Consider the following 56,991-nt stretch of genomic DNA (forward strand, 5'->3'; position numbering starts at 1 on the left):
CAACGCCGAGCAGCGCGCAGCGTTGCTGGCGTTTTTGAATTCCCTTTAATACGTTTTCCTTCAGCGGGAGCCCGACATGTTCCGTCCCAAATTGTTGTTCACCAGCCTTGCCGCCCTCGCCCTGGGCGCCTGTTCGCCCCAGGATCCGCAAGCGGTCACATCGGCGGCCATCGCCAAGCAAGTCATCCTGCCGACCTACAGCCGCTGGGTTGAAGCCGACCGTCAATTGGCGGTCAGCGCCCTGGCGTTCTGCCAAGGCAAAGAAAACCTGGACACCGCCCGCGCCGACTTCCTGCACGCGCAGAAGGCCTGGGCTGAGTTGCAACCGCTGCTGATCGGACCGTTGGCCGAAGGCAACCGTTCGTGGCAGGTGCAGTTCTGGCCGGACAAGAAAAACCTCGTGGGCCGTCAGGTCGAGCAACTGGTGACCGCGCAACCGCAGATCGATGCCGCCGCCCTGGCCAAGTCCAGCGTCGTGGTGCAAGGTCTCTCGGCGTATGAATACATCCTGTTCGATAGCAAGATCGACATGGCTGACAGTGCCCAGAAAGCCAAATACTGCCCGCTGCTGACCGCCATTGGCGAACGTCAGAAGCAACTGGCCGAAGAGATCCTGTCGCGCTGGAACACCAACGACGGCATGCTCGCGCAGATGAGCAAATTCCCGAACCAGCGCTACGCCGATTCCCACGAAGCGATCGCTGATCTGCTGCGCGTGCAAGTGACGGCGCTGGATACCCTGAAGAAAAAACTCGGCACGCCGATGGGCCGTCAGAGCAAAGGCACGCCACAGCCGTTCCAGGCCGATGCCTGGCGCAGCCAATCGTCGCTGAAAAGCCTGGAAGCGAGCTTGAGCGCGGCGCAAACCGTCTGGGTCGGTGTCGACAACAAAGGCCTGCGCGGTCTATTGCCGAGCGAGCAGAAACCCTTGGCCGACAAGATCGACGCGGCCTACGCAGCGTCTCTGAAACTGCTCGCCAGCAACCAGCGCTCGCTGACCGACATGCTCACTGACGATGCCGGGCGCCAGCAGCTCAACGCGATCTACGACAGCCTCAACGTTGTCCATCGCCTGCACGAAGGCGAACTGGCCAAGGCGCTGGGCATCCAACTGGGCTTCAACGCCAACGACGGTGACTGATGAGGGCAAGTGCCATGCTGCGACGCCAGGCTCTGACGTTAGGGAGTTTGCTGCTGGGTGCGGTGACACTGGGCGGCTGGACGCTGTTCAAGCAAAAGGACAAAAGCCCGCTCCTGCTCTCGGCGCGGGACGATGGTGACGGCAAGCATTACGCCGTCGGTTATCGGCTGGATGGCACCCGGGTGTTTGCCACTCAGGTCGGCCAGCGTTGCCACGACATCATCAACCATCCGACCCTCCCGATAGCGCTGTTCGTCGCTCGGCGTCCGGGTACCGAGAGTTACCTGATCGACCTGCGCGACGGCACGTTGCTGCAAATCGTGGTCTCGCAGCCGAACCGGCACTTCTACGGTCACGCAGTGATTCACCAGAGCGGCGACTGGTTGTACGCCACCGAGAACGACACCTCCGATCCGGGCCGTGGCCTGCTCGGTGTGTATAAGTTCGAAGGTGAGCGACTGGTGCATAGCGGCGAGCTTTCCACCCACGGTGTCGGCCCGCATCAGGTGTCGTGGATGCCCGATGGCGAGACGCTGATTGTGGCCAACGGCGGCATTCGCACCGAGGCCGAAAGCCGGGTCGAGATGAACCTCAACGCGATGGAACCGAGCCTGGTGTTGATGCAGCGCGATGGCACGTTGTTGAGCAAGGAAACACTGGCCCAGCAGATGAACAGCGTGCGGCATTTGGGCGTCGCCAGCGATGGCACCATCGTCGCCGGTCAGCAGTTCATGGGCGCTGCTCATGAATCATCGGAGCTGCTGGCGATCAAGCGTCCAGGCCAACCGTTCGTGGCGTTCCCGGTGCCCGAGCATCAATTGCAGGCCATGGGGCATTACACCGCCAGCGTCGCCGTACACAGCGAACTGCGTCTGGTCGCCCTGACCGCGCCGCGGGGCAACCGCTTTTTTATCTGGGACCTGGACAGCGGTGAAGTACGCCTGGATGCGCCACTTCCCGACTGCGCCGGCGTCGGGGCCGTGGCCGATGGTTTTGTCGTGACCTCCGGTCAAGGACGATGCCGGTACTACGATTGCCGCCAGACAACACTTGTCGCAAAACCTCTGGAGTTGCCTGCCGGGCTCTGGGACAACCATCTTCATCTCATCTGAGGCCACCTCCCCAGTGGTGGGTTTACCTTGTGGCGAGGGAGCTTGCTCCCGCTGGGCTGCGCAGCGGCCCTAAAAAACGGGACTGCTACGCAGTCCAGCGGGAGCAAGCTCCCTCGCCACAGCTTTTGTGTTCGCCGCACTGCATTCTCGTCTGTAAAAAGTGCCAGTTGGAATCCCCCTCACACTCGGAGTAATGTTCCCGCCTGTCTCACCTGATTTTTCTCCAAGGAACTGGAAATATGCTGCGTCGCCGCATGCTGATCATGTTGGGTGTTGTTCTGCTAATCGTGCTGGTCCTGGCCGGTTACAAAGCCTTCTCCATCCACACGATGATGCAGGGCTTCTCCGCGCCGAAACCGCCGATTAGTGTTGCCGTAGCCACCGCCACCGAACGTCCGTGGCAAAGCCGTTTGCCAACGGTCGGCACCCTCACGGCGCTGCAAGGGGTCGACCTGAGTCTGGAGATCGCCGGCACCGTCAAGGAAGTGCAGTTCGAGTCCGGGCAGAAGGTCAAGGCCGGTCAGCCAATCCTGCAACTCGACACCGCCGTTGAAACCGCCCTGCTGGCAACCGCTCAAGCCGACCTGGGACTGGCGCAACTGGATTACGGTCGCGGCAGCCAATTGGTGGGCAGCCAGGCTATTTCCAAAGGCGAGTTCGACCGACTCTCGGCGGTGTTGCAAAAGAGCCGGGCCACGGTCAATCAGCTCAAGGCGGCACTAGAGAGAAAACGCATCCTCGCCCCGTTCAGCGGGACCATCGGTATTCGCAAGGTAGATGTCGGCGACTACGTGGCCAGCGGCACGATGATCGCCACCCTGCAAGACCTCAGCAGCCTCTACGTCGACTTCTTTGTGCCCGAACAATCGGTGCCGAAAATCGCCCTCGGCCAACCGGTACAGATCACGGTCCCGGCCTACCCGACAGAGAATTTCCCCGGCACCATCAGTGCGATCAACCCGAAGGTCGAGAGCAGCACCCGCAATGTGCTGGTGCGCGCAACCCTGGCCAACCCCGATGGCAAACTACTGCCAGGGATGTTCGCCAGCCTGCAGGTGATGTTGCCCGATCCGCAGCCACGCATCGTCGTGCCGGAAAGCGCGATCACCTACACCCTTTATGGCAACTCGCTGTACGTCGTCGCGCAGAAAAAGGCCGAAGACGGCAGCCTCGAAAAAGACGACAAGGGCCAGCCGATCCTGATCGCCGAGCGGCGCTTCATCGAAACCGGTGAGCGCCGCGACGGAATGGTCATGATCACCAAAGGCGTGCAGAACGGCGAAAAAGTGGTCACGGGGGGCCAGATCAAACTGGACCACGGCGCGCACATTGCCATCAGCGACGACAAGACCCTAGCCGAGAAGAGCAGTCAGCCGCGCGCTGATTGATCAAGGAATCCCCATGGCTTTTACCGATCCGTTCATCCGTCGCCCGGTGCTCGCCACCGTGGTCAGCCTGTTGATTGTGCTGCTGGGCTTCCAGGCCTGGAGCAAGTTGCCACTGCGCCAATACCCGCAAATGGAAAACGCCCTGATCACGGTAACCACCGCTTACCCCGGGGCCAACGCCGAAACCATCCAGGGTTACATCACCCAACCGATGCAGCAGAGCCTGGCCAGCGCCGAAGGCATCGACTACATGACGTCGGTCAGTCGCCAGAACTTCTCGGTGATCTCGATCTACGCGCGCATCGGTTCCAATAGCGACCGCTTGTTCACCGAGCTGCTGGCCAAGGCCAACGAGGTGAAGAACCAGCTGCCCCAGGACGCCGAAGACCCGGTACTGAGCAAGGAAGCCGCCGACGCCTCGGCGCTGATGTACATCAGTTTCTTCAGCAAGGAGCTGAGCAATCCGCAGATTACCGACTACCTGTCACGGGTCATCCAGCCGAAACTGGCGACCCTGCCGGGCATGGCCGAAGCCGAGATTCTCGGCAACCAGGTGTTTGCCATGCGCCTGTGGCTGGACCCGGTCAAACTCGCCGGTTTCGGCCTGAGCGCCAGCGACGTGACCAACGCCGTGCGCCAGTACAACTTCCTCTCCGCCGCCGGCGAAGTGAAAGGCGAATATGTCGTCACGAGCATCAACGCCAACACCGAACTCAAATCCGCCGAAGCCTTTGGCGCGATCCCGCTCAAGGTCGAGGGCGACAGTCGCGTACTGCTGCGGGACGTGGCGCGAGTCGAGATGGGCGCGGAAAACTACAACTCCGTCAGTTCCTTCGGCGGCACCCCCTCGGTGTACATCGGCATCAAGGCCACCCCAGGCGCCAACCCGCTGGACGTCATCAGGGAAGTGCGCAAGATCATGCCGGAGCTGGAAGCTCAGTTGCCGCCGAACCTGAAAGGTGAAATCGCCTACGACGCCACGCTGTTCATCCAGGCCTCCATCGACGAAGTGGTGAAAACCCTGTTCGAAGCGGTGCTGATCGTGATCGTGGTGGTGTTCCTGTTCCTCGGCGCCCTGCGCTCGGTGGTGATCCCGGTGGTCACCATTCCGCTGTCGATGATCGGCGTAATGTTCTTCATGCAGATGATGGGCTACTCGATCAACCTGCTGACCTTGCTGGCGATGGTATTGGCCATCGGGTTGGTGGTGGACGATGCCATCGTGGTGGTGGAAAACATCCATCGGCATATTGAAGAAGGCAAGACACCGCTGGATGCCGCGCTTGAAGGCGCTGCGGAAATCGCCATGCCGGTGGTGTCGATGACCATCACGCTGGCGGCGGTCTATGCGCCGATCGGCTTCCTGACCGGCCTGACGGGGGCGCTATTCAAGGAGTTCGCCCTGACCCTGGCCGGGGCGGTGGTGATTTCCGGCGTCGTAGCCCTGACGCTGTCGCCAATGATGTGTGCCCTGCTGCTGCGCCACGATGAAAACCCTACCGGCCTGGCCCATCGCCTGGACGTGATCTTCGAAGGCCTCAAGCGTCGCTACCAGAGTGTGCTTCACGGCACCCTCAACACCCGGCCGGTGGTGCTGGTGTTCGCGGTGATCGTGCTCTGCCTGATTCCGGTGCTGCTCAAATTCACCCAGTCGGAACTGGCGCCGGACGAGGACCAGGGCGTCATCTTCATGATGGCCAATGCCCCGCAACCGGCCAACCTCGATTATCTGAACACCTACACCGACGAGTTCCTCGCGATTTTCAAGGAGTTCCCCGAGTACTACTCCTCGTTCCAGATCAACGGCTTCAATGGCGTGCAATCGGGGATCGGCGGCTTCCTGCTCAAACCCTGGAACGAACGCGACCGGACCCAGATGCAGATTCTGCCCGAGGTCCAGGGCAAACTGGCAAGCATTCCGGGCTTGCAGATCTTCGGCTTCAACCTGCCTTCCCTGCCGGGCACGGGTGAAGGCTTGCCGTTTCAATTCGTGATCAACTCGGCCAACAGCTATGAGTCATTGTTGGAAGTGATGGACCGGGTGAAAAAAAGAGCAATGGAATCCGGAAAATTTGCCTTCGTCGACGTCGACCTGGCCTTCGACAAACCCGAAGTCGTGGTGGATATCGATCGCGCCAAGGCTGCACAGATGGGTGTATCGATGCAGGACCTGGGCGGCACCCTCGCGACGTTGCTGGGTGAAGCGGAGATCAACCGTTTCACCATTGAAGGTCGCAGCTACAAAGTCATTGCACAGGTGGAACGGCCCTTCCGGGATAACCCCGACTGGCTGAACCGTTATTACGTCAAGAACACCAAGGGCGAATTGCTGCCCCTGTCGACCCTGATCACCGTGACCGACCGGGCGCGACCGCGCCAGTTGAATCAGTTCCAGCAACTCAATTCGGCGATTCTTTCCGGGGTCCCGCTGGTCAGCATGGGTGAAGCCATCGACACCGTGCGCCAGATCGCCCGGGAAGAAGCGCCGGCGGGTTATGCCGTCGACTATGCAGGTGCATCACGGCAATACGTTCAGGAAGGCAGCGCGCTGTGGGTCACTTTTGCCCTGGCGCTGGCGATCATCTTCCTGGTGCTGGCGGCCCAGTTCGAAAGCTTCCGCGATCCACTGGTGATTCTGGTGACCGTGCCGCTGTCGATCTGTGGCGCGTTGATCCCGTTGTTCCTCGGCTGGTCGAGCATGAACATCTATACCCAAGTGGGATTGGTGACGTTGATCGGGCTGATCAGCAAGCACGGGATTCTGATCGTTCAGTTCGCCAACCAGTTACGCAAGGAGAAGGGCCTGTCGCCTCGCGAAGCGGTGGAGGAAGCGGCGGCCATTCGCCTGCGTCCGGTATTGATGACCACGGCGGCAATGGTGTTCGGCATGGTGCCATTGATCATCGCCACGGGTGCGGGTGCCGTCAGTCGGTTCGACATCGGCACGGTGATCGCGACGGGGATGTCGATCGGAACGCTGTTCACCTTGTTCGTGTTGCCGTGCATCTACACATTGCTGGCCAAGCCTGATAAGCCCTGAAGAACATATCCCTGTGGGAGCGAGCCTGCTCGCGATAGCGATGGCACAGCCAGCATTGAGGTGACTGACACACCGCTATCGTGAGCAGGCTCGCTCCCACAATGGATCGCGCAAGACTTGAGCCATCGGACACAAAAAAGGCCTCGCATCTGCGAGGCCTTTTATTTGGGCTTCAATCTGTTCAACTCTGTGGCCTCAGTCCCTGAGAAAGTCCGAACATGAACAGTAATAAATCATGATCGGGTTGAGTGGCCACGGGTGCTTTGGCAACCCGTGGCAACGGACAATGCGCGTCACCATGCACGGAGCTGAGGACTTGAGTGCGGGGCTGCTCCCAGGCCGCCACCGCCAATGAAGCAACTGCCAAGGCTCCGGCTAAAAACAAACCTCGTGCAATTTCGAGTTTCATTGTTATAAGCCTTTGATAGCGCTGCCAAACGCCGTTTGATAAAAATAGACGAGTTTTTTCCACTCTGTATCACGGAACGACGAGTGGCGAGGCAAGTCGGTTTTTTTTACCCATTCATCGCTCAGGCTCCAGAAGGAATCGAAATAATCCTGGGGAGCGATTTCCGTTTCTGTTGCACCTTGCACTGCCATCCCGTTACCTCTTCTTGCGTAATACGTAGACACGCCACATGGCAAAAAACGGTAAAAAATCCAGTTGCTTCTGGATACGGAAACCCGCCTGCTCAAATTCCTTTTCAACCGTGGCAGCCGGTAACACAAATCGATTCTGGTAACCTTCCTGCCCACGCCTTTTCTCGGCGCGCTTGCGTTTCCAGGCCTTGAAATTGCCGTCCACCCACAACGAAACAATCACGCTGTCGCGGGTGACACGCTCGAATTCACGCAGGATGGCCAGTCGATGCTCGGCTTCACCGATGTGATGGAGCAAACGCATGCAGAAAATGCTGTCGACGGCGTTATCGGGCAAGGCAATATCGAATGCAGAAGCGTGCAAGGGTTGTACCCGTTTTACAACGTCGGCGGGTTGCGCTTGCATGGCAGTTTTCAACATCGACTGGGAGTTGTCGGCGCCGATGATGACACGGTTGTGTTTTTCCGCCAGCAGCGGCCAGAAACGCCCCACGCCGCAGGGCAAATCGAGGACCAGCCCAGGCTCACCGGCCAGCGTCAGCGCTTTTCGCGCCAGTTGCTCGCCACGCCAATGGGACAGGTGGCGGCCGAGACCTTCCTGATGCTTGCGCAGAGATTTCCGGGCGTGTTGATCGTCTTGATCGTCGTATTTCTCGGAAAAATCGAGCTTGATCGGGCCAGCCATCGCTGCAATCTCCTGAACATCTGATGACCACTACATTAGGTAGCGCAGTGTCAGCGTCAGGTCGTGCCGTTGTGAAAAATTTGTCATGTAACCCCGGAATTATTTCAGGGTTTTACAGGGCCGAATTCAGGATCAAAAGATCGCAGCCTTCGGCAGCGCCCACAAGTACGTAGGAGCTGCCGAAGGCTGCGATCTTTACGTTTTTTGGTTCGGTCAGATCAGTTCCGGGACGAACTCAACTCCACCTGAAAACGGCAGCCGTTGGGTTCCATGTTCGTCAGGCTGACGCTCCAGCCCTGGTTCTCGCAGATCCGCTGCACCAGCGACAGCCCCAGCCCCAGCCCTTCGCCGCGTTTTTCGTTGCCACGCACGAAAGGCTCGAACATCGCCTCGCGTTTTTCCTCGGGAATGCCCACACCACTGTCCTCGACCACAAACCCCGTATCCGTCAGGGCCAAACGGATAAACCCGCGCTCGGTGTAATGCAATGCATTACGCAACAGGTTGCCCATCACCGCATGCAGAAGGGTCGCGTTATAGCGGGTGTCCGGCGGATTGCCCGGCTCGAAGTCAAGCGTCAGGCCTTTGGCTTCGATCGGCTCGCGCCATTGGTTGAGCAGCCCGTCAGATACCTGGCTCAGGGTCTGCTGGGGCGCCATGCTGGCGTCTTCATGTTGAGCACGCGCCAGCATAAGGAAGGTTTGCACCAGCTCGCGCATCTCGGCACACGCACGGGCAATTCGCTCGACCTGGGCACGACCGCGCTGATCGATACCAGGGTTTTCCAGCAACAGCTCACAGGAACTGGCCAGCACCATCAACGGCGTGCGCAGCTCATGGCTGACGTCACTGGTGAACAATCGCTCACGGGTCAACGCCTGACGCAAGCGCCCGAGGGTGGCGTCGAACGCCACGGCCAGTTCGCCCACTTCATCGGCGGCATAATCCGGTGCCAGTGGCGGTGCCAGGCCCAATAACTGATCCCGATGACGCACCTGACGGGCCAGACGCACCACCGGCGCCATCACCTTGCGCGCCAGCACCCAGCCGAGAAATACCGCCAGTGCCAGACTCAGCACGAAGCCCACCAGCACCACGGCAAACAGCACCCGCTCACGCTCTTCGAAATCGCTCTGGTCCTGCAACAGCACGTAACGCCGACCGTCAACGATTTCGACCATCGCGTGATACGACAGCTGCTCGCGAAAGACTTCATGAAAGCCCGAGTCCAGGTGCCGCAAATCCTTGGGCAAGTCAAAGTCGCCCGGCCCGCCGCTGAAATAGAACAATTGATCCGGCTCGGGGCGGTGGCTCCAGTCCGAGACACTGTCCATCAACAACAGACGTTGCAAATCGCCGCCCAGGCCGGCCGAGATCAGTTTCTCTTCCACCAGATGCACGGTCGCTATAATGCCGATGGCGAAGGCCCCCGCCACTAGTGCGCTCATCAACGCAAAGGCGATGATGATCCGTTGAGCAAGGCTCTGCTTAAACTCCATCACGGCCCTCGGCCAAGCGATAACCGACACCATGCACCGTATGCAGCAAGGGTTTGGCAAATGGTTTGTCGATCACTTGGCGCAGTTGATGGACGTGGCTGCGCAGGCTGTCGCTGTCCGGGCAGTCATCACCCCACAGGGCCTCTTCGAGCACCTCACGACGTAACACATGGGGGCTTTTCTGCATCAACACGGCCAGCAACTTCAGGCCCACAGGGTTGAGTTTCAGCAGACGGCCTTCGCGCGTCACTTCCAGCGTATCGAGGTCGTAGCTCAGATCACCCACTTGCAAGGATCGGCGACCGCCCCCTTGGGTTCGGCGCATGACCGCTTCGATACGCGCTGCCAGTTCGGACAGGGCAAAGGGCTTGATCAGGTAGTCATCGGCACCAGACTTGAAGCCTTGCAAACGGTCGTCCAGTTGATCGCGGGCGGTGAGCATGATCACTGGTGTGTCGCGGCGGGCGTCTTCGCGCAGGCGTTTGCACAGGGTATAGCCATCGATGCCAGGCAGCATGATATCGAGCACGATCAAGTCATAATGCTCGGTGGCCGCCAGGTGCAGACCTGACAAACCGTCCTGTGCGCAATCCACGGTGTAACCCTTGAGCCCTAGATAATCAGCCAGATTCGCCAGGATATCGCGGTTGTCTTCAACCAATAGAATTCGCATCGGCACCTCCTCCGTATACAGTAACGGCTGTCTTGGCGCGCAGCTTAAGGCCAAGTGTGACTCAGGGCTAGGGTGGCGGGTCGTAGAATCGATTCGCTCAACCAAATTATCGGGATAACAAGTTTTTCACTATCGATTCACAACCTGACTACAGTGGTCGGGCGAGACTCTCGCGCTATAGAGAAGGAATGTAGACACAATGGACTTTTTCAAGACTGCGCCAATGCGCATTCTCCTGCTTGTGACCGGCGCCTGGCTGGCCATTTTCTTGCTGACCCGAACGATTCTGCTGATTACCCATCTGGACGAGGCCGGTAGCGGATTTTTGTCAATATTCGGCGTCGGCCTGCTTTATGACCTGGGCTTCATTGCCTATGCGGCACTGCCGATGGGCCTCTACTTGCTGCTCTGCCCGCCGGCCTTGTGGCGTCGCCGTGGCCACCGCTGGGTCCTTCAGGGGATGCTGACCGTCAGCCTGTTCGCCATGCTGTTCACTGCCGTGGCCGAATGGCTGTTTTGGGATGAATTCGGTGTGCGCTTTAACTTCATCGCCGTCGATTACCTCGTGTACTCCGACGAAGTACTGAACAACCTGCTTGAGTCCTACCCGATCGGCACACTGCTGAGCATCCTCGCAGTGCTGGCCATCGCCCTGAGTTTTGCGTTGCGCAAACCTTTCAATGCCGCGCTGGACGCTCCATTGCCACCACTGCGCGGGCGCCTGCTGAATGCACTGGGCCTGTTGATCGTCGCGGGGCTGAGCCTGCAACTGCTCAGTCAGGATTCACCGCGCGCCCAAGGCGGTAACGCCTATCAGAACGAACTGGCGAGCAATGGGCCGTATCAGTTCTTCGCTGCATTCCGTAACAATGAACTGGATTACCCACAGTTCTACAGCAGCCTGCCGACCTCCGTCGTCGCGCAACAGATTCGCGCTGAACTGACCGAGCCCAACGCCCGCTTTATCGGCGAAGATCCGCAGGATATTCGCCGGATAATCGACAATCCCGGCACCGAGCGAAAACCCAACATCGTGCTGGTGACTATCGAAAGCTTCAGCGCCAAGTACATGGGCAGCAACGGCAACGACCGCAACCTGACACCCAACCTCGATGCCTTGCGCAAGCAGAGCCTGTACTTCAATAATTTCTACGCCACCGGCACCCGCACCGATCGCGGCCTGGAGGCCATTACCCTGGCCATCCCGCCAACGCCCGGCCGTTCGATCGTCAAGCGTGTGGGTCGCGAAAGCGGTTTCGCCAGCCTCGGCCAGCAACTCAGCGCCGTGGGTTACGACAGCGTGTTCGTGTATGGCGGGCGCGGTTACTTCGACAACATGAACGCGTTTTTCAGTGGCAACGGTTACCGTGTAGTGGACCAGAGCAGCGTCGATGAATCGGAGATTCACTTCAAGAATGCCTGGGGCATGGCCGACGAAGACCTTTACAACCAGACCCTGAAACTGGCCGACGCCGACTACGCCAGGCAACAGCCGTTTCTGCTGCAACTGATGACCACCTCCAACCATCGTCCTTATACCTATCCGGACAACCGGATCGATATCAAATCCGGCAGCGGTCGCGACGGCGCGGTGAAGTACACCGACTATGCCATTGGTCAGTTCCTCGATCAGGCGCGCAAGAAGCCGTGGTTCGACGATACAATCTTCGTCTTCGTCGCCGACCACACGGCTGGTAGCGCCGGCAAGGAAGACTTGCCGATCAGCAACTACCAGATTCCATTGTTCATCTATGCGCCGAAATTCATCGACGCTCGGGAAACAGCGCAACTGGCCAGCCAGATCGACTTGGCGCCGACCTTGCTGGGGCTGCTGAACCTGGACTATCAATCGACCTTCTTCGGCCGCAATTTGCTGCAGGACAATCCACTGCCGCCACGCGTGGTCGTTGGCAATTACCAGCATCTGGGCTTGTTCGACGGCAAGGATTTGGCGATCCTGAGCCCACGTCAGGGCCTGCGTCGCCACGATGATGCGCTGATCGAGAGCCGCGAATCGATGGCCGATGCCAGTGATCCACTGATCACCCGCGCCATCACGTATTACCAAAGCGCCAGTTATGGCTTCAAGCAACAGCTGCTTGGCTGGAGGGGGCCCAAGGAGGGCACCGACCAAGTCAGCGAACGTTAACCGAATGGCCCCGGGCTGATGCCCCGGGGCTTTTTCCTTTCTTCAGGCCCCACCATGTCATCAACCGCTATCCGTCCCGTCTCCCGCCCACTTAACGTCTGGCTGTGCCTGGGCGTGCCCGCCATTGCGGCAATCACTCTGCTGCTGCTTGAGCTGACGTCCCTGGACATGGACCTTGCCAAGCTGTTCTATGACCCGGTCGCCGGGGCATTCATCGGGCGGCACAGTTACTTCCTGGAAGACATCCTGCATGACCGGGCCAAGCAAGTGGTCATCGCCTTTTCGGTGTTCTCCATCCTGGGCCTCATCGCTTCTTTTTTCATGGACAGGCTCAAACCGTTCAAACGGGAACTGGCTTGCCTGGTGGTTTCCCTGGCGCTGGCGACATCCTTTGTCACTCCGGTCAAAGCGGTGACGGCGGTGCAATGCCCCTGGAGCCTGGAGCAATTCGGCGGGCACGAAACCTACAGCGAACTGCTCAGCCCTCGCCCGCACACCGACAAGCCGGGCCGCTGCTGGCCGGGTGGTCATGCGGCGACTGGCTTCACATTGTTTGCACTGTTCTTCGTGTTGCGCGACCGTCGTCCGCGCCTGGCGCGCAAGGCGTTTATCTTCGCTTTCACGTTGGGCTCGGTGTTTTCCATCAGCCGGATGATGCAGGGCGCGCACTTCTTTTCGCACAATGTATGGACGGCGATTTTCTGCTGGCTGATTTGTCTGGGGGCGTATTACTTCATCCTCTATCGACCGGCGTCCAGGGCAGATCGCGTGACCGAGGCTGAGCCGGTCAGCGCCTGAACAAAGATCTAATGTGGGAGCGAGCCTGCTCGCGATGGCGGACTGACATTCAACAACGGCGTTGACTGTAATGGCCTCATCGCGAGCAGGCTCGCTCCCACAATGGATCCAGGTAACTTCAATTACAGGCAATAAAAAACCCCGCCTGCTTAGCGCAGGCGGGGTTTTTATGTACGGGGTGAGGCTGGCTTACATCATGCCGCCCATGCCGCCCATACCGCCCATGTCTGGCATGCCGCCGCCAGCTGGACCGTCTTCCTTGATCTCGGCGATCATGGCTTCGGTGGTGATCATCAGGCTGGCAATCGACGAAGCCGCTTGCAGAGCCGAACGAGTCACTTTGGCCGGGTCCAGGATACCCATTTCGATCATGTCGCCGTATTCGCCGGTAGCAGCGTTGTAACCGTAGTTACCCGAACCCTGCTTGACCTTGTCGACAACTACGCTTGGCTCGTCGCCGGAGTTGGCAACGATCTGACGCAGTGGCGCTTCAACAGCGCGACGCAGCAACTGGATGCCAACGTTCTGGTCATCGTTGTCGCCTTTCAGCTCGGAGATAGCCTGCAGAGCGCGAACCAGTGCCACGCCGCCGCCAGGTACCACGCCTTCTTCAACGGCTGCACGGGTAGCGTGCAGGGCGTCTTCAACGCGGGCTTTCTTCTCTTTCATTTCAACTTCGGAACCCGCGCCAACCTTGATCACTGCAACGCCGCCGGACAGTTTGGCCAGACGCTCTTGCAGTTTTTCACGGTCGTAGTCGGACGAAGTATCAGCCACTTGCTGACGGATCTGCAGAACGCGAGCCTGGATGTCAGCCTCAACGCCGGCACCGTCGATCACGGTGGTGTTTTCTTTGGACAGGATCACGCGCTTGGCATTACCCAGGTGTTCCAGGGTAGTGCTTTCCAGGCTCAGACCGATCTCTTCGGAGATAACGGTACCGCCAGTCAGAACAGCGATGTCCTGCAGCATGGCCTTGCGACGGTCGCCGAAGCCTGGAGCCTTGACGGCTGCGACTTTAACGATGCCACGCATGTTGTTCACAACCAGAGTCGCCAGGGCTTCGCCTTCAACGTCTTCGGCCACGATCAGCAGTGGACGGCCGGCTTTGGCAACGGCTTCCAGTACTGGCAGCATTTCGCGGATGTTCGAGATCTTTTTGTCGACCAGCAGGATCAGCGGACCGTCCAGCTCGGCAGTCATGGTCTCTGGCTTGTTGACGAAGTACGGGGACAGGTAGCCACGGTCGAACTGCATGCCTTCAACAACCGACAGTTCGTTTTCCAGGCCCGAGCCTTCTTCAACGGTGATCACGCCTTCTTTACCGACTTTTTCCATGGCTTCGGCAATGATGTCGCCGATGGAGCTGTCGGAGTTGGCCGAGATGGTGCCGACCTGAGCGATGGCCTTGGTGTCAGCGCAAGGCTTGGACAGGGCTTTCAGCTCTTTGACGATCGCGATGGTCGCTTTGTCGATACCGCGCTTCAGGTCCATCGGGTTCATGCCGGCAGCGACGGCTTTCAGGCCTTCGTTGACGATCGATTGAGCCAGAACGGTAGCGGTGGTGGTGCCGTCGCCTGCGTCATCGTTGGCACGGGAGGCAACGTCTTTGACCAGCTGCGCGCCCATGTTTTCGAAGCGATCTTTCAGCTCGATTTCTTTGGCAACGGAAACGCCGTCCTTGGTGATGGTCGGAGCGCCGAAGCTCTTCTCGATGATCACGTTACGGCCTTTAGGGCCCAGGGTCGCTTTTACTGCGTCAGCCAGGACGTTGACACCGGCGAGCATTTTCTTGCGGGCGGAATCGCCGAATTTAACTTCTTTAGCAGCCATGATCGATATTCCTTAAATACTTTGTAGTAGCGGGAAAATGAGCGGGGAATCAGCCTTCGATTACTGCGAGGATTTCGCTCTCGCCAATGACCAGCAGGTCTTCGCCGTCAACTTTCACAGTGTTGCTGCCGGAGTAAGGGCCGAACACAACCTTGTCACCCACTTTCACGGCCAGCGCACGCACGTCACCGTTGTCCAGTGCTTTGCCTGGGCCTACGGCGAGGACTTCACCCTGGTTTGGCTTCTCAGCAGCCGAACCTGGCAGGACGATACCGCCAGCGGTTTTCTTTTCTTCTTCGCTGCGACGGACGACGACGCGGTCATGCAGAGGACGAAGCTTCATTGTCGATCTCTCCTAATTGTGGTTTTCATCGGCCGGTGTAATCCCGGCGGGTTTAACAAATCCGGCGACGCCGGGTGCGGTTCGTCAAGCGAACCGCGGAAGTCTGTCTGGCGCAATTGCCAGAAACCTTGCGGTGACCGTTACATAAGGGCGCACAAGCTTATTTCAAGGGCGGGGAGCGAAAAATTTTTATCTCAATGCCCTGAAAACGAACACGGCACCCGAAGGTGCCGTGTCGATGGAAGTGTTACTTGGAATCGCGGTGTTCGAACTCGCCTTCGATCACATTGGGCTCACGGCCCAATGGTTGCTGTGGAGCAGGACCGCCCCGTGGCTGAAGGTCATCGGCGAACGCACGCTGACGTATCGCTTGTTCCTCGGCGCGCAGACGCATTTTGTTGGCCAGCAGTCGACGAGAGATCGGCAACAACATGATCAGACCCAGCACGTCGGTGACGAAGCCCGGCAAGATCAACAGACCGCCAGCCAGGGCCAGCATCAGGCCTTCGAGCATGGTCTGAGCCGGCAGCTCGCCACGATTCAGGCTTTCACGGGCGCGCAGTGCAGTTGCCAGACCGGCGATACGCAGCACGAACACGCCGAGCATCGAGCCGAGAATGATCAGCAGCAGGGCCGGGAAAAACCCGATCGCCCCGCTAACCTTGACGAATACGAACAGCTCCAACACCGGGAACAGTACAAAGAGCAATAAAAAAGGGCGCATCAAATGGTTCCTCAACGCAAGAATGCCTTGCCAGTCTTCCCTAGATGACGTCGCCGTTTCGTGAATTCAAGCGTCGGCCACTTCATTTTTCGGCCAATGCTCGGCGTGAGCCAGGAAAACCAAGGCTTCCCGGACTTGTGTCGGCGTATTACAGGGCGTTTGAAACGGCAACCAGTAGAGCCCCTGACCGATGCGCAAGTGCATGCCTTCGGTGTCGATGCCGGCCAATTGCGCCGGCGTGGTTTTCGGCAGCCCCGCCAGCTCGACGTAGTGCGCAATGGCTTTGGCGTGATCGGCATTCATGTGCTCGACCATGCTCACTTCGGCCTTGCCGGCGAACGGGTTGGCGAGGGTCAACTGATCGATCCAGTGGATCGCGCCGAAGCCGCCGATGTAGCGGTGACGTACTTCGTTGAGCACCCAGAAATCGAAATCATGGGCCTTGTGATAGTTCTGCGAATCCGGGAAATAGCGGTAGTAACGCTCGGCTGCCGCTTCGATGGCAGCGGGCTCTTGAAGCTTTTCTGCCTCGGCGAGGTAAGTCAGGCGACCAACGGCTTGTACGTCTTCGGCTTCACGCTCACCCACCAGCAGCGAACATTTCGGATCTTTCTGCAGGTTGTGGGTGTGCTGAGCGATGCGGCTGATAAGGATCAGCGGCCGGCCCTGCTCGTCCAGGCAGTAGGGAACCACGGAGCCAAACGGGAAACCGGGCATCGCTTTGGAGTGCGTCGAGAGCACTCCACGGTATTCCTTGAGAAGCAATTCTCGGGCATGCTTAGCCACTACAACGCTCAATTTATGACTCCTTATATAGAATCCGTCAACAAAACGGACAGGCGCCTGGGCAAAGTTCCAGCACGCCATAGGGGCAGTTCTCATGTGCAGCCAAGCCATATCAGGCTCAGATCGAGAGGCCCTCTAGGAAGGAAAACCACTCCGATCTGCTATGGGGCTATGCGAATGCAACTCACTGACAAAGTAATCATTATCACCGGCGGTTGCCAGGGTTTAGGTCGTTCCATGGCCGAGTATCTCGCCGGCAAAGGCGCGAAGCTGGCGCTGGTGGACCTGAATCAGGAAAAACTCGACGCCGCCGTCGCCGCTTGCAAAGCCAAGGGTGTCGAGGCCCGTGCCTACCTGTGCAACGTCGCCGATGAAGAGCAAGTGACCCACATGGCCGCCCAGGTGGCTGACGATTTCGGTGCGATCCATGGCCTGATCAACAACGCCGGCATTCTGCGCGACGGCCTGCTATTGAAGGTCAAGGACGGCGAAATGACCAAGATGAGCCTGGCCCAATGGCAGGCAGTCATCGACGTCAACCTGACCGGTGTGTTCCTGTGCACCCGTGAAGTCGCGGCAAAAATGGTCGAGCTGAACAACAGCGGCGCGATCATCAATATCTCGTCGATTTCGCGCGCTGGCAACGTTGGCCAGACCAACTACTCCGCTGCCAAGGCCGGTGTCGCTGCGGCGACCGTGACCTGGGCCAAGGAACTGGCACGTTACGGCATTCGCGTGGCGAGCATTGCGCCGGGCTTCATCGAAACCGAGATGACCCTGAGCATGAAGCCGGAAGCGCTGGAGAAAATGACCTCCGCGATTCCGCTCAAGCGCATGGGTAAACCTGAAGAGATCGCCCAGTCGGCGGCCTACATTTTCGAGAACGACTACTACACCGGTCGGATTCTGGAATTGGATGGCGGGTTGCGGATTTAAAGCAAGATCAAAAGATCGCAGCCTCGCTTCGCTCGACAGCTCCTACATGGATAGGCTTACACCTGTAGGAGCTGTCGAGCGAAGCGAGGCTGCGATCTTTTCAGCAAATCAATCGTCGCTGACGGTGATGTTCGGCATCGCCGGCGTTGCCGCTTCCTGCAACACAATCCGCGCGCCGACATGGCGGGCCAGTTCCTGGTAAACCATCGCAATCTGACTGTCCGGCTCGGCGATCACGGTTGGCTTGCCGCCATCGGCTTGTTCGCGGATCAGCATCGACAGTGGCAACGAAGCCAACAGCTCGACACCGTACTGGTTGGCCAGCTTCACACCGCCGCCCTCACCGAACAGATGCTCGGCATGCCCGCAGTTGGAGCAGATATGCACGGCCATGTTTTCCACCACGCCCAGCACCGGGATGTTGACCTTGCGGAACATCTCCACGCCCTTGCGCGCGTCCAGCAATGCCAGATCCTGTGGGGTGGTCACGATTACCGCACCGGCCACCGGGACTTTCTGCGCCAGGGTGAGCTGGATGTCGCCGGTGCCTGGCGGCATGTCGATAACCAGGTAATCCAGGTCACCCCAGGCCGTTTGCGTGACCAGTTGCAACAGGGCGCCGGACACCATCGGTCCGCGCCAGACCATCGGCGTGTTGTCGTCGGTCAGGAAGGCCATGGACATCACTTCGACGCCATGGGATTCGATCGGGATGAACCACTTCTGATCCTTGACCTTTGGTCGGGTGCCTTCAGGGATGCCGAACATGATGCCCTGGCTCGGGCCGTAGATGTCCGCGTCGAGAATCCCGACCTTGGCGCCTTCACGGGCCAGCGCCAACGCGAGGTTGGCAGCAGTGGTGGACTTGCCCACACCACCCTTGCCGGACGCCACGGCCACAACGTTCTTGACGTTGGCCAGCCCCGGAATCTGCGCCTGGGCCTTGTGCGCGGCGATCACGCTGATGATCTCGACGCGCGCGGTGACGACGCCGTCCAGGCCTTCGATGGCCAGTTGCAGCAACTGCGCCCAGCCGCTCTTGAACAGACCGGCGGCATAACCCAGCTCCAGCTGAACGCTGACGCGATCACCCTGGATGTCGATGCTGCGCACGCACCCGGCGCTGACCGGGTCCTGGTTCAGATAAGGGTCGGTGTATTGGCGAAGGACGGCTTCCACCGCTGCGCGATTGACGGCGCTCATGGGCAACTCCGATAGCAAGACTGGAAAATCAGGCGGGTATCCTAACCGTTCTACATCATAGACGGCATGCCCCACGATGATTTGTGGCAAACACATCCCTGTGGCGAGGGAGCTTGCTCCCGCTCGACTGCGCAGCAGTCGTAATCACGTTGACGCGATCCTTCTGCCGGAACCGGGTTGCTGGGGTTGGGGCGGCTTCGCCACCCAGCGGGAGCAAGCTCCCTCGCCACAAAAGCCCTCCCGCACACCGCAAACTCATCCCCACTCTTTTCAAAGGCGATGCATCCGGAAACAGGCCCGAAGGGTGAAAAATATGCGCCAGCGCTTTATAGTGGCCGACCTCCGTTTCATCAAGTAGCCGAGCCCCATGTCCGAGCCACGCAAGATCCTCGTCACCAGCGCCCTGCCCTATGCCAATGGTTCGATCCACCTCGGCCATATGCTGGAATACATCCAGACCGATATGTGGGTGCGCTTCCAGAAGCATCGCGGTAATCAATGCATTTATGTCTGCGCCGACGACGCCCACGGTTCGGCCATCATGCTGCGCGCGGAAAAGGAAGGCATCACCCCGGAACAACTGATCGCCAATGTCCAGGCTGAACACAGCGCCGACTTTGCCGAGTTCCTGGTGGACTTCGACAACTTCCACTCCACTCACGCTGAAGAAAACCGTGAGCTGTCGAGCCAGATCTATCTGAAGCTGCGCGACGCCGGGCACATCGCCACGCGCTCGATCACTCAGTACTTCGACCCGGAAAAGAAAATGTTCCTGGCCGACCGCTTCATCAAGGGCACCTGCCCGAAATGCGGCACCGAAGACCAGTACGGCGACAACTGCGAGAAATGCGGTGCGACCTACGCGCCGACCGACCTCAAAGATCCGAAGTCGGCAATCTCCGGCGCCACGCCGGTGCTCAAGGATTCCCAGCACTTCTTCTTCAAGCTGCCGGATTTCCAGGAAATGCTGCAAGCCTGGACCCGCAGCGGCACCCTGCAAGAAGCCGTGGCCAACAAGATCGCCGAATGGCTGGATGCCGGCCTGCAACAGTGGGACATTTCCCGCGATGCGCCGTACTTCGGCTTCGAAATTCCCGACGAGCCGGGCAAGTATTTCTACGTGTGGCTGGACGCGCCGATTGGCTACATGGCCAGCTTCAAGAACCTCTGCGCCCGTCGTCCGGACCTGGACTTCGACGCGTTCTGGGCCAAGGATTCCACCGCCGAGCTGTACCATTTCATCGGCAAGGATATCGTTAACTTCCACGCCCTGTTCTGGCCCGCCATGCTTGAAGGCGCCGGTTTCCGCAAACCGACCGGCATCAACGTACACGGCTACCTGACCGTCAACGGCCAGAAGATGTCCAAGTCCCGCGGCACGTTCGTCAAGGCGCGGACTTACCTGGATCACCTGTCGCCGGAATACCTGCGTTACTACTACGCCGCCAAGCTGAGTCGTGGCGTCGACGACCTGGACCTGAACCTCGAAGACTTCGTGCAGAAGGTCAACTCCGACCTGGTCGGCAAAGTCGTCAACATCGCCAGCCGTTGCGCCGGATTCATCCATAAAGGCAACGCCGGTGTACTGGTGGCCGGCAACGCCGCGCCGGAACTGACCGATGCCTTCCTGGCCGCAGCGCCAAGCATTGCCGAAGCCTATGAAGCTCGCGACTTTGCCCGTGCCATGCGCGAAATCATGGGCCTGGCCGACCGCGCCAACGCCTGGATCGCCGACAAGGCACCGTGGTCGCTGAACAAACAGGAAGGCAAGCAAGATGAAGTCCAGGCCATTTGCGCCTTGGGCATCAACCTGTTCCGCCAACTGGTGATCTTCCTCAAACCGGTGCTGCCGCTGCTGGCCGCCGATGCCGAGGCTTTCCTGAACGTCGCACCGTTGACCTGGAACGACCACGCCACCTTGCTCAGCAACCATCAGCTGAACGAATTCAAACCGTTGATGACCCGTATCGACCCGGTAAAAGTGCAAGCCATGACCGACGCCTCGAAAGAAGACCTGACCGCCAGCGCAACCGACACCGGCCAAGCGGCACCCGCCGGCAACGGTGAACTGGCCAAGGATCCGCTGTCGCCAGAGATCGAGTTCGACACCTTTGCCGCTGTAGACTTGCGCGTGGCGCTGATTCTCAAGGCCGAAGCCGTGGAAGGTGCCGACAAGCTGCTGCGCCTGACCCTGGACATCGGTGATGAGCAGCGCAACGTGTTCTCCGGGATCAAGAGCGCTTACCCGGACCCGTCCAAGCTCAATGGTCGCCTGACCATGATGATCGCCAACCTCAAGCCCCGCAAAATGAAATTCGGGATCTCCGAAGGCATGGTGATGGCAGCCGGCCCTGGCGGTGAAGAAATCTACCTGCTGAGCCCCGACAGCGGCGCCAAGCCGGGTCAGCGCATCAAGTAAAGCCCTGCGGTAAACCGATCCCACAGTCGTGCCCGGCGCGACTGTGGGATTTTCATGTCTGGCCCACCCTCCTTCCTTGCCGGATAATGCCTAATCTCTTTTTAGAGAGTCCTTGAGAAAGCCCCTGTCCTTGCCGGCACGATCATGACCGAACTGCTTCTTACGCTTATCAGCGCTGCCCTGATCAACAACCTCGTGTTGCACTGGCCGCTGGGCGTCGATTCGGTGCTGGGCAGCGAGCGGCCACAGGTCCACGCACTGGGCATCGCGACAACGTGCCTGATGCTGATTGTCGGCATACTCGGCTATGCGTTCTATCACTGGCTACTGGTGCCGCTGGGGCTGACGTCGCTGCGTCTGTTCGTGTTCCTGCCGTTGAGCGTTCTGCTGATCGGCCCGCTGCTTAAGCTGCTTTCACGGTTATTGGCGAAACTTTCATTCGATGGCCTCTGGCCCCTGCTGCTTGGGAATGCCGGCGTGCTTGGGCTGACATTGCTCAACGCTCAAGACGACAAGGGAATTTTCCACGCCATAGCCCTGAGCCTTGGCGCCGGGCTGGGTTTCTGGCTGGTGCTGAGTCTGTTCAGCGACTTGCGCCAGCGCACACTCGATAACGATATCCCCCTGCCCTTTCGTGGCCTGCCGATCGAGTTGATTGGTGCCGGATTGATCGCGGTGGTTTTTCTCGGATTCAGCGGGCTGATCAAAACATGAGTCTGATTCAACGCATCGACGCCCTCTTGCCGCAGACCCAATGCGGCAAGTGTGGCCACCCCGGATGCAAACCCTACGCCGAAGGCATCGCCAGCGGCGAGCCGATCAACAAGTGCCCACCGGGCGGCAGCGAAACCATCGCGGCCCTGGCCGACCTGCTGAAAGTGCCGGTGCTGGAACTGGACGTCAGTCGCGGTTCGGCGCCAGCGCAGATCGCTTACATTCGCGAAGCTGAATGCATCGGCTGCACCAAGTGCATTCAGGCCTGCCCGGTCGACGCCATTGTCGGCGCGGCAAAATTCATGCACACGGTCATCGTCGACGAATGTACCGGTTGCGACCTCTGCGTGGCGCCCTGCCCGGTGGATTGCATCGAGATGCATCCGTTACCGCTGGCCACGGTGCTGCCGATTGTCGGCGGGCTGGCGTTCAGCCTGGAGGAACAACAGGCCCGGACCGCCAAGCGCAATCACGCGCGACGCCGTTTCGAACAGCGCAATGCCCGGTTGCATCGCGAAGAGGAACAGAAACTCGCCGAACGCCAGGCCCGCGCCCAGCGCGCCGTGCAGCACAGCGAAGTGACGCTCGACCCGGTTCAGGCCGCACTCGAGCGCGTCCGCGCACAGAAAGCGGACAATGCCGATGCGGCACTGAAAAAGGCCAAGGTCGATCTGGCGATGAGTCGGGCGCAGCTGAACAAATCGCTCAAGGCCTTCGGGCATCCGCCAACCTTCGAACAGCAGTCGCAACTGATCGTGCTGCAACAGCAGTTCGAAGCCGCCGAACAGGCGCTGGCGCAACTGGAGAGCAGCGCACCGCCGGTCTCTGCGCCACCTGCCCCGGCAAAAGATGCCGAGCTGAAACGGGCGAAGATCCAGTTGGCCATGCGCCGTGCCGAACTCAAGAAAGCTCAAACAAGCGAGGCGCCGGCCGAACAGATCGAAGCGTTGCAACATGCGCTCAGCGAAGCCGAGCGTCAGGTGGATGCCTATGTCACCCCTTGAATCGGTGGACGATCGCCTTCAGCAGGCCATGAAGCTGGTATTGCTGGCCACCGTGCCGGGGATGCTGATGTTGTTCTGGCTGTACGGCTGGGGGGTGTTGATCAACCTGATTCTGGCGGCTGCCACCGCGCTGGCCGTTGAGGCGGCGGTGTTGCAGCTGCGCAAGCAACCGCTAAAACCGACGCTGAGCGATGGCAGTGCGCTGGTCAGTGCGACGCTGTTGGCGCTGGCCTTGCCGCCTTATTGCCCGTGGTGGCTGACAGCCAGTGCGGCGGCGTTCGGACTGTTTTTCGGCAAGCACTTGTATGGCGGTGTCGGCAAGAATCCGTTCAATCCGGCGATGCTCGGTTTCGCGCTGGTCCTGGTGATGTTTCCCCAGCAAATGACCCATTGGCCGGCGTCCCATGGCATGGATTTGTTCGGTGGGTTGCAACAGGTGTTCGGCTTCAGCTTCGGTCAGACACCCGATGCGTGGGCCCAGGCCACGGCGCTGGACAGTCTGCGAATCAACAAAAGCCTGACCATGGAAGAACTGTTCGCCGGCAATCCGGCATTCGGCCGTTTTGGTGGCCGGGGCGTGGAATGGGTCAACCTGGCGTTTCTGGCCGGCGGTGCGTTTCTGCTACAGCGGCGGGTATTCAGCTGGCATGCACCGGTCGGCATGCTCGCCAGCCTGTTCATCATCAGCCTGTTGTGTTGGAACGGTACGGGCTCCGATTCTCATGGCTCGCCACTGTTTCATCTGCTCACCGGCGCGAGCATGCTCGGTGCCTTCTTCATCGTGACGGAACCGATATCCGGCGCAAAAAACCCCACTGCCCGATTACTGTTCGGCGCAGGCGCGGGGTTACTGACTTACCTGATTCGGACGTGGGGCGGGTATCCGGACGGCGTGGCCTTTGCGGTTTTGCTAATGAACCTCTGTGTACCGGCGCTGGAACGTTTTGCCGCGTCCAGACAGGAGCAGGTTGCCCCATGAACCGAGCGACGAGCGTTGTGAGCCTGGTAGTGCTGGCAAGCCTGGGGATGGGCGCGACTTACCTCGTGCAGCATACCAGCGCCGCGCGCATCGCCGCCGAGCAACGCCTGATCGACAGCCGTCAGTTATTGGATCTGCTACCGTCCGACAGCTACGACAATCAGCCACTGGAACATCCCCTCAGCCTCGAAAGCACTCGTCTGGCCAACAGCACACTGTTGGGGGGCTACCTGGCCTCCAAGGCCGGCCAACCGAGCGCTGTGTTGCTGCGCAGCCAGACACTGGGCTACGCCGGCGCCATCGACTTGCTGATCGCTATCGACCCCCAAGGCAAGTTATTGGGGGTCAAAACCCTCAAACAATCGGAAACTCCAGGGCTGGGCGGCAAGCTCGCCGACTGGCCCAATGCCTGGCTTCAGGTGTTTACCGGCAAGTCGCTAACCGACCCCGATGACAATGGCTGGGCCTTGAAAAAGGACCAAGGGCAATTCGATCAGATCGCGGGCGCGACCATCACCTCAAGAGCGGTGATCAATGCCACCCATGACGCGCTGCGCTACTTCGATGAACACCGGCAACCGCTGATCGGGAGCAGCGCTCATGAATAAGTCATCGACCCTGCAGAACTCCCTGATGCTGACGCCGTTGATCGGCGTTACGGATTCATTGGTAACGGCCCTGGGCCTGTGGCTGATGCTTGCTCTGGTACTCAGTGCTTACGGTGCGAGCATGGGCGTCTTGCGCTCGCGACTGATTCCGGCAACACATTTGCCGGCATGCCTGCTGCTGGCTGCCACGCTGACCAGTTGCGCAGAACTTGCCACGCAAGCCTGGTCGCTCCAATGGCACCAGCATCTGGGTTTCTACGCAGGATTGATCGCCCTGCAATGCGTCGTGCTGGAACACAACGGTTTTTTCCAGAGCCCACGGTGTGATCGACTGCGTCTGTGTGGCCTGTTCGGCGCCTTGATGGTGGGCCTGGGCCTGCTGCGCGAGTTCATCGGCAACGGGACACTCGCTAGCCATCTGTCCTGGATGACCGGCGCCACGCAACCGGACTGGCAAGGCTGGACGCTGATCGCCGACGGTGGCCTGCATCTGGCCACGCTGGCCCCTGGCGGGTTTATTCTGCTGGGACTGTTGATCGCCGCACATCAAGCCTGGACTCGCCGCCCGGCGGCCCCACATTGACCGTCTTCGAGGAAACGCATCGCCCATGAATGCCGCAAAACGTCTTGAAATTTTCCGCAGGTTTCACGAAGACAATCCTGAACCGAAGACCGAACTGGCCTACGCCTCACCGTTCGAATTGCTGATCGCCGTGATTCTCTCGGCGCAGTCGACCGATGTCGGCGTGAACAAGGCCACCGCCAAACTGTTCCCGGTGGCCAACACGCCAGCGGCGATCCATGCCTTGGGCGTCGAAGGGCTGTCGGAGTACATCAAGACCATCGGCCTGTTCAACAGCAAAGCGAAAAACGTGATCGAAACCTGTCGCTTGCTGGTGGAGCGCCATGGCGGTGAAGTGCCGCAGACCCGCGAGGCACTGGAGGCATTGCCCGGCGTCGGTCGCAAGACCGCCAACGTGGTGCTCAATACCGCCTTTCGTCAGCTGACCATGGCCGTGGACACTCACATTTTCCGGGTCAGTAACCGTACCGGCATTGCTCCAGGCAAGAACGTGGTTGAGGTGGAGCAAAAACTGATGAAATTCGTGCCGAAGGAATATCTGCTCGACGCTCATCACTGGCTGATTCTCCACGGGCGCTACGTTTGCCTGGCCCGCAAGCCGCGTTGTGGCAGTTGCCGGATAGAGGATTTGTGCGAATACAAGCAAAAGACCTCGGACGATTGAGGCGCTATTAGTTTTTTTGATTGATCGATTGAAAAAATCTTTTTTACCCGCCGGGAAATTGTCGATATAAGGAGCGCCAAAGGGCAGCCTTAGCCTGGAGTTAACCTTATGAGCACTGGCAAAGAGCAATTGGACGTAGAAGACGACTTCACCCCCGTTGAAGCCGATGACGCAGAGCCGGTAGTGGAAGTGGCGAAGACCAACCTGAGCAAACGCCGCACCATCGACAATCTGCTGGAGGAGCGCCGACTGCAGAAGCAATTGGCCGATTACGATTTTGACCTGTGACACTTAAAAGCCTCCCGAAACGGAGGCTTTTTACTAAGCGCCGACCCCTGATAAACGCCCGTTCATCGCGCCTCGTCAAACGCTGGCAGCGTCATACCAGACCATTGCGTTGGGCCAGTTCGATCAGGTCGACCAGTGAGCGAGCATTGAGCTTTAATAAAAGTCGAGTCTTGTAAGTACTAACGGTTTTATTGCTGAGGAACATTCCATCGGCGATCTCCTTGTTTGTCTTTCCTCGGGCCAACTGTTGCAGGACCATCATTTCCCGCCCGGACAAACGATCCACCATATCAGCTTCACTGGCGTTCCCAAGACTGGAACGCACGGTATGCAGAGCCTGATTAGGAAAGTAGCTGTAGCCTGACAGTACAGCTTTTATTGCACTGAGCAACTCTGTGAGATCCTGTTGTTTGCAGACATATCCGGCGGCACCCGATTGCATGCAACGCATGGAAAAGTGCCCTGGCGCCTGAGAGGTCAATATCAGTACTTTTAGAGGCATCGCTGTTGATGTCAGGCGCGCGATGACTTCCAACCCATCCAGTTTCGGTATTCCAATATCCAGTATGACAATATCCGGCATTAGATCACGGGAAAGTTGTAATGCGTCCACGCCATTATCTGTTTCTGCAATGACTTCGTAGCCATGACGTTCCATTAGCATACGCACCGCAAGACGAATGACGGGGTGATCATCCACGATCAGCACTTTATTCATGGGCAAGTCCAATTTTAGCTGTTCGAATTTTTAGAGCCCGCACCATAGCCTAGTCGTTTCACCCATGGCATGCCGTCACCCCCGGCCACTCGCAGCGAGAGACATAGCCTACAAACAACGCGGATTTTTCCTACAAAAAATCATTGCCATACGAAGAGCCAGAGACTTTACTGGCCCAATGTTGCTCAGCGCTTCGACATTTTTTTGTATCGCCTTACAACAAAAAAAACACAAGAACAGGGTTTGACGCCGATAATCCAACACACATCGACTATTGAGCTACCCTCAAAAGTAACGGGCATTTACCAATACTCTCCGCGACCTGACTCAAACAATCAGAAAAAGCTCACATACCGTAACACTTCACCAACAATACACACCCTACAAATCTCCCTCACAACAACACAGCTACTATAACAACCTCCATTATTGGAGCAAAAAAAAAGAGTTCACCATAACAGCATGAAAACCTAATATATTAGTTATACAACCCCGTAAATAAATCGAGAAAACACATACTTCATGAGCAGAAAATATGATAAAACTCAGAAAAAAAATCACCAACCCGATGACAATCATCGCAATCTTTGCAGCATTATCTGAAACTTCGGCCGCTGTATCTCTCCCCTTTCTTGATAACGAGGAGAGAGCGCTCTATGTCTGGTTTCTGATTAGCTTCCCCTTTTATTTACTTTTTCTTTTCTTCGCCACACTCAACTTCAACTATCGGTCGCTTTACGCGCCCTCCGATTTCGAGAAGGAAGAACATTTCATAAAAGTCATGGACAACGCTGATCACTCGGAAAATAACCCATCCAGGGTAACGCACGAAAGCTCGGCGCCACACCATGTGCGCCTGCCTGTTCCCCTAAAGGATCTGCACATCGTTGATGCACGGTGGATACACAAAAAAATGGCGTTCAGCGCCCTGGTGGAGAGTATTCAGCATCCTCCGGATAATCCTGCACAAGTGATTGTATTTCTCACGTGTACCGACTCGGATAAATTACTGAAGGACAATACACTCAAACATTGGAAACAAATAAAGAAACAGAACAGTTCAACATTCTGTATTTCCTACAACTTGAGTTCACAGGGCGTGAGGGTTGTGGGCTAGGTATTGAATGGCCGCACATCAGAAGACAGCCCTTGAAGCCAGATCAAGGACAGGAAGCAGAAGGAACGGTTAGCAGAAACAAGAAGAAAGCGAATACGCAATATGCAGCAGCCCCCCTTTCAGATGTGTGGCCTTGTCATCAACAAGGCCACACATCCATTACCGCTTCAAAAGTCTCAGAAAAGCTTGCGACCTTTGTTCGCCGCGATACGCATGCGCAGGGCGTTGAGCTTGATGAAGCCTGCCGCGTCGGCCTGGTTGTAGGCGCCGCCATCTTCCTCGAAGGTCGCGATGTTGGCGTCGAACAACGACTCATCGGACTTGCGGCCAGTGACGATTACGTTGCCCTTGTACAGCTTCAGGCGCACTACGCCGTTCACGTGGGCCTGGGAAGCGTCGATCATCTGTTGCAGCATCAGACGCTCTGGGCTCCACCAGTAACCGGTGTAGATCAAGCTGGCGTATTTAGGCATCAGCTCATCTTTGAGGTGAGCCACTTCGCGGTCCAGGGTGATCGATTCGATCGCACGGTGAGCGCGCAGCATGATGGTGCCGCCAGGGGTTTCGTAGCAGCCACGGGACTTCATGCCCACGTAACGGTTCTCGACGATGTCGAGACGGCCGATACCGTGTTCGCCACCGATACGGTTCAGGGTCGCCAGCACGGTGGCCGGGGTCATTTCGACGCCGTCCAGTGCGACGATATCGCCGTTGCGGTAGGTCAGTTCCAGGTACTGCGGTTTGTCAGGAGCGTTCTCCGGGGAGACGGTCCAGCGCCACATGTCTTCTTCGTGCTCGGTCCAGGTGTCTTCCAGCACGCCGCCTTCATAGGAGATGTGCAGCAGGTTGGCATCCATCGAGTACGGGGATTTCTTCTTGCCGTGACGCTCGATCGGGATGTTGTGCTTTTCAGCATAATCCATCAGCTTTTCACGGGAGAGCAGGTCCCATTCGCGCCACGGAGCGATCACTTTTACGCCTGGCTTCAAGGCGTAGGCGCCCAGTTCGAAACGAACCTGGTCGTTGCCCTTGCCGGTCGCGCCGTGGGAAATGGCGTCAGCGCCGGTTTCGTTGGCGATTTCGATCAAACGCTTGGCGATCAACGGACGAGCGATGGAAGTACCCAGCAGGTACTCGCCTTCGTAAACGGTGTTGGCGCGGAACATCGGGAACACGAAATCGCGCACGAATTCTTCGCGCAGATCGTCGATGTAGATTTCTTTTACGCCCATGGCCTGTGCCTTGGCGCGGGCCGGTTCGACCTCTTCGCCCTGACCCAGGTCAGCGGTGAAGGTCACTACTTCACAGTTATAAGTATCCTGCAGCCACTTGAGGATCACCGAAGTGTCCAGGCCGCCGGAATACGCCAGAACGACCTTGTTTACGTCCGCCATGCCATCACTCCACGGGGTTCTACGGAAAGCCGTCAAGTCTACCGCTCATGCAGGACAATTTACAGAGGCGCGACAGCTTATGACGACGAAGCGACAGATTATGTCGAACGAGCGACGATTTCAGCAGGTTCAGGAGGCCTTCGCGGTGCCCGCGGAAGCGGTGGCTTGCGGCGCCGGTTGCTCGGTCGGTGCGACCCGTTCAAGGCGTACGGCTACCCGGCGGTTCTTCGCCCGGTTGGCGGCATTGTTGTTCGGCGCCAAAGGATAGCGCTCACCGTGAAAACGCAGGGTCATCTGCGATTCCTGAATACCATTGGCTTTAAAGAAATCCATCACGGCCAGCGCCCTGCGTCGTGACAGTTCACGGTTGGTCAGTCGATTGCCGCTGTTGTCGGAATGGCCGTCGAGTTCAATGTGGTTGACCGTCGGATCGGCTTTCATGAATTCCAGCATGACTTGCAAATGGGCCTTGGCTTGAGCGTCGAGATCGATGCCCTCCCCTGGAAAGCCGACTTCGGACTGCTTCACCTGCTCGAAATTCTGCGGCAGCAACTTGGCCACGCAACCCTGATAGTCACTGTAGGCCTTGCTGAATTTGACCGGCAGCAGACGGACTTCAGATACCCGACCGTCGCCCGAGGAGTGTCGAACCACCGGGCTGCGACCATCCATCAAACCGTTGATCAGGCGCCCGGCCTGAACTTGCGAGCTGTTGAACAGCACGTTGCCACTGCCGATGCGCACCGAGCCCAGGTTGATGTCACCACGTCCCGGTTGCCATGGCGCAGCGGCCGCCAGCAGGGTTGCCGAACCGCCACCGATCATCGAGTTGTAGGCCTTCAAGCGAAATGTCGCCTGTTCGCCGGCGCGACGTACGAACTCACCCGAACCGAAATCAGTGATCGGTTGAGCCAGGCGGCATTCGAACTTGTCACCTTCGACCGTCCACTCGATGCTCTCAAGAGGGGTCTGGAAAGTGAGCGCCATCGCAGGAAGGCTGGCAAACACACTGAGCAAGGCTAAATAACGCTGGCGCACGGGAGGCTCCACTGGCTTCTGCAACAAAAAGACCAACACACATATTTACGGCATACCTGTTGGATATCGGAAGCTTGCCGTAAAACTTGATAGCGAGTGCCTGGAAGAGTCTTTTCCGGTAGCATTCCCCTGAGTTTGACCCGCCTGGAATCCCCTCATGTCCGACCGCCTGACCCTGCTGCGTCCCGACGACTGGCATATTCATCTTCGCGATGGTGCTGTGTTGACCAATACCGTCGCGGATGTCGCGCGCACCTTTGGTCGCGCCATCATCATGCCCAACCTGGTGCCTCCGGTGCGCAACGCTGCTGAGGCCAATGGCTATCGCCAGCGAATTCTCGCCGCACGCCCGGCCGGCAGCCGTTTCGAACCGCTGATGGTTCTGTACCTGACCGACCGCACCCAGCCCGAAGAAATTCGTGAAGCCAAGGCCAGCGGTTTCGTTCACGCCGCCAAGTTGTACCCGGCCGGCGCGACCACCAACTCGGATTCTGGCGTCACCAGCATCGACAAGATTTTCCCCGCACTCGAGGCCATGGCCGACGTCGGGATGCCCTTGTTGGTTCACGGTGAAGTCACCCGTGGCGATGTCGACGTTTTCGATCGCGAAAAAATCTTCATCGACGAGCACATGCGTCGAGTGGTCGAGCGTTTCCCGACCCTAAAAGTGGTGTTCGAACACATCACCACCGCTGACGCCGTGCAGTTCGTCACCGAGGCTTCGGCCAACGTTGGCGCAACCATCACCGCGCATCACCTGCTGTACAACCGCAACCACATGCTGGTGGGCGGGATTCGGCCGCATTTCTATTGCCTGCCGATCCTCAAGCGCAATACCCACCAGGAAGCCCTGCTCGACGCCGCCACCAGTGGCAGCGACAAGTTCTTCCTCGGCACCGACTCGGCGCCCCACGCCCAGCACGCCAAAGAAGCGGCTTGCGGCTGTGCCGGTTGCTACACCGCTTATGCCGCGATCGAGATGTATGCCGAAGCCTTCGAACAGCGCAACGCGCTGGACAAGCTCGAAGCCTTCGCCAGCCTTAATGGCCCGCGTTTCTACGGCCTGCCGGCGAACACCGATCGCATCACCCTGGTCCGCGATGAGTGGACCGCCCCAACCAGCCTGCCGTTTGGCGAGCTGACCGTAATCCCGCTGCGCGCCGGTGAAAAACTGCGCTGGCGCCTGCTGGAGGAACACGCGTGAGTGAAGACCATTTCGACGACGAACAGGATGGTAATGGCGGCGGAGGCGGTTCCCGCCATCCAATGGCAGCCAGGTTCCGTGGTTACCTGCCGGTCGTTGTCGACGTAGAAACCGGTGGCTTCAACTCGGCCACCGACGCCCTGCTGGAAATCGCCGCCACCGTGATCGGCATGGATGAAAAAGGCTTTGTGTACCCTGAGCACACCTATTTCTTCCGGGTCGAACCGTTCGAAGGCGCGAACATCGAAGCGGCAGCTTTGGAATTTACCGGGATCAAGCTTGATCACCCGCTGCGCATGGCCGTGAGTGAAGAAGCGGCCCTGACCGATATCTTCCGCGGCGTGCGCAAGGCTCTGAAGGCCAACGGTTGCAAACGGGCGATTCTGGTCGGGCACAACAGCAGCTTCGACCTGGGCTTCCTCAACGCCGCTGTCGCGCGCCTGGACATGAAACGTAACCCGTTTCACCCGTTCTCCAGCTTCGACACGGCGACCCTCGCCGGTCTGGCCTACGGTCAAACCGTATTGGCCAAGGCCTGCCAGGCAGCGGATATCGACTTCGACGGTCGCGAGGCCCACTCGGCTCGCTACGACACCGAGAAGACCGCTGACCTGTTCTGCGGCATCGTCAATCGCTGGAAACAAATGGGCGGCTGGGAAGACTACAACGACTGATCCGTCACTAACCTGTGGCGAGGGAGATTGCGCCTTCGGCACAGGTGAACAGCATGGGGTTATCCCGCCCATAAAAAAACCGGCCTTATCAGCCGGTTTTTTTATGCCTCGAACGTGCCTTACAGCGCAGCAGCGTTCTCGGTCAGGTAAGCCGCAACACCTTCGGTGGAAGCGGTCATGCCTTTGTCGCCTTTTTTCCAGTTGGCAGGGCAAACTTCGCCGTGCTCTTCGTGGAATTGCAGAGCGTCGACCAGACGGATCAGCTCTTCGATGTTACGGCCCAGCGGCAGGTCGTTGATGATCTGCGAGCGGACAACGCCTTTGTCATCGATCAGGAACGCGCCACGGAAAGCCACGCCGCCTTCGGACTCAACGTCGTAGGCCTTGGCGATTTCGTGCTTCAGGTCGGCCGCCATGGTGTAGCGAACTTCGCCAATACCACCATTGTTGACCGGGGTGTTGCGCCAGGCGTTGTGGGTGAAGTGCGAGTCGATCGAAACGGCTACCACTTCCACGTTGCGTGCCTTGAAGTCAGACATGCGGTTGTCCAGAGCGATCAGCTCGGACGGGCAAACGAAGGTGAAGTCCAGTGGGTAGAAGAACACCAGGCCGTATTTGCCTTTGATGGCCGAGGACAAGGTGAAGCTGTCTACGATTTCGCCATTGCCGAGTACGGCCGGTACGGTGAAGTCAGGGGCTTGTTTGCCTACGAGTACGCTCATTGGATATCTCCTGGTGTAATAACGGTGAAGTACAGGGTTCGTACCAGCCTGCCACCCTCAGGCGACAGCCCTGTGACACGAACCCCCTTCGCAAAGGCCGACCATCATACACCGCGTTTTTGGCCTGTCTTCAACGGTTTTTTCTGCCAGATGAAAGGCCGCTGCTATATTTTCTCATGGAAGGTGTGAGAAGAAGCCGTTCGTCAGTCACACGCCCTTATGACGAAAACCTTTAGAAACCACTTTGACAATCATTCTCGTTAACATTAAGATCCATCGCAATTGAGTCACAACCAGCGACGGTTCTCACTTATGTATGTCTGCCTCTGCACTGGCGTCACCGACGGTCAAATCCGCGATGCAATCTATGAAGGTTGCTGCAGCTATCGGGAAGTACGTCAGGCCACCGGCGTTGCCAGCCAATGCGGCAAATGCGCCTGCCTTGCCAAGGAAGTGGTCCGTGATACCCTGGGCAAAGTGCAATCGGCTCAGGCGGCGATCCCCTACCCCGCAGAATTTACCGCCGCATAACTACTGTATTTCAAAGAACCGGACTTGATGTCCGGTTTTTTTATGTCTGGAAATCAATCGCTTAGGCGCTAGACGCGGAACACAAACATTCTTATTCCGATTAATTTTCATTTAAGTTTCAATAACTTAGGTTTGACACTCTTAATTACGCGGCTCAAACTCTGCCTTATAGACAGTTAATACAGGGCAGGACCCCATCATGAAAGGCGACGTTACAGTCATCCAGCATCTCAACAAGATCCTTGCCAATGAACTGGTCGCGATCAATCAATACTTTTTGCATGCGCGCATGTATGAAGATTGGGGCCTGAACAAACTCGGCAAGCACGAGTACCACGAATCCATCGACGAGATGAAGCACGCTGACAAGCTGATCAAGCGCATCCTGTTCCTTGAAGGTCTGCCGAACGTCCAGGACCTGGGCAAGCTGCACATCGGCGAACACACCAAGGAAATGCTTGAGTGCGACCTGAAGATCGAACGCGACGGCCATGCCGATCTGAAAGTCGCTATCGCTCACTGCGAAACTGTCGGCGACTTCGGTAGCCGTGAACTGCTCGAAGACATTCTTGAATCCGAAGAAGAACATATCGACTGGCTGGAAACCCAACTGGGCCTGATCGATAAAGTCGGTCTTGAGAACTATCTGCAGTCGCAGATGGGCGAAGAGTAAATGCTACGCCGCTAATCGCGATGCAATAAAAAAACCCCGCTCTCTTTTCAAGAGGCGGGGCTTTTTTATGACCGAATTTCAGGTTCACCTGGAACAAATGTGGGAGCGGGCTTGCTCGCGAAAACGGTAGGTCAGTCAACTTATCTGTTGAATGTTATACCGCCTTCGCGAGCAAGCCCGCTCCCACACACAGCGAATCAGGCGTCGGTCTTGTTGGCAGCAGCCGCTTCAACAGCGGCTTTGATCGTCGCTTGCAACGAACCGTCGGCAGCCATTTCAGTCATGATGTCGCTACCGCCGACCAGTTCGCCGCCGACCCACAGTTGCGGGAAGGTTGGCCAGTTGGCGTACTTTGGCAGGTTGGCGCGGATTTCCGGGTTCTGCAGGATGTCCACATAGGCAAACTTTTCGCCACAGGCCATAACAGCCTGAGCGGCTTTCGCGGAGAACCCACACTGTGGGGCATTCGGCGAGCCTTTCATGTAAAGCAGAATGGTGTTGTTGGCAATCTGCTCTTTAATCGTTTCGATGATATCCATGGAGCACCTCGGCTGAACTTTCCGACTCAGTGGTCGGCACGGTGGCGCATTGTAACGGAAACCCGAGCGCCATGCTCGGCCTCCCCAACAGTCATGTTCACGCAGCAGCCACGGTGACCGGCACGCCGTTCAACGCCGCATTGCCCGACAACTCATCGAGCTGACATTCGTCAGTCAGGTCATTGGCGCTGGAGCCGGGTTGACCGCTGGCAATCGTCATCTGCACACCCGGTCGCGCATGACCCCAACCGTGAGGAAGGCTGACCACACCTTTCATCATATCCAGGCTGGCGACCACTTCAACCTCGATCACGCCGACCCGCGAACTGACGCGCACCCGCTGCCCATCGCTGAGCCCGCGGCTGGCCAAATCGTCCGGGTTCATCAGCAGTTGATGGCGCGGTTTGCCCTTCACCAGACGGTGATAGTTGTGCATCCATGAGTTGTTACTACGCACATGACGGCGGCCGATCATCAGCAGCTCATCGGCGGCCGGTGCTTGCAGTGCCGCGAAGCGCGCCAGGTCAGCGAGGATCTCGACAGGCGCTGCCTGGACTCGCTGATTGGCCGTTTTCAGGCGTGGCGCCAGATTGGGTTTAAGCGCGCCCAGATCGATACCGTGAGGATGATCGAACAAGGTCGCCAGCGACAACTTGTGTCCCGAAGCGTCGCCATACAGGCCCATCCGCAGCCCTCGGTCGATCATCTGCGCCGGCGCGATAGTCGGTTTCAGCTCCTTGCCGGTCTTGGTCGCAAAGGCTTTGGCCAGCCCCACAAAGATTTCCCAGTCATGCAGCGCGCCTTCCGGCCTGGCGAGGATCGCCCGGTTGAAGCGAGTGACGTTGCGCACCGCGAACATGTTGAACGTGGTGTCGTAATGATCGTTTTCCAGCGCAGAAGTCGACGGCAGGATCAGGTCGGCATAACGCGTGGTTTCATTGATGTACAGGTCGACACTGACCATGAACTCCAATCCATCCAGTGCCTGCTCCAGTTGCCGGCCATTGGGCGTGGACAGCACCGGATTACCCGCCACGGTGATCAGCGCGCGGACCTGCCCTTCCCCTTCGGTGAGCATCTCTTCGGCCAGCGCCGATACCGGCAGCTCTCCAGCGTACTCCGGACGCCCGGACACCCGGCTCTGCCACCGGTTGAAATGCCCGCCCGAGGTCGACGCCACCAGATCCACCGCAGGTTCGGTGCATAACGCACCGCCCACTCGGTCGAGGTTGCCGGTGACCAGATTGATCAATTGCACCAGCCAATGGCACAGGGTGCCGAAAGCCTGGGTCGAAACGCCCATGCGGCCATAGCAGACCGCTGTCGGCGCTGCCGCGAAGTCGCGCGCCAGTTGGCGGATCTGCTCGGCGGGCACTGCGCACAGCGGGCTCATGGCCTCGGCGGTGAAACTTGCGATCGCCTCACGCACTTCATCCAGGCCGTCGACCGGTAAATGACTGTCGCGGGTCAAGCCTTCGGCGAACAAAGCATTGAGCAGCCCGAACAACAGCGCCGCATCGCCACCGGGGCGCACGAACAGATGCTTATCGGCAATCGCCGCCGTTTCGCTGCGACGCGGATCGACCACCACCACTTTGCCGCCCCGGGCCTGAATCGCCTTGAGGCGCTTCTCTACATCCGGCACGGTCATGATGCTGCCGTTGGAGGCCAGTGGATTGCCGCCCAGGATCAGCATGAAATCGGTGTGATCGATGTCCGGGATCGGCAATAGCAAGCCGTGCCCGTACATCAAGTGACTGGTCAGGTGATGGGGCAACTGATCGACCGACGTTGCGGAAAACCGGTTACGGGTTTTCAGCAGGCCGAGGAAGTAATTGCTGTGGGTCATCAACCCGTAGTTATGCACGCTGGGGTTGCCCTGATAGACCGCCACCGCGTTCTGCCCGTGACGTTCCTGAATCGCCGCCAGGCGTTCGGCCACAAGACTGAAAGCGTCTTCCCACTCGATAGGCTGCCATTCGCTACCCACCCGCAGCATCGGCTGACGCAGGCGATCCGGATCGCTCTGAATGTCTTGCAGGGCAACCGCTTTGGGGCAGATATGCCCGCGACTGAAGGTGTCTTGGGGGTCACCCTTGATCGAGGTGATCTGCACGCCACTGCCTTCGACCTCGGTGGTTTCGATGGTCAGGCCGCAGATGGCTTCACACAGGTGGCACGCACGGTGGTGGAGAGTCTTGGTCATGGCCAGTCTCTGTTTTGTTCTGGGCGGGCAATATCGGCCGCGGGAACAAAACTATGGCGCGCGACTCGCCCCTTTGCCAGCGACGTTCGTCTTGTGAATCGGCGATCATCAGGCCAGCCGATGACAGCAAGAGATCAGATCGGCGGCAGACTCGGCGGCGCCTGCAACTGGATCTCCTCGATGGTTTCGATCTGCTCGTGGGCAACATGCACACCGGTGAGCTCGCCGATCAGTCGCCAATGCTCATCGAGCCCGGCGCTGATGGTGGCCATGCGGTCGATCATGCGCCGGCCAGCCACCTTCGTGACTTCGTCTTCACTGCGCAACAATTCGAAAGACATCGAAGTCATGGAAGCGGTGAGATGGGTCAGGGAGCGCGCTGTAAGGCCGAGTAGCTCCATCAACAGTTGTTCTTTCGATTCCATTCCTGAGGCTTCCTGTGTCGCTCGTGCTCTAGTTATAACCCAGCACTTTGCTTTAGCAAATGTTTCGGACAACACACATTGCTCGCCAAAGGCTCGAATGACAGGTCAAAAACCGACCGCCAGCGTGTCGCCCGCGCCCTGTTTGATTGCCAAGCCCGGCGAGCCCGGTGTACAAATGGTTAGCTGCTGTCAGGAAACAGGCTTCAAAAGCGCTACTGCGGTCACCCGTAGCCCCTCTGAAATCCCCTAAACACCGTAGCCTATTGGAAAAACGCGACATTTAGTGTCAATATCGCGCCTCCCCCTATTTCGTCGCCCCGTGCGGCTTACGCCGCAGGTCTCGCCCGTTTTTCAGTTAAACAAGGCTTTGAGTATCTGCGGTCTGTTGCAAAAAGGTAGTCAATGATGAGCGCAAGGCACTTTCTCTCCCTGATGGATTGCACGCCCGAAGAGCTGGTCAGCGTGATCCGTCGAGGCGTTGAGCTCAAGGACCTGCGTAACCGCGGCGTACTGTTCGAGCCTTTGAAGAACCGCGTCCTGGGGATGATTTTCGAGAAATCCTCGACCCGCACCCGTATCTCGTTCGAAGCCGGCATGATCCAGCTCGGTGGCCAGGCGATCTTCCTGTCGCCACGCGATACGCAACTGGGTCGCGGCGAGCCGATCGGCGACTGCGCCATCGTCATGTCGAGCATGCTCGATGCGGTGATGATCCGTACCTTCGCCCACAGCACCCTGACCGAATTTGCCGCCAACTCCCGCGTGCCGGTGATCAACGGCCTGTCCGATGACCTGCACCCGTGCCAGTTGCTGGCCGACATGCAAACCTTCCTCGAACACCGCGGTTCGATTCAAGGCAAGACCGTGGCTTGGATCGGCGATGGCAACAACATGTGCAACAGCTATATAGAAGCGGCGATCCAGTTCGATTTCCAGTTGCGCATCGCCTGCCCGGAAGGTTACGAACCCAACCCTGAGTTCGTGGCTAAAGCCGGCGATCGGGTGACCATCGTCCGCGATCCGCAGGAAGCCGTGCGCGGCGCGCACCTGGTGAGCACCGACGTCTGGACCTCCATGGGCCAGGAAGAGGAAACCGCCAAGCGCCTGAAATTGTTCGCACCGTTCCAGGTCAACCGTGCCCTGCTCGACCTGGCCGCGCCGGATGTGCTGTTCATGCATTGCCTGCCGGCCCACCGTGGCGAGGAAATCAGCCTCGACCTGCTCGACGACTCGCGCTCGGTGGCCTGGGATCAAGCCGAAAACCGTCTTCATGCACAAAAGGCCTTGCTCGAATTCCTCGTCCCGCCTTCGTACCACCACGCATGAGCCAGCCATTACTGCTGAACCTGCGCAACCTGGCCTGCGGTTACCAGAACCAGCGGGTTGTGCAGAACCTCAACCTGCATTTGAATGCCGGCGATATCGGTTGCCTGCTGGGGTCTTCGGGCTGCGGCAAAACCACTACCCTGCGGGCGATTGCCGGTTTTGAACCGGTGCATGAAGGCGAAATCCAGCTGGCGGGCGAGACCATCTCCAGCGCTGGTTTCACCCTCGCCCCGGAGAAGCGCCGGATCGGTATGGTGTTCCAGGATTACGCGCTGTTTCCGCATTTGAGCGTGGCCGAGAACATCGCCTTCGGGATCCGCAAGCACCCGCAAAAGGATCGCATCACCGAAGAGCTGCTCGAACTGGTCAACCTGAAAAACCTCGGCAAGCGCTTCCCCCATGAGCTGTCCGGCGGCCAGCAGCAACGTGTCGCCCTCGCCCGCGCCCTGGCGCCGGAACCGCAACTGCTGTTGCTCGACGAACCGTTCTCCAACCTCGACGGCGAATTGCGACGCAAGCTCAGCCATGAAGTACGCGCCATTCTCAAGGCTCGCGGCACCAGTGCGATCCTGGTGACCCACGATCAGGAAGAAGCCTTCGCGGTCAGCGACCACGTGGGCGTTTTCAAGGAAGGTCGCCTGGAGCAGTGGGACACGCCCTACAACCTCTATCACGAACCCCTGACGCCATTCGTGGCCAGTTTCATTGGCCAGGGCTACTTCATTCGCGGTCAGTTAAGCAGCCCGGAGTCGGTGCAGACCGAGCTGGGTGAGTTGCGCGGCAACCGCGCCTACACCTGGCCAACCGGTTGCGCCGTGGACGTGTTGCTGCGCCCGGACGATATCGTCTATGCGCCGGACAGCCCACTGAGGGCGCAGATTGTTGGCAAGAGCTTCCAGGGGGCATCAACCCTGTACCGCTTGCAGCTGCCTACGGGCGCACAGCTGGAGTCGATTTTCCCGAGCCATGCCGATCATCTGGTCGGTGCTGAAGTAGGCATTCGGGTGGCGGCTGAACACCTGGTACTGTTCCAGGCGAACGGCAGCACGGCGGCGCAGATTCCGGTGATCGAATCCGGTGTTCGGCGGTACAGCACAGCTAGTTGAACAACGCGAATGCGACCCGACTTGCTCGCGAAAGCGGTGTAACAGACAACAATGATGTTGAATGTTATGGCCCCTTCGCGAGCAAGTCGGATCGCCGCACCGCCGCTCCCACATTGGATTTTGGTTAACCCAACATTAGTGTTCCGCTTGCGACCAGCGTCGCATTCCCGCCAATACTCACCCGATCCCCTTCCAGCTGGCAGAACAACTCCCCGCCCCGCGCTGAACACTGATAAGCCGTCAGACTCGACTTGTTCAAGCGTTGCGACCAATACGGAATCAGGCTGCAATGGGTCGACCCGGTCACCGGGTCTTCGTTGATGCCGATTGCCGGGGCAAAGTATCGCGACACAAAATCATGCTTGTCGCCCTTGGCCGTCACAATGGCACCCGGCCACGGCAGTTTTGCCAGCGCAACCATGTCCGGCTGACAATCGAGCACCGCTTGCTCGGACTCCAGCACCACGAACAGTTCTTTCGAACCCAACACATCGACTGTTTTCACACCCAAGGCGCGCTCGACATCCAGGGTCACGCCCACTTCTGTCGGCACGATAGCAGGGAAATCCAGCCACAAGCGCTTGCCCTCACGGCTGACACTCAGCGGGCCGGACTTGCAGATGAAGTCCAGCCGTTCGACCGGCTCCTTATAGAGTTCAAACAGAACATAGGCGCTAGCCAGGGTCGCATGGCCGCATAGCGGGACTTCGGTGGTCGGGGTAAACCAGCGGATGTGCCAGACGGGCCCCTCACGTACCAGAAATGCGGTTTCGGCGAGGTTGTGCTCGGCGGCGATTTTTTGCATCAACTCATCGTCGAGCCAGGTATCGAGCCGGTACACCATCGCCGGGTTGCCACTGAACGGCCGATCACTGAACGCGTCGACCTGATGAAACTCTAGCTGCATGGCACTTCTCCCTTTTTCAGGTCGACGAGCATGAAGCCACGAAGAGCCCTTCACCAGTGACAGAACCAATCAATTTCCACCATACAGTGCCGGGCTGAACGCCCAAGGCCCTCTACTCAGATGCGACCGATATCGGCGAACTTCGCCTGGGTGTGTTCAGCCAATATGGCGGGCGCCAGTTCAACTTCCAGGCCGCGCCGTCCGGCGCTGACGAAGATGCTGGAAAAAGGCTGAGCTGAACTGTCAATAAAGGTTCGCAGGCGCTTCTTCTGCCCGAGCGGGCTGATGCCGCCTAACAGATACCCCGTCGACCGCTGTGCAGCCGCGGGGTCGGCCATTTCGACTTTTTTCACGCCAGCGGCCTGCGCCAGCGCCTTCAAGTCCAGACTTCCGACGACCGGCACCACCGCCACCAACAATTCCCCCTTTTCGCTGGCCGCCAGCAATGTCTTGAACACCTGAGCCGGGTCCAACCCCAGTTTTTCCGCGGCCTCCAGACCATAGGACGCTGCCTTCGGATCATGTTCGTAACTGTGCACGCGATGTTCGGCACGAACTTTTTTCAACAAATCCAATGCGGGGGTCATGGCAGCTCCAGGCTTGGCGGCAGAAGAAAAATACTGCGCAGGATTCTAGGTCATTGATCGGTAAAAGGCTCTATTACAACGCTATTTCAAAAGCCCGGCCGGGCTGCTGTGCCGTTCGTCCACGGTCGGCCTGCCTGATGAACGATGCGATCATTCACGTGACTAATAGTTGAAATGTGACTGATGGTTCACTTTCGACCTTTGACATCAGCGTTTCTTGTCTATATTTTTTCGAATCTGAATACGGTACGAATGTCTCACCGCAGCACCCAGCAGTAAGCCGAGAACAGGATGGGGATCCTGCCTCGGTGAAAATCGCGCTTTAGCCATGACGAAAGAAGCGCCAGACAACAACAAAAATGAGGTTTTCAATGACAACTGCTTTACAACAACCGTCGCTCTCAAGCCAATGCATGGCCGAGTTTCTGGGTACTGCACTGCTGATCTTTTTCGGTACCGGCTGCGTTGCCGCGCTCAAGGTGGCGGGTGCCAGCTTCGGGCTGTGGGAAATCAGCATCATCTGGGGGGTTGGCGTCAGCATGGCGATCTACCTCACCGCCGGCGTTTCCGGCGCGCACCTCAATCCTGCCGTGAGTATCGCGCTGAGCATTTTCGCTGACTTCGAAAAGCGCAAACTGCCGTTCTATATCCTCTCCCAAGTGGCCGGCGCCTTCTGCGGGGCCTTGTTGGTTTACACGCTGTACAGCAACCTTTTCTTCGATTTCGAACAAACTCACCAAATGGTTCGTGGCACCCAGGCCAGCCTTGAATTGGCTTCGGTGTTCTCCACTTTCCCCAACCCTGCCCTGACCACAGCCCAGGCCTTTTTGGTTGAAGTGATCATCACCGCCATCCTGATGGGCGTGATCATGTCGCTGACCGACGACAACAATGGCCTGCCCAAAGGGCCGCTGGCACCGTTGTTGATCGGCCTGCTGATTGCCGTGATCGGTAGCTCGATGGGCCCGCTGACCGGTTTCGCGATGAACCCGGCCCGAGACTTCGGTCCTAAACTGATGACTTTCTTCGCAGGCTGGGGTGAAATTTCCTTCACTGGCGGGCGCGATATCCCGTACTTCCTGATCCCGATTTTTGCACCGATTGTCGGTGCCTGCCTCGGTGCTGCAGCTTATCGCGGGCTGATTGCCCGTCATCTGCCCAGCGCCATACCTGCTACAAAGGATGCAGCACCGGCCATTGACGGCAAACCAAGAACGTCTTGAAACCGTTGGCGCGTGATCCTGCCATTCGGTCCCGCGCCTGACCTCACTTCCTATTTTTCGTCCAAGGCAATCGACATGACCGACATACAGAATAAGAACTACATCATTGCCCTCGATCAGGGTACGACCAGCTCCCGCGCGATCATTTTCGACCGTGACGCGAACGTGGTCTGCACCGCCCAGCGCGAATTCGCACAGCATTACCCGCAAGCCGGTTGGGTCGAACATGACCCGATGGAGATCTTCGCCACCCAAAGCGCCGTGATGGTCGAGGCCCTGGCTCAAGCCGGCCTGCATCACGATCAGGTCGCGGCCATCGGCATCACCAACCAGCGTGAAACCACCGTAGTTTGGGACAAAACCACCGGCCGCCCGATCTACAACGCGATCGTCTGGCAGTGCCGCCGCAGCACCGAAATCTGCCAACAACTCAAGCGCGATGGCCACGAGCAATACATCAGCGACACCACTGGCCTGGTCACCGACCCGTACTTCTCCGGCACCAAACTCAAGTGGATCCTCGACAACGTCGAAGGCAGTCGCGAGCGTGCGCGCAAGGGTGAATTGCTGTTCGGCACCGTCGATAGCTGGCTGATCTGGAAATTTACCGGCGGCAAGGTGCATGTCACCGACTACACAAATGCCTCGCGCACCATGCTCTTCAACATCCACACGCTGGAGTGGGACGCGAAGATGCTGGAAGTCCTCAACATCCCGCGCGAGATGCTGCCGGAAGTTAAGTCCTCGTCCGAAATCTACGGCCACACCAAAAGTGGCATTGCCATTGGCGGTATCGCTGGCGACCAGCAGGCGGCCCTCTTCGGCCAGATGTGCGTCGAGCCAGGCCAGGCGAAAAATACCTACGGCACCGGTTGCTTCCTGCTGATGAACACCGGCGACAAAGCTGTGAAATCCAAACACGGCATGCTCACCACCATCGCTTGCGGCCCGCGCGGCGAAGTGGCCTACGCCCTCGAAGGCGCGGTGTTCAACGGTGGCTCCACCGTGCAGTGGCTGCGTGACGAGTTGAAAATAATCAATGACGCCCACGACACCGAATACTTCGCCAACAAGGTCAAGGACAGCAACGGCGTGTACCTGGTGCCGGCCTTCACCGGTCTGGGCGCTCCGTACTGGGACCCGTATGCCCGCGGTGCATTGTTCGGCCTGACTCGTGGTGTACGCGTGGATCACATCATTCGTGCCGCGCTGGAGTCGATTGCCTACCAGACCCGCGACGTCCTGGACGCCATGCAGCAGGATTCCGGCGAACGCCTGAAGTCCCTGCGCGTGGACGGCGGTGCAGTCGCGAACAACTTCCTGATGCAATTCCAGGCCGACATCCTCGGCACTCAGGTCGAGCGTCCGCAAATGCGCGAAACCACCGCATTGGGCGCGGCTTACCTGGCGGGTCTGGCGTGCGGCTTCTGGGGCAGCCTGGACGAGTTGCGCGGCAAGGCGGTGATCGAGCGCGAGTTCGAACCGACGCTGGACGAAACCGCGAAGGAAAAACTCTACGCCGGCTGGAAAAAAGCCGTCAGCCGCACCCGCGATTGGGAACCGCACGAAGGCGCTGAATAAGCCAAGGACGGGTTCTAACTGGTAGGGAGCAGATTCCTGCGGCATCATGGGCAAATTTTGCACGGCAGCCCAAAGGAAGCCCCATGAATCTGCCTCCCCGTCAGCAGCAAATCCTCGAACTGGTCCGCGAACGCGGCTATGTCAGCATCGAGGAAATGGCTCAGCTGTTCGTCGTTACACCGCAAACCATCCGCCGCGATATCAATCAACTGGCGGAAGTCAATCTGCTGCGTCGCTACCACGGCGGCGCAGCCTATGATTCCAGCGTCGAAAACACCGCCTACGCCATGCGCGCCGATCAGATGCGCGATGAAAAACAGCGTATCGGCGAAGCCATTGCCGCTCAGATTCCCGATCACGCCTCGCTGTTCATCAACATCGGCACTACCACCGAATCCATCGCTCGGGCGCTGCTCAACCACAACCACCTGAAGATCATCACCAACAACCTGCATGTGGCCTCGATGCTCAGCGCCAAGGACGATTTCGACGTACTGCTGACCGGTGGAAACGTGCGCCGTGACGGTGGTGTGGTTGGTCAGGCGAGTGTCGACTTCATTAACCAGTTCAAAGTCGACTTCGCGCTGGTCGGCATCAGCGGTATCGATGAAGACGGCAGTTTGCTGGACTTCGATTATCAGGAAGTGCGGGTGTCCCAAGCGATTATCGCCAATGCCCGACAGGTGATTCTGGCGGCTGACTCCAGCAAATTCGGGCGCAATGCCATGATTCGCCTGGGACCGATCAGCCTGATCGATTGCCTGGTCACCGATCAGCAGCCCTCGCCGGCCTTGGCGCAATTGTTGAGCCAGCACAAGATTCGGTTGGAAGTCGTTTAACCCCCCTCGGAAACAGCGCGCTCCCTTGTGGCGAGGGAGCTTGCTCCCGTTCGGCTGCGCAGCAGACGCAAATCAGACAATTTGTTCTTCCTGAGAACGTGCCCACCGGTTTTAGGGCTGCTTCGCAGCCCAGCGGGAGCAAGCTCCCTCGCCACAAAAGCCCTCCCATGCTCATTCAATGTTCGTAAATTTTCCTTTGGCCGCCCTTCGATCAGTATTTTCAATCGAAGTTGACTGGCTGTGGGCGTCTTTATGAGCTAATATTTTCGCAAATGAACATTAATGTTCGAATTCAAATATAGAAATTCAAAAAGCCCGAGGCCAGCCGATGCCCACTTCTATCTTGCCTACGCCCCCTCTCGCCGAGGTTTACGATATCGCCGTCATCGGTGGTGGGATCAATGGCGTGGGGATCGCAGCGGATGCCGCCGGTCGCGGTCTTTCGGTGTTCCTTTGTGAAAAGGATGATCTGGCCAGCCACACCTCGTCGGCCAGCAGCAAGCTGATCCATGGTGGCCTGCGCTACCTAGAACATTACGAATTCCGCCTGGTGCGCGAAGCCCTTGCCGAGCGCGAAGTGCTACTGGCCAAGGCGCCGCACATCGTCAAACAGATGCGTTTCGTGCTGCCGCACCGCCCTCACCTGCGCCCGGCCTGGATGATCCGCGCCGGCCTGTTCCTTTATGATCATCTCGGCAAACGGGAAAAACTCGAAGGCTCGAAAAGCCTGAAGTTCGGCCCGGACAGCGCACTGAAAAGCGAAATCACCAAAGGCTTCGAATATTCCGATTGCTGGGTCGATGACGCACGCCTGGTTGTGCTCAACGCCATGGCCGCCCGCGAGAAAGGCGCTCACGTCCATACCCAAACCCGTTGTGTCGGTGCCCGTCGCACCAAGGGTCTGTGGCACCTGCACCTGGAACGCGCCGATGGCAGCCTGTTTTCGATCCGCACCAAAGCGCTGGTGAACGCAGCCGGCCCATGGGTTGCCCAGTTCATTCGTGACGACCTGAAGATGGAATCGCCGTACGGCATCCGCTTGATCCAGGGCAGCCACCTGATCGTGCCAAAACTGTATGAAGGCGAACATGCGCACATTCTGCAAAACGAAGATCAGCGCATCGTGTTCACTATTCCGTACCTGAACCACTTCACCCTGATCGGCACTACCGACCGCGAGTACACCGGTGACCCGGCTAAAGTGGCGATCACCGAAGGCGAAACCGATTATCTGCTCAAAGTGGTCAACGCCCACTTCAAGAAGCAAATCAGCCGCGACGACATCCTGCACAGCTATTCCGGTGTTCGCCCATTGTGCAACGACGAATCCGACAACCCGTCGGCCGTCACCCGCGACTACACCCTGGCATTGTCGGGCAGTGCCGAAGAAGCACCGCTGCTGTCGGTGTTTGGCGGCAAACTGACGACTTACCGCAAGTTGGCCGAGTCGGCACTGGCGCAACTGGCTCCGTACTTTACGCACATCAAGCCAAGCTGGACCGCCAGCGCCACCCTCCCCGGCGGTGAAGACATGACCACGCCGCAGGCCTTGAGCTCGCGGATCCGCGACCAGTTCGACTGGGTGCCCACCGAGATCGCCCGACGCTGGGCCACCACTTATGGCAGCCGCACCTGGCGCATGCTCGAAGGTGTGGAAAGCCTCAGTGATCTGGGCGAACACATCGGCGGCGGTCTCTACACCCGCGAAGTCGATTACCTGTGCAGCGAAGAATGGGCGACCACCGCCCACGACATTCTGTGGCGTCGCAGCAAGCTCGGGCTATTCACCACCCCGGCCGAACAACAAAAGCTCAAGGACTACCTGAACAAGGTCGAACAGAACCGCAGCAAGATCGAAGCGGCCTGATCGGGAATCCGGTTGAACCAAAGCCCCTGAATCTCACGATTCAGGGGCTTTTTGCATTCTAGAGAACACCACTGATCAACTGTGGGAGCGGGCTTGCTCGCGAAGACTGACTAACATTCAACATATCCGTCGGCTGATAGACCGCTTTCGCGAGCAAGCCCGCTCCCACAGGGTATGTGCAAGTCATGGAATTGCATTCGGTTTTCCGAACGCGACTTGCCAGTCGATTCGGTAAACCGGATCGCCCAATAGAAAATCCAACGCCATAAATATTTAATAGCCTTACAAATCAATAACTTGATCTATATCGCCTGGCCTGGCACGAGTCATGCTCTACACTCTTGGACGAATGCCTGTTGCGCCAACACTTCAGGAGCCGTCAGGCATTCGAAGCACCAAAAGGCCGATGAACTGGCTCCATAAAAAAAACAATGTCGAGGAAAATTTGATGCGCATCGTTCCCCATATCCTGGGCGCAGCCATTGCTGCCGCTCTGATTAGCACTCCAGTTTTCGCAGCCGAACTCACCGGCACACTGAAGAAGATCAAAGAGTCCGGCACCATCACCCTCGGGCATCGTGACGCTTCCATTCCGTTTTCCTATATCGCGGACGCTTCCGGCAAACCGGTTGGCTACTCCCACGATATCCAGCTGAAAATCGTTGAAGCCATCAAGAAAGACCTGGACATGCCCAACCTCCAGGTCAAATACAACCTGGTGACCTCGCAAACCCGTATCCCTCTGGTGCAGAACGGCACCGTGGACGTCGAGTGCGGCTCCACCACCAACAACGTCGAACGTCAGCAGCAAGTTGACTTCTCCGTGGGTATCTTCGAAATCGGCACCAAGCTGCTGGCCAAGAAAGATTCCCCGTACAAAGACTTCGCCGACCTGAAAGGCAAGAACGTCGTGACCACCGCCGGCACCACGTCCGAGCGCATCCTCAAGTCGATGAACGCCGACAAGCAGATGGGCATGAACGTGATCTCCGCCAAAGACCATGGCGAGTCCTTCCAGATGCTGGAAACCGGCCGTGCCGTTGCTTTCATGATGGACGACGCCTTGTTGGCGGGCGAAATGGCCAAGGCCAAGAAGCCGGATGACTGGGCCGTGACCGGCACACCACAATCGTTCGAAATCTACGGCTGCATGGTTCGCAAGGGCGACGCACCGTTCAAGAAAGCCGTCGACGACGCAATCATCGCGACCTACAAGTCGGGCGAGATCAACAAGATCTACGAAAAATGGTTCATGCAGCCAATCCCGCCAAAAAACCTGAACCTGAACTTCCCGATGAGCGAAGAGCTCAAGGCCCTGATCGCCAATCCGACCGACAAAGCAGCTGACGAAAAGAAATCCTGATTTCTGACTAACCTTATTTCCTGAGAGGGCCTTTGCCCTTTCAGGGATTTGTCACTCCCTGCTGGCATTTTTGGAAACACTCGAATCGGTGGTTGTCGAGCCGCTCGTGTGTGCCTGACGTCATGGTCGGGCGGGAACGGAGATTCCCCAGGCGGGCATTTGTAAATCGAACGAATCCGAGGGGAGACCCTAATGAATTACAACTGGGACTGGGGCGTGTTCTTCAAGTCCACCGGCGTGGGCAGCGAGATTTATTTCGACTGGTACCTCTCCGGTTTGGGCTGGACCATCGCCATTGCCGTCGCTGCCTGGATCATCGCGCTGCTACTAGGCTCGATTCTGGGCGTCATGCGCACGGTGCCGAATCGCATCGTATCGGGCATCGCGACCTGCTACGTCGAACTCTTTCGTAACGTGCCGCTGCTGGTTCAGCTGTTCATCTGGTACTTCCTGGTGCCCGACCTGCTGCCTGCGGACATCCAGGAGTGGTACAAGCAGGATCTCAACCCGACCACCTCGGCCTTCCTGAGCGTCGTCGTATGCCTGGGTCTGTTCACCACCGCTCGGGTTTGCGAACAAGTGCGCACCGGTATCCAGGCGCTGCCTCGCGGCCAGGAATCCGCTGCCCGCGCCATGGGTTTCAAGCTGCCGCAGATCTACTGGAACGTGCTGCTGCCCCAGGCTTACCGCATCATTATTCCGCCGCTTACCTCGGAATTTTTGAACGTGTTCAAGAACTCGTCCGTGGCCTCGCTGATCGGCCTGATGGAGCTGCTCGCGCAGACCAAACAGACCGCCGAGTTCTCCGCCAACCTGTTCGAAGCCTTCACCTTGGCCACGCTGATTTACTTCACGCTGAACATGGGCCTGATGTTGCTGATGCGCGGTGTCGAGAAGAAAGTTGCCGTACCAGGCCTGATCTCCGTAGGGGGTAAATGATGGAATTCGACTTCTCGGGCATCATCCCGTCCCTGCCGGGCTTGTGGAACGGCATGGTCATGACCCTCAAGCTGATGGCCTTGGGCGTGAGCGGCGGGATCATCCTCGGCACAATCCTGGCACTGATGCGCCTGTCCCACAGCAAACTGCTGTCCAACATCGCCGGCGCCTACGTTAACTACTTCCGCTCGATCCCGCTGCTGCTGGTCATCACCTGGTTCTACCTGGCGGTGCCGTTCGTACTACGCTGGATCACCGGCGAAGATACTCCGATCGGCGCGTTCGCCTCGTGCATCGTAGCCTTCATGATGTTCGAAGCGGCGTACTTCTGCGAAATCGTCCGGGCCGGCGTGCAGTCGATCCCCAAGGGCCAGATGGGTGCTGCCCAGGCATTGGGCATGGGCTACGGCCAGATGATGCGATTGATCATCCTGCCGCAAGCGTTCCGCAAGATGACCCCGCTGCTGCTGCAACAGAGCATTATCCTGTTTCAGGACACCTCGCTGGTTTACGCGGTGGGTCTGGTGGACTTCCTCAATGCCTCGCGCGCCAGTGGCGACATCATCGGTCGCTCCAATGAGTTCCTGATCTTTGCAGGTCTCACGTACTTCACAATCAGCTTTGCCGCCTCGCTGCTGGTCAAGCGTCTGCAAAAAAGGTTTGCCGTATGATCTCTATCAAGAACATCAACAAGTGGTATGGCGACTTCCAGGTACTGACTGATTGCAGCACCGAGGTCAAAAAAGGCGAAGTGATCGTGGTGTGCGGGCCGTCCGGTTCCGGCAAATCCACCCTGATCAAATGCGTCAACGCGCTGGAACCGTTCCAGAAAGGCGACGTGATCGTCGATGGCACGTCCATCGCCGACCCGAAGACCAACCTGCCGAAACTGCGTTCGCGCGTCGGCATGGTGTTCCAGCATTTCGAACTGTTCCCGCACCTGAGCATCATGGATAACCTGACCATCGCGCAAATCAAGGTGCTGGGCCGCAGCAAGGAAGAAGCCTCAAAAAAAGCCCTGCAACTGCTTGAGCGAGTCGGGCTATCTGCCCATGCGCATAAGCACCCGGGCCAGCTTTCTGGTGGTCAGCAACAGCGTGTGGCGATTGCCCGTGCGCTGGCGATGGACCCGATCGTCATGCTGTTCGACGAACCGACCTCGGCGCTGGACCCGGAAATGGTCAACGAAGTACTCGACGTGATGGTGCAACTGGCCCACGAAGGCATGACCATGATGTGCGTGACCCACGAAATGGGCTTCGCCCGCAAGGTAGCGGACCGAGTGATCTTCATGGACCAGGGCAAAATCATCGAAGACTGCAAGAAGGAAGAGTTCTTCGGCGACATCAACGCCCGCTCCGAACGCGCGCAGCATTTCCTCGAGAAGATTCTGCAGCACTAAGCATCGGACGCCGCTCCCCCTGTGGGAGCTGGCTTGTGTGGCGAGGGGGCTTACCCCCGTTGGGTCGCGAAGCGGCCCCGGCATTTCGAAGTCAAACCGCATGCAACGGGTTTACGACTGCTTCGCAGCCGAACGGGGCGATGCGGCGTTCCGACAAGCCCCCTCGCCACAGAGCCAACTCTCACAGGGGGCCTGTGGGTATATGGATATTTGTGTTGTGGTTGACCCAAGGCATCTGTGATGAAATGCGACTCCACTCTCTATCGCGCCGCGCCGCCATCACTCGCCGTGAAACCCCGTTTGATTCGCCATCTGTTCCTGCCGCCGCTGGTCATCGCCCTGATGATCGGATTGGGCTATATCGGCTTCTGGGTCAGTGAACACTACGGAATTCGCAGCCTCAGCGAGAATGGCCAGCGTCAGCTGGAACTGCACGCCCGCGCTGTCGAGAGCGAGATCAGCAAATACACCTACCTGCCCAGCCTGCTGGAACTCGAATCCAGTGTTTCCAGGCTGTTGGCCGACCCGTCTCCGGAACTCCGGCAGACGGTCAACGAATACCTTGAAGGCCTGAACCGGCGCAGCCGCAGTCGGGCCATTTATGTGATGGACACCACCGGTCGTGTACTGGCCACCAGCAACTGGCGCGATGTCGACAGTTATCTGGGTGAAGACCTGTCCTTCCGCGCCTATTTCCAGAATGCCGTGCGCGGTCAGCCGGGGCGTTTCTATGGCATCGGCAGCACCAGCGGCGAACCTGGCTATTATCTGGCGCACGGTCTGGAAGAGCACGGCAAGATCATCGGCGTCGCCGTGGTCAAGGTTCGCCTCGAAGCCATGGAAGAACGCTGGCAACGTGCGCGCCTGGAAGCCTTCGTCAGCGACGAGAACGGCATCATCATTCTCTCCAGCGATCCGGCGCGGCGGCTTAAATCGGTTGTGCCATTGAGCGAGGAAACCAAGGAAAAACTGGCCCGTAGTCTGCAGTACTACTGGTTTCCGCTGAATGAACTGCAACCGCTGGCGCGGGAGAAACTCGCCGAAGGCGAGGAAAAACTGACCTTCCCCGCCAACAGCGAATTGATGTCCGATGAAGAGAACATCAGCTACCTGTCGCAAACCCGTCCTCTAAGCGACACCCCATGGAATTTCACTCTGCTCACGCCCCTGCAGGATTTGCGGCGTGAAGCGATCAATCAGGGGATTCTGGTGGCGGTGGCGTTTGCCCTGGTGGCCTTTCTGCTGATCGCCTGGAATGAGCGGCGCAAGGTGATCGCCACCCGCCTCGCGGCGCGGGAGGCCTTGCAGGAAGCCAACAATCAACTGGAGCGTCGGATTACCGAACGCACCACCGACCTGCGCGCCAGCAACGAACGGCTCAAGGGCCAGATCCGTGAGCGCCGACAGGCCGAAGAGACGTTGCGCCGGGCCCAGGATGAACTGGTTCAGGCCGGCAAATTGGCCGCCATTGGCCAGATGTCCACCAGCATCGCCCACGAATTGAACCAGCCGCTGGCAGCCTTGCGGACCTTGTCCGGCAATACCGTGCGCTTTCTGGAACGCGGTCAGCTGGATGTGGCCAGCACCAACCTCAAGACCATCAATGAACTGATCGACCGCATGGGCCGGATCACCGCCAGCCTGCGTTCCTTCGCCCGGCGAGGCGATGACAAGGGCCAGGCCAGCCTCGGCAAAGCCGTGGAAGCTGCCCTGCAATTGCTGGGCAGTCGCGTGGAAAATGCGCATCTGCAACTGCACCGTGACTTCGCCGATGTGCAGGTGCAGATCGACCAGACCCGCCTGGAGCAGATCCTGGTCAACCTGATCGGCAATGCCCTCGACGCCATGCAGGCACAGCCGCAGCCAGAGCTTTGGCTGGAAGGCGAACAGTTTGATGGCAAATATCGCCTGCGGGTGCGCGACAACGGCCACGGCATCGATGCCGAAGCGCGCAAGCATCTGTTCGAACCGTTCTTCACCACCAAACCCGGCGAACAAGGCCTGGGCCTGGGCCTGACCCTTTCCGCGAGCCTTGCCGCTGCCACTGGCGGGCATCTGGGTGTCGAGCACCCGGCCAGCGGTGGTACCACCTTCGTCCTCAGTTTACCGTTGGTAAGCCCCACTCCCGCCGAGCCAATATGAACAACGACCTTAGTGTGCTGATCGTCGAAGACGACCCCCATGTCCTGCTTGGTTGCCAACAGGCGCTGACCCTGGAAGACATTCCTTGCGTGGGCGTCGGCAGCGCCGAAGAAGCGCTGGAGCGGGTCGGCGATAACTTCGCCGGCATCGTCATCAGCGACATCCGCCTGCCAGGCATCGATGGCCTGGAACTGCTGACCCGGCTCAAGGCCCGCGATCGCAGCCTGCCGGTGGTGCTGATTACCGGTCACGGCGACATCTCCATGGCCGTCGGCGCGATGCAGAAAGGCGCCTACGATTTCATGGAGAAACCCTTCTCCCCGGAACGCCTGGTGGATGTTGCCCGCCGCGCGCTGGAGCAACGCAGCCTGGCGCGGGAAGTGTCGTCGTTGCGCCGGCAACTGTTCGAGCGGGATTCGCTCGAAGGCCGGATCATCGGGCGCTCGCCGGCCATGCAGAACCTGCGGGAACTGATCGCCAACGTCGCCGACACCTCGGCCAACGTGCTGATCGAAGGCGAGACCGGTACCGGTAAAGAATTGGTTGCGCGCTGCCTGCACGACTTCAGCCGTCGGCACACCAAACAGTTCGTCGCGCTGAACTGCGGTGGCCTGCCGGAGAACCTGTTCGAAAGTGAAATCTTCGGCCACGAGGCCAACGCCTTCACCGGTGCCGGCAAGCGGCGGATCGGCAAGATCGAACACGCCGACGGTGGCACGCTGTTTCTAGATGAAGTGGAAAGCATGCCGCTGCCGTTGCAGATCAAACTGCTGCGGGTGTTGCAGGAACGCACCCTCGAACGCCTCGGCTCGAACCAGAGCGTGGCGGTGGATTGCCGGGTGATCGCCGCGACCAAATCCGATCTGGATCAATCGAGCAAGGCCGGCGAGTTTCGCAGCGACCTGTATTACCGCCTGAACGTGGTAACCCTGGAACTGCCGCCGCTGCGCGAACGCCGCGAAGACATCCTGCAACTGTTCGAGCACTTCCTGCAGCAGTCATCCCTGCGCTTCGACCGCGCGGTGCCAGAGCTGGACAATCAGACCGTGTCGACCCTGATGAGCCACGACTGGCCAGGCAACGTGCGCGAACTGCGCAACGTCGCCGAACGCTTCGCGCTCGGTCTGCCGGCCTTCAAAAAATCCGGCGCCAGCGGCAGTAACCAGGGCCTGGCCTTCGCCGAAGCGGTGGAAGCCTTCGAGCGTAACCTGCTCAGCGATGCCTTGCAGCGCAGCGGCGGCAACCTGACCCAGGCCAGTCAGGAACTGGGAATGGCCAAGACCACGCTGTTCGACAAAGTGAAGAAATACGGGCTGAGCCACTGATGGACCTGATTTTCAAAGCCACCCTGGGCGCGGCGGTGGTGGTGATTCTTGCCATGCTGGCCAAGACCAAAAACTATTACATCGCAGGCCTGGTGCCGCTGTTTCCGACCTTTGCGCTGATCGCCCATTACATCGTCGGCAAGGGGCGCTCGCTGGATGATCTGAAAACCACCATCGTGTTTGGCATGTGGTCGATCATTCCGTACTTCGTCTACCTGGCGACCTTGTATGTGATGGTCGACCGGATGCGATTGGAGGCGTCGCTGGCGGTGGCGGCGGTGGCGTGGTTGATGGCGGCGACGGTGTTGGTCAGCGTGTGGGTTCGCTTGCACGCCTAAATTCAAAAAGATCGCGGCCTGCGGCATTTGCATACACCTGTAGGAGCTGCCGCAGGCTGCGATCTTTTGATTTTGACCTTCAGCGGTCTAGAGAAAATCAAGATCAAAAGATCGCAGCCTGCGGCAGCTCCTACAGATCGAGCCATTAGCCGTTGACCGTTCCGCCCTTGGCCTCACTCATGATCTGACGAATCGCACCGACAAACGTCTCCACCGGCTGCCCGCCACTGACGGCGTACTGCCCGTTGAACACCACCGTCGGCACTGAACTCACCTCGCGCGTTAACCACAACTGTTCTTCCTCGCGAACCTCTTTGGCGAATTCGTCCGAAGCCAGGATCGCCTCGGCCCGCTGCCGATTCAGCCCCACGCTTTCGGCGATCTGCGCCAATTGCCCGTGATCGGAAGGATTGCCGCCCTCGGTGAAATACGCCTTGAACAGTGCGTCTTTCAGGTTGAACTGCAACCCTTCCTGCCCCGCCCAATGCAGCAAGCGGTGAGCATCGAACGTGTTGTAGATACGGCTGTTGCCGTCCGTGCGAAAGGCAAACCCGACCTCGGCGCCACGCGCGCGGATCATTTCGCGGTTCTTCTGCGATTGCTCAGGCGTCGAGCCGTACTTTTCGCTGATGTGTTCGGTGATGTTCTGGCCTTCGGGGCCCATCTTCGGGTTCAGTTCGAACGGCTGGAAACGGATCTCGGCCTGGATTTCGTCGCCGAGCATATCCAGGGCGCGGGTCAGGCCATACAGGCCGACGACGCACCAGGGGCAAGACACGTCGCTGACGAAATCGATTTTCAGGGGGGTACTCATCACACACCTCGCAGGCTTGGGTCGCCGGAAAGTTTGAACGATACACCTGACAGTCCGAGGTGGCAGCCATTCCACTATTCCCCTGTGGGAGCGAGCCTGCTCGCGAAGGCGTCATGTCAGTTGATATCTGCATTGGCTGATACACCGCCATCGCGAGCAGGCTCGCTCCCACCCTGGGTTTTGGGGTGTTCTTGAGGGCGTGTTTAGTTCTGTTTAGCGTTACTTCCTGAAAGCTACAGCGCCTTGCGCCGTCGCCTACAACCACGTCAGAATCCGCTGGCTTGTGCGCCTGGAGGCCCGTCGGTAACTTGGTTCGTGTCACTGATTCCCAGTGATCGGGTTTAGTAGCCCGACTTTTTCCATCCGGACGTATAAGTGTCATCCAGTCAGGCATTCGCTTGCACTTGATGGTGGCTGTGCGCATGGCGCCTTCGGGCGCGCCGGTTTTGGATGGGTGGCCGGTCTACTAACTTGCGCACAGCTGCCACCCTTCCGTTTAGTAGCGAGACAGGTTGCGGCTCTACTATCAGGAGTACCCTCCAATGTTCAAGATCACACCCAATCCACCGGAAACCGACGACGTTTCCCCGTACGAAACCCCAAACTCCAAAAAGCTCAACGAAGCCGCCGACCGCGCCCTCGATTACTACCTCAAGCCGGTCATTCCCAAAGACACCCCACGCAAACCCAGCACCCTTTACCTCGTCGCCCCCGACGCCGATAACGAAACCCTGCTGGTCAACGCCTGCGAATCGCTGGCGGCAGCGAGCGTGATGTTGAGCGATTTCGCAGGGCTGCTGAACGGCCCGCAGCGCAACACCGTGCTCGGTATCCAGCACTCCGTCATGTTGGGTGAACTGGCGGTGAACCGGATGCTGGATAACTTCGTTCCGACGTAAAACCTGAACCTGTCGGAGAACCTAAAACCTGTGGGAGCGAGCCTGCTCGCGATAGCGGTCTATCTGCTACATCAATACTGACTGGGCAGCCATCGCGAGCAGGCTCGCTCCCACATTGGGTTTTGGGTGTTACAGAAGATTGCGCTCGGCTACTGGATCGATCTGCGCCCAATGCGAGGTGTCTTCGCGATGGGCCTGCAAATACGGCAACACCGCCGCCAACAACGGCGCCTTGAACGCCTCTTGAAAACGATGGGCCAACCCCGGGATCAGCTTCAACTGACTGCCACGGATGTGCGCCGCCAGATGCACGCCATGCATCACCGGCAACAACGGATCGGCGGTACCGTGAACCACCAGCGTCGGCACCCGCAGTTGGTTGAGCAGCGCCACGCGGCTCCGTTCGGCGAGGATGGCCATGATCTGGCGCTTCACGCCCTCCGGGTTGAACGCCCGGTCATAGGATTGCGCTGCCTGTTGTAACAACGCCTGCCGGTCATCGCTTACCGCCGGGCTACCCAGCGCCGCCAGCAAATCAGCCTGTTGCTCCAGCGCCACCTCGCGATTCGGCGCGCCGCGTCGCGCGAGTAGCTGCACCAGCGCCGCACTCGGTGCTGGCAAGCCTTCGGCACCCGAGCTGGTCATCAGCAACGTCAGGCTCTCGACACGCTGCGGTGCCATGGCCGCCATATGCTGAGCGATCATCCCGCCCATGCTCGCACCCAGTACGTGGAATTGCTCGACGTGCAAGGCATCCATCAGTCCAAAGGCATCGCCCGCCATGTCGGTCAGGGTGTACGGCGCCGATACCGGCAAACCGAGTTTGTAGCGCAATACTTCGAAAGTCAGGTTGGCCTCGATAGGCGTCTGTCGCCAAGTCGAGAGACCCACATCGCGATTGTCATAACGAATCACCCGAAAAC

The 56,991-nt window shown here is 58.6% G+C and carries 55 protein-coding genes and 1 pseudogene (2 of these 56 running past the window's edge); 35 read left to right on the forward strand and 21 right to left on the reverse strand.

Annotated features, from left to right (window positions below; all coding sequences use genetic code 11):
• The 5 genes from BK662_RS10690 to BK662_RS10715 form a co-directional block, all read left to right on the forward strand.
• Positions 1-49, forward strand: partial view of a di-heme oxidoreductase family protein gene (locus BK662_RS10690; RefSeq protein WP_123358013.1) — the end only. Its footprint begins 1,379 nt before the window's first position; only the last 49 of its 1,428 coding nucleotides appear in the window; the start codon falls outside the window, past its left edge; it ends in the stop codon at positions 47-49.
• Positions 50-76: 27 nt separating this feature from the next.
• Positions 77-1,141: an imelysin family protein gene (locus BK662_RS10695; protein WP_123358014.1), complete on the forward strand. Its 1,065-nt coding sequence runs from the start codon at positions 77-79 to the stop codon at positions 1,139-1,141.
• Positions 1,142-1,155: 14 nt separating this feature from the next.
• The gene (locus tag BK662_RS10700; RefSeq protein ID WP_123358015.1) at positions 1,156-2,253 is read left to right on the forward strand and encodes a DUF1513 domain-containing protein; all 1,098 of its coding nucleotides are present in this window, start codon (positions 1,156-1,158) and stop codon (positions 2,251-2,253) included.
• Positions 2,254-2,492: 239 nt separating this feature from the next.
• Positions 2,493-3,641 carry an efflux RND transporter periplasmic adaptor subunit gene (locus tag BK662_RS10710; protein WP_123358017.1) on the forward strand — a complete coding sequence of 383 codons (1,149 nt, stop codon included), beginning with the start codon at positions 2,493-2,495 and terminating at the stop codon, positions 3,639-3,641.
• Positions 3,642-3,654: 13 nt separating this feature from the next.
• The gene (locus BK662_RS10715) at positions 3,655-6,681 is read left to right on the forward strand and encodes a multidrug efflux RND transporter permease subunit (protein ID WP_123358018.1); all 3,027 of its coding nucleotides are present in this window, start codon (positions 3,655-3,657) and stop codon (positions 6,679-6,681) included.
• A gap of 181 nt (positions 6,682-6,862) precedes the next feature.
• Here BK662_RS10715 and BK662_RS10720 read toward each other — a convergent pair whose 3' ends face one another.
• The 5 genes and pseudogenes from BK662_RS10720 to colR all read right to left on the reverse strand — a co-directional run bounded on the left by BK662_RS10720 (position 6,863) and on the right by colR (position 10,138).
• Positions 6,863-7,090 (reverse strand): hypothetical protein, encoded by a 228-nt coding sequence (locus tag BK662_RS10720; protein WP_026331876.1) that lies wholly within the window; start codon positions 7,088-7,090, stop codon positions 6,863-6,865.
• A 2-nt stretch (positions 7,091-7,092) separates the two neighbouring features.
• Positions 7,093-7,185: pseudogene (locus BK662_RS35225) on the reverse strand (lipopolysaccharide kinase InaA family protein); the annotation flags it as partial.
• A gap of 100 nt (positions 7,186-7,285) precedes the next feature.
• On the reverse strand, positions 7,286-7,966 hold the full coding sequence (locus tag BK662_RS10730) for a class I SAM-dependent methyltransferase (protein ID WP_123358020.1): 681 nt from the start codon (positions 7,964-7,966) through the stop codon (positions 7,286-7,288).
• A gap of 218 nt (positions 7,967-8,184) precedes the next feature.
• Entirely contained in the window at positions 8,185-9,465 is a 1,281-nt protein-coding gene (locus BK662_RS10735; protein WP_123358021.1) for a sensor histidine kinase, read from the reverse strand.
• A complete protein-coding gene (colR, locus tag BK662_RS10740; RefSeq protein WP_123358022.1) occupies positions 9,455-10,138 on the reverse strand; it encodes a two-component system response regulator ColR in 684 nt (227 codons plus the stop codon). Before colR ends, BK662_RS10735 begins: the two co-directional genes overlap by 11 nt.
• A 199-nt stretch (positions 10,139-10,337) precedes the next feature.
• On the opposite strand from colR, the gene BK662_RS10745 reads away from it, so the two are divergent.
• The gene (locus tag BK662_RS10745; protein ID WP_123358023.1) at positions 10,338-12,287 is read left to right on the forward strand and encodes an LTA synthase family protein; all 1,950 of its coding nucleotides are present in this window, start codon (positions 10,338-10,340) and stop codon (positions 12,285-12,287) included.
• 54 nt (positions 12,288-12,341) lie between these two features.
• A complete protein-coding gene (locus tag BK662_RS10750) occupies positions 12,342-13,085 on the forward strand; it encodes a phosphatase PAP2 family protein (protein WP_123358024.1) in 744 nt (247 codons plus the stop codon).
• 189 nt (positions 13,086-13,274) lie between these two features.
• On the opposite strand, the gene groL is transcribed toward BK662_RS10750, so the two are convergent.
• The 4 genes from groL to BK662_RS10770 form a co-directional block, all read right to left on the reverse strand.
• Positions 13,275-14,918: a chaperonin GroEL gene (groL, locus tag BK662_RS10755; protein ID WP_008155543.1), complete on the reverse strand. Its 1,644-nt coding sequence runs from the start codon at positions 14,916-14,918 to the stop codon at positions 13,275-13,277.
• Between the two features lie 49 nt (positions 14,919-14,967).
• On the reverse strand, positions 14,968-15,261 hold the full coding sequence (locus tag BK662_RS10760; RefSeq protein WP_123358025.1) for a co-chaperone GroES: 294 nt from the start codon (positions 15,259-15,261) through the stop codon (positions 14,968-14,970).
• A 247-nt stretch (positions 15,262-15,508) separates the two neighbouring features.
• The gene (locus BK662_RS10765) at positions 15,509-15,985 is read right to left on the reverse strand and encodes an FxsA family protein (protein ID WP_052966136.1); all 477 of its coding nucleotides are present in this window, start codon (positions 15,983-15,985) and stop codon (positions 15,509-15,511) included.
• A gap of 66 nt (positions 15,986-16,051) precedes the next feature.
• Positions 16,052-16,783: a HugZ family pyridoxamine 5'-phosphate oxidase gene (locus tag BK662_RS10770; RefSeq protein ID WP_123358026.1), complete on the reverse strand. Its 732-nt coding sequence runs from the start codon at positions 16,781-16,783 to the stop codon at positions 16,052-16,054.
• A 165-nt stretch (positions 16,784-16,948) separates the two neighbouring features.
• On the opposite strand from BK662_RS10770, the gene BK662_RS10775 reads away from it, so the two are divergent.
• Positions 16,949-17,707, forward strand: a complete 759-nt coding sequence (locus BK662_RS10775; protein WP_123358027.1) for an SDR family oxidoreductase — start codon at positions 16,949-16,951, stop codon at positions 17,705-17,707.
• A gap of 108 nt (positions 17,708-17,815) precedes the next feature.
• Here BK662_RS10775 and apbC read toward each other — a convergent pair whose 3' ends face one another.
• On the reverse strand, positions 17,816-18,910 hold the full coding sequence (gene apbC / locus BK662_RS10780; protein WP_123358028.1) for an iron-sulfur cluster carrier protein ApbC: 1,095 nt from the start codon (positions 18,908-18,910) through the stop codon (positions 17,816-17,818).
• 367 nt (positions 18,911-19,277) lie between these two features.
• Here apbC and metG point away from each other — a divergent pair, with 367 nt between their 5' ends.
• From metG to BK662_RS10825, 8 genes are all read left to right on the forward strand, one after another.
• Entirely contained in the window at positions 19,278-21,329 is a 2,052-nt protein-coding gene (gene metG / locus BK662_RS10790; RefSeq protein WP_123358030.1) for a methionine--tRNA ligase, read from the forward strand.
• A gap of 144 nt (positions 21,330-21,473) precedes the next feature.
• Entirely contained in the window at positions 21,474-22,043 is a 570-nt protein-coding gene (locus tag BK662_RS10795; RefSeq protein ID WP_123358031.1) for an Rnf-Nqr domain containing protein, read from the forward strand.
• Entirely contained in the window at positions 22,040-23,047 is a 1,008-nt protein-coding gene (rsxB, locus tag BK662_RS10800) for an electron transport complex subunit RsxB (protein ID WP_123358032.1), read from the forward strand. The genes BK662_RS10795 and rsxB overlap by 4 nt, the downstream gene beginning before the upstream one ends.
• On the forward strand, positions 23,034-24,026 hold the full coding sequence (locus BK662_RS10805; protein WP_123358033.1) for an RnfABCDGE type electron transport complex subunit D: 993 nt from the start codon (positions 23,034-23,036) through the stop codon (positions 24,024-24,026). Before rsxB ends, BK662_RS10805 begins: the two co-directional genes overlap by 14 nt.
• A complete protein-coding gene (locus BK662_RS10810; RefSeq protein WP_123358034.1) occupies positions 24,023-24,634 on the forward strand; it encodes an RnfABCDGE type electron transport complex subunit G in 612 nt (203 codons plus the stop codon). Before BK662_RS10805 ends, BK662_RS10810 begins: the two co-directional genes overlap by 4 nt.
• Complete coding sequence (locus BK662_RS10815) at positions 24,627-25,217, forward strand: Rnf-Nqr domain containing protein (protein ID WP_123358035.1); 591 nt, start codon at positions 24,627-24,629, stop codon at positions 25,215-25,217. The genes BK662_RS10810 and BK662_RS10815 overlap by 8 nt, the downstream gene beginning before the upstream one ends.
• 25 nt (positions 25,218-25,242) lie before the next feature.
• Positions 25,243-25,881, forward strand: a complete 639-nt coding sequence (gene nth, locus BK662_RS10820; protein ID WP_007898489.1) for an endonuclease III — start codon at positions 25,243-25,245, stop codon at positions 25,879-25,881.
• A 108-nt stretch (positions 25,882-25,989) separates the two neighbouring features.
• Positions 25,990-26,169, forward strand: coding sequence for a PA3496 family putative envelope integrity protein (locus BK662_RS10825; RefSeq protein WP_007898493.1), 180 nt, complete (start codon positions 25,990-25,992; stop codon positions 26,167-26,169).
• A 91-nt stretch (positions 26,170-26,260) separates the two neighbouring features.
• On the opposite strand, the gene BK662_RS10830 is transcribed toward BK662_RS10825, so the two are convergent.
• Positions 26,261-26,887: a response regulator transcription factor gene (locus BK662_RS10830; protein WP_123358036.1), complete on the reverse strand. Its 627-nt coding sequence runs from the start codon at positions 26,885-26,887 to the stop codon at positions 26,261-26,263.
• A gap of 535 nt (positions 26,888-27,422) precedes the next feature.
• On the opposite strand from BK662_RS10830, the gene BK662_RS10835 reads away from it, so the two are divergent.
• Positions 27,423-28,004 (forward strand): hypothetical protein, encoded by a 582-nt coding sequence (locus BK662_RS10835; protein WP_123358037.1) that lies wholly within the window; start codon positions 27,423-27,425, stop codon positions 28,002-28,004.
• Positions 28,005-28,180: 176 nt separating this feature from the next.
• On the opposite strand, the gene BK662_RS10840 is transcribed toward BK662_RS10835, so the two are convergent.
• Both BK662_RS10840 and BK662_RS10845 read right to left on the reverse strand, forming a co-directional pair.
• Entirely contained in the window at positions 28,181-29,398 is a 1,218-nt protein-coding gene (locus BK662_RS10840) for an argininosuccinate synthase (protein ID WP_123358038.1), read from the reverse strand.
• A gap of 129 nt (positions 29,399-29,527) precedes the next feature.
• The gene (locus BK662_RS10845) at positions 29,528-30,436 is read right to left on the reverse strand and encodes a flagellar protein MotY (RefSeq protein WP_123358039.1); all 909 of its coding nucleotides are present in this window, start codon (positions 30,434-30,436) and stop codon (positions 29,528-29,530) included.
• A 157-nt stretch (positions 30,437-30,593) separates the two neighbouring features.
• On the opposite strand from BK662_RS10845, the gene pyrC reads away from it, so the two are divergent.
• Positions 30,594-31,640, forward strand: coding sequence for a dihydroorotase (gene pyrC, locus BK662_RS10850; protein WP_123358040.1), 1,047 nt, complete (start codon positions 30,594-30,596; stop codon positions 31,638-31,640).
• Positions 31,637-32,314: a ribonuclease T gene (gene rnt / locus BK662_RS10855; protein WP_007898509.1), complete on the forward strand. Its 678-nt coding sequence runs from the start codon at positions 31,637-31,639 to the stop codon at positions 32,312-32,314. The genes pyrC and rnt overlap by 4 nt, the downstream gene beginning before the upstream one ends.
• Positions 32,315-32,433: 119 nt before the next feature.
• Here the strand turns inward: rnt and BK662_RS10860 are convergent, their stop codons facing one another.
• Positions 32,434-33,036, reverse strand: a complete 603-nt coding sequence (locus tag BK662_RS10860) for a peroxiredoxin (RefSeq protein ID WP_007898510.1) — start codon at positions 33,034-33,036, stop codon at positions 32,434-32,436.
• A 312-nt stretch (positions 33,037-33,348) separates the two neighbouring features.
• Here BK662_RS10860 and BK662_RS10865 point away from each other — a divergent pair, with 312 nt between their 5' ends.
• A complete protein-coding gene (locus tag BK662_RS10865) occupies positions 33,349-33,567 on the forward strand; it encodes a bacterioferritin-associated ferredoxin (protein ID WP_123358041.1) in 219 nt (72 codons plus the stop codon).
• 199 nt (positions 33,568-33,766) lie between these two features.
• On the forward strand, positions 33,767-34,240 hold the full coding sequence (gene bfr / locus BK662_RS10870; RefSeq protein WP_007898512.1) for a bacterioferritin: 474 nt from the start codon (positions 33,767-33,769) through the stop codon (positions 34,238-34,240).
• 197 nt (positions 34,241-34,437) lie between these two features.
• Here bfr and grxD read toward each other — a convergent pair whose 3' ends face one another.
• The 3 genes from grxD to plzR all read right to left on the reverse strand — a co-directional run bounded on the left by grxD (position 34,438) and on the right by plzR (position 37,410).
• Entirely contained in the window at positions 34,438-34,779 is a 342-nt protein-coding gene (grxD, locus tag BK662_RS10880) for a Grx4 family monothiol glutaredoxin (protein ID WP_007898513.1), read from the reverse strand.
• Positions 34,780-34,876: 97 nt separating this feature from the next.
• Positions 34,877-36,985, reverse strand: coding sequence for a molybdopterin oxidoreductase family protein (locus BK662_RS10885; RefSeq protein ID WP_123358042.1), 2,109 nt, complete (start codon positions 36,983-36,985; stop codon positions 34,877-34,879).
• Between the two features lie 134 nt (positions 36,986-37,119).
• Positions 37,120-37,410, reverse strand: coding sequence for a PlzR type 4 pili assembly inhibitor (gene plzR, locus BK662_RS10890; RefSeq protein ID WP_123358043.1), 291 nt, complete (start codon positions 37,408-37,410; stop codon positions 37,120-37,122).
• Positions 37,411-37,815: 405 nt separating this feature from the next.
• Here plzR and argF point away from each other — a divergent pair, with 405 nt between their 5' ends.
• Both argF and BK662_RS10900 read left to right on the forward strand, forming a co-directional pair.
• Positions 37,816-38,736 carry an ornithine carbamoyltransferase gene (argF, locus tag BK662_RS10895; protein ID WP_032830187.1) on the forward strand — a complete coding sequence of 307 codons (921 nt, stop codon included), beginning with the start codon at positions 37,816-37,818 and terminating at the stop codon, positions 38,734-38,736.
• On the forward strand, positions 38,733-39,842 hold the full coding sequence (locus BK662_RS10900; protein ID WP_123358044.1) for an ABC transporter ATP-binding protein: 1,110 nt from the start codon (positions 38,733-38,735) through the stop codon (positions 39,840-39,842). The genes argF and BK662_RS10900 overlap by 4 nt, the downstream gene beginning before the upstream one ends.
• Before the next feature lie 124 nt (positions 39,843-39,966).
• Here the strand turns inward: BK662_RS10900 and BK662_RS10905 are convergent, their stop codons facing one another.
• Positions 39,967-40,749: a PhzF family protein gene (locus tag BK662_RS10905; RefSeq protein ID WP_123358045.1), complete on the reverse strand. Its 783-nt coding sequence runs from the start codon at positions 40,747-40,749 to the stop codon at positions 39,967-39,969.
• Between the two features lie 116 nt (positions 40,750-40,865).
• Positions 40,866-41,336, reverse strand: a complete 471-nt coding sequence (ybaK, locus tag BK662_RS10910) for a Cys-tRNA(Pro) deacylase (RefSeq protein ID WP_123358046.1) — start codon at positions 41,334-41,336, stop codon at positions 40,866-40,868.
• A gap of 371 nt (positions 41,337-41,707) precedes the next feature.
• On the opposite strand from ybaK, the gene BK662_RS10915 reads away from it, so the two are divergent.
• The 11 genes from BK662_RS10915 (at position 41,708) to BK662_RS10965 (ending at position 54,355) form a co-directional block, all read left to right on the forward strand.
• Positions 41,708-42,559, forward strand: a complete 852-nt coding sequence (locus BK662_RS10915) for an MIP/aquaporin family protein (RefSeq protein WP_123358047.1) — start codon at positions 41,708-41,710, stop codon at positions 42,557-42,559.
• Positions 42,560-42,634: 75 nt separating this feature from the next.
• Entirely contained in the window at positions 42,635-44,140 is a 1,506-nt protein-coding gene (gene glpK / locus BK662_RS10920) for a glycerol kinase GlpK (RefSeq protein WP_123358048.1), read from the forward strand.
• 83 nt (positions 44,141-44,223) lie between these two features.
• Positions 44,224-44,979, forward strand: coding sequence for a DeoR/GlpR family transcriptional regulator (locus tag BK662_RS10925; RefSeq protein WP_007898523.1), 756 nt, complete (start codon positions 44,224-44,226; stop codon positions 44,977-44,979).
• 328 nt (positions 44,980-45,307) lie between these two features.
• Positions 45,308-46,846, forward strand: a complete 1,539-nt coding sequence (glpD, locus tag BK662_RS10930) for a glycerol-3-phosphate dehydrogenase (protein WP_123358049.1) — start codon at positions 45,308-45,310, stop codon at positions 46,844-46,846.
• Between the two features lie 448 nt (positions 46,847-47,294).
• Positions 47,295-48,209: a glutamate/aspartate ABC transporter substrate-binding protein gene (locus BK662_RS10935; protein WP_123358142.1), complete on the forward strand. Its 915-nt coding sequence runs from the start codon at positions 47,295-47,297 to the stop codon at positions 48,207-48,209.
• Positions 48,210-48,401: 192 nt separating this feature from the next.
• Complete coding sequence (locus BK662_RS10940) at positions 48,402-49,148, forward strand: amino acid ABC transporter permease (protein ID WP_030128211.1); 747 nt, start codon at positions 48,402-48,404, stop codon at positions 49,146-49,148.
• Entirely contained in the window at positions 49,148-49,819 is a 672-nt protein-coding gene (locus BK662_RS10945) for an amino acid ABC transporter permease (protein ID WP_123358050.1), read from the forward strand. The genes BK662_RS10940 and BK662_RS10945 overlap by 1 nt, the downstream gene beginning before the upstream one ends.
• Entirely contained in the window at positions 49,816-50,550 is a 735-nt protein-coding gene (locus BK662_RS10950; RefSeq protein ID WP_123358051.1) for an amino acid ABC transporter ATP-binding protein, read from the forward strand. Before BK662_RS10945 ends, BK662_RS10950 begins: the two co-directional genes overlap by 4 nt.
• 240 nt (positions 50,551-50,790) lie before the next feature.
• Positions 50,791-52,692 (forward strand): two-component sensor histidine kinase AauS, encoded by a 1,902-nt coding sequence (gene aauS / locus BK662_RS10955; protein ID WP_123358052.1) that lies wholly within the window; start codon positions 50,791-50,793, stop codon positions 52,690-52,692.
• Positions 52,689-54,017, forward strand: a complete 1,329-nt coding sequence (gene aauR / locus BK662_RS10960; protein ID WP_123358053.1) for a two-component response regulator AauR — start codon at positions 52,689-52,691, stop codon at positions 54,015-54,017. The genes aauS and aauR overlap by 4 nt, the downstream gene beginning before the upstream one ends.
• 8 nt (positions 54,018-54,025) lie before the next feature.
• The gene (locus tag BK662_RS10965) at positions 54,026-54,355 is read left to right on the forward strand and encodes a GlpM family protein (RefSeq protein WP_185047110.1); all 330 of its coding nucleotides are present in this window, start codon (positions 54,026-54,028) and stop codon (positions 54,353-54,355) included.
• A gap of 145 nt (positions 54,356-54,500) precedes the next feature.
• Here BK662_RS10965 and BK662_RS10970 read toward each other — a convergent pair whose 3' ends face one another.
• Positions 54,501-55,169 carry a DsbA family oxidoreductase gene (locus BK662_RS10970; protein WP_123358055.1) on the reverse strand — a complete coding sequence of 223 codons (669 nt, stop codon included), beginning with the start codon at positions 55,167-55,169 and terminating at the stop codon, positions 54,501-54,503.
• Positions 55,170-55,711: 542 nt separating this feature from the next.
• Between BK662_RS10970 and BK662_RS10980 the strand changes: the two genes are divergently transcribed.
• On the forward strand, positions 55,712-56,068 hold the full coding sequence (locus tag BK662_RS10980) for a DUF6124 family protein (protein ID WP_123358056.1): 357 nt from the start codon (positions 55,712-55,714) through the stop codon (positions 56,066-56,068).
• A gap of 129 nt (positions 56,069-56,197) precedes the next feature.
• Here BK662_RS10980 and BK662_RS10985 read toward each other — a convergent pair whose 3' ends face one another.
• Positions 56,198-56,991, reverse strand: the 3' portion of a protein-coding gene (locus BK662_RS10985; protein ID WP_123358057.1) for an alpha/beta fold hydrolase. Its footprint extends 241 nt past the window's final position; the window shows 794 of its 1,035 coding nt (coding positions 242-1,035); the start codon falls outside the window, past its right edge — the gene reads right to left on this strand; the stop codon is at positions 56,198-56,200.

The organism is Pseudomonas frederiksbergensis (assembly GCF_003732275.1).
GTDB classification, from domain to species: Bacteria; Pseudomonadota; Gammaproteobacteria; order Pseudomonadales; family Pseudomonadaceae; genus Aquipseudomonas; species Aquipseudomonas frederiksbergensis_H.

Excerpts from the sequence above, each read along its gene's own strand:
- BK662_RS10695 (WP_123358014.1), top strand. The coding sequence starts at position 77 with ATGTTCCGTCCCAAATTGTTGTTCACCAGCCTTGCCGCCCTCGCCCTG.
- BK662_RS10700 (WP_123358015.1), top strand. The coding sequence starts at position 1,156 with ATGCTGCGACGCCAGGCTCTGACGTTAGGGAGTTTGCTGCTGGGTGCG.
- BK662_RS10710 (WP_123358017.1), top strand. The coding sequence starts at position 2,493 with ATGCTGCGTCGCCGCATGCTGATCATGTTGGGTGTTGTTCTGCTAATC.
- BK662_RS10715 (WP_123358018.1), top strand. The coding sequence starts at position 3,655 with ATGGCTTTTACCGATCCGTTCATCCGTCGCCCGGTGCTCGCCACCGTG.
- BK662_RS10720 (WP_026331876.1), bottom strand. The coding sequence starts at position 7,090 with ATGAAACTCGAAATTGCACGAGGTTTGTTTTTAGCCGGAGCCTTGGCA.
- BK662_RS10730 (WP_123358020.1), bottom strand. The coding sequence starts at position 7,966 with ATGGCTGGCCCGATCAAGCTCGATTTTTCCGAGAAATACGACGATCAA.
- BK662_RS10735 (WP_123358021.1), bottom strand. The coding sequence starts at position 9,465 with ATGGAGTTTAAGCAGAGCCTTGCTCAACGGATCATCATCGCCTTTGCG.
- colR (WP_123358022.1), bottom strand. The coding sequence starts at position 10,138 with ATGCGAATTCTATTGGTTGAAGACAACCGCGATATCCTGGCGAATCTG.
- BK662_RS10745 (WP_123358023.1), top strand. The coding sequence starts at position 10,338 with ATGGACTTTTTCAAGACTGCGCCAATGCGCATTCTCCTGCTTGTGACC.
- BK662_RS10750 (WP_123358024.1), top strand. The coding sequence starts at position 12,342 with ATGTCATCAACCGCTATCCGTCCCGTCTCCCGCCCACTTAACGTCTGG.
- groL (WP_008155543.1), bottom strand. The coding sequence starts at position 14,918 with ATGGCTGCTAAAGAAGTTAAATTCGGCGATTCCGCCCGCAAGAAAATG.
- BK662_RS10760 (WP_123358025.1), bottom strand. The coding sequence starts at position 15,261 with ATGAAGCTTCGTCCTCTGCATGACCGCGTCGTCGTCCGTCGCAGCGAA.
- BK662_RS10765 (WP_052966136.1), bottom strand. The coding sequence starts at position 15,985 with ATGCGCCCTTTTTTATTGCTCTTTGTACTGTTCCCGGTGTTGGAGCTG.
- BK662_RS10775 (WP_123358027.1), top strand. The coding sequence starts at position 16,949 with ATGCAACTCACTGACAAAGTAATCATTATCACCGGCGGTTGCCAGGGT.
- apbC (WP_123358028.1), bottom strand. The coding sequence starts at position 18,910 with ATGAGCGCCGTCAATCGCGCAGCGGTGGAAGCCGTCCTTCGCCAATAC.
- metG (WP_123358030.1), top strand. The coding sequence starts at position 19,278 with ATGTCCGAGCCACGCAAGATCCTCGTCACCAGCGCCCTGCCCTATGCC.
- BK662_RS10795 (WP_123358031.1), top strand. The coding sequence starts at position 21,474 with ATGACCGAACTGCTTCTTACGCTTATCAGCGCTGCCCTGATCAACAAC.
- rsxB (WP_123358032.1), top strand. The coding sequence starts at position 22,040 with ATGAGTCTGATTCAACGCATCGACGCCCTCTTGCCGCAGACCCAATGC.
- BK662_RS10805 (WP_123358033.1), top strand. The coding sequence starts at position 23,034 with ATGTCACCCCTTGAATCGGTGGACGATCGCCTTCAGCAGGCCATGAAG.
- BK662_RS10810 (WP_123358034.1), top strand. The coding sequence starts at position 24,023 with ATGAACCGAGCGACGAGCGTTGTGAGCCTGGTAGTGCTGGCAAGCCTG.
- BK662_RS10815 (WP_123358035.1), top strand. The coding sequence starts at position 24,627 with ATGAATAAGTCATCGACCCTGCAGAACTCCCTGATGCTGACGCCGTTG.
- nth (WP_007898489.1), top strand. The coding sequence starts at position 25,243 with ATGAATGCCGCAAAACGTCTTGAAATTTTCCGCAGGTTTCACGAAGAC.
- BK662_RS10825 (WP_007898493.1), top strand. The coding sequence starts at position 25,990 with ATGAGCACTGGCAAAGAGCAATTGGACGTAGAAGACGACTTCACCCCC.
- BK662_RS10830 (WP_123358036.1), bottom strand. The coding sequence starts at position 26,887 with ATGAATAAAGTGCTGATCGTGGATGATCACCCCGTCATTCGTCTTGCG.
- BK662_RS10835 (WP_123358037.1), top strand. The coding sequence starts at position 27,423 with ATGATAAAACTCAGAAAAAAAATCACCAACCCGATGACAATCATCGCA.
- BK662_RS10840 (WP_123358038.1), bottom strand. The coding sequence starts at position 29,398 with ATGGCGGACGTAAACAAGGTCGTTCTGGCGTATTCCGGCGGCCTGGAC.
- pyrC (WP_123358040.1), top strand. The coding sequence starts at position 30,594 with ATGTCCGACCGCCTGACCCTGCTGCGTCCCGACGACTGGCATATTCAT.
- BK662_RS10860 (WP_007898510.1), bottom strand. The coding sequence starts at position 33,036 with ATGAGCGTACTCGTAGGCAAACAAGCCCCTGACTTCACCGTACCGGCC.
- BK662_RS10865 (WP_123358041.1), top strand. The coding sequence starts at position 33,349 with ATGTATGTCTGCCTCTGCACTGGCGTCACCGACGGTCAAATCCGCGAT.
- bfr (WP_007898512.1), top strand. The coding sequence starts at position 33,767 with ATGAAAGGCGACGTTACAGTCATCCAGCATCTCAACAAGATCCTTGCC.
- grxD (WP_007898513.1), bottom strand. The coding sequence starts at position 34,779 with ATGGATATCATCGAAACGATTAAAGAGCAGATTGCCAACAACACCATT.
- BK662_RS10885 (WP_123358042.1), bottom strand. The coding sequence starts at position 36,985 with ATGACCAAGACTCTCCACCACCGTGCGTGCCACCTGTGTGAAGCCATC.
- plzR (WP_123358043.1), bottom strand. The coding sequence starts at position 37,410 with ATGGAATCGAAAGAACAACTGTTGATGGAGCTACTCGGCCTTACAGCG.
- argF (WP_032830187.1), top strand. The coding sequence starts at position 37,816 with ATGAGCGCAAGGCACTTTCTCTCCCTGATGGATTGCACGCCCGAAGAG.
- BK662_RS10900 (WP_123358044.1), top strand. The coding sequence starts at position 38,733 with ATGAGCCAGCCATTACTGCTGAACCTGCGCAACCTGGCCTGCGGTTAC.
- BK662_RS10905 (WP_123358045.1), bottom strand. The coding sequence starts at position 40,749 with ATGCAGCTAGAGTTTCATCAGGTCGACGCGTTCAGTGATCGGCCGTTC.
- ybaK (WP_123358046.1), bottom strand. The coding sequence starts at position 41,336 with ATGACCCCCGCATTGGATTTGTTGAAAAAAGTTCGTGCCGAACATCGC.
- BK662_RS10915 (WP_123358047.1), top strand. The coding sequence starts at position 41,708 with ATGACAACTGCTTTACAACAACCGTCGCTCTCAAGCCAATGCATGGCC.
- glpK (WP_123358048.1), top strand. The coding sequence starts at position 42,635 with ATGACCGACATACAGAATAAGAACTACATCATTGCCCTCGATCAGGGT.
- BK662_RS10925 (WP_007898523.1), top strand. The coding sequence starts at position 44,224 with ATGAATCTGCCTCCCCGTCAGCAGCAAATCCTCGAACTGGTCCGCGAA.
- glpD (WP_123358049.1), top strand. The coding sequence starts at position 45,308 with ATGCCCACTTCTATCTTGCCTACGCCCCCTCTCGCCGAGGTTTACGAT.
- BK662_RS10935 (WP_123358142.1), top strand. The coding sequence starts at position 47,295 with ATGCGCATCGTTCCCCATATCCTGGGCGCAGCCATTGCTGCCGCTCTG.
- BK662_RS10940 (WP_030128211.1), top strand. The coding sequence starts at position 48,402 with ATGAATTACAACTGGGACTGGGGCGTGTTCTTCAAGTCCACCGGCGTG.
- BK662_RS10945 (WP_123358050.1), top strand. The coding sequence starts at position 49,148 with ATGGAATTCGACTTCTCGGGCATCATCCCGTCCCTGCCGGGCTTGTGG.
- BK662_RS10950 (WP_123358051.1), top strand. The coding sequence starts at position 49,816 with ATGATCTCTATCAAGAACATCAACAAGTGGTATGGCGACTTCCAGGTA.
- aauS (WP_123358052.1), top strand. The coding sequence starts at position 50,791 with ATGAAATGCGACTCCACTCTCTATCGCGCCGCGCCGCCATCACTCGCC.
- aauR (WP_123358053.1), top strand. The coding sequence starts at position 52,689 with ATGAACAACGACCTTAGTGTGCTGATCGTCGAAGACGACCCCCATGTC.
- BK662_RS10970 (WP_123358055.1), bottom strand. The coding sequence starts at position 55,169 with ATGAGTACCCCCCTGAAAATCGATTTCGTCAGCGACGTGTCTTGCCCC.
- BK662_RS10980 (WP_123358056.1), top strand. The coding sequence starts at position 55,712 with ATGTTCAAGATCACACCCAATCCACCGGAAACCGACGACGTTTCCCCG.